This window comes from Camelimonas sp. FR25, assembly GCF_059740505.1.
Genome location: NZ_JCAWFG010000113.1, coordinates 1 through 57,370 on the forward strand (window position 1 = coordinate 1; position 57,370 = coordinate 57,370).

The following is a 57,370-nucleotide window of genomic DNA, read 5'->3' on the forward strand; positions in this document are numbered from 1 at the left end:
TGTCGGATCGCAATGCGATCGGCGGCCACGTTTACGTTTGCCATCCAGCGCGCTCTGAGTGTTGTGCCCATGCTCGGCCCCGGTATTCAGGTGCTCCGAGCCGACAACCCCATGTCCGCCAGCCCATATGAACCTTCCGGCGCGTGGGCGGATCCGCTCTGGGATCACGCCGAGCGGCCGGATGGCATCGCCGATCAGGTGCGGCACAATAGGCGCCTGCAGCCAGTCGGCAGATCGACACGAAGTCGAGCGACCACCGTACGTTCGGCGGCAATGCGTTCATTATTGACACTCATGGCCCGCTTGCGACCGACGCGTCGTCGCACGCCGGGTTGCTCCTCCATGCATATCCGCGAGTGCTACTTGTGGTTGATCTCATAGCCTTCGCGACGCGCCAGGAAATTCAGACGCCGATAGCCGAACTGGCGGCGTCAGGGGCGAGCTCCTTTATGCGACCTCGCAGGATGCCAAGATCCGCGCGCCGCGCGGCTTTACACGCCCGAGGATCGCTCATTCCGTACTGCTGGGTGAGATGGCGAACGGCTTGCCGCCTCGCGGCGAGCGTCACCACCTCTTTCCCAGAAGGTCCGCCAGCGCTGCGTTGCCGAGCGTGGAATCTGCCTACAAGCGCTTTAGCCGACTTTTCTAGTTTTCACGCGCTCACAACCGTTTGGCCTCGGACACCTCCATGCCGTCAAACCGTTCCCTCCACTTGCAGACGCTCGCGTCACTGACCCGTGCTTCCGGCATAGCTCTGCTACAGGAATGCCGCGTGTTCCTTCAGGATCGCGTTGATCTGTTCCTATGAGAATCGGGGGCGCGCCATATCTGCTCCTCGCACCAGACCCAGATCGAACTTCAAACTGGATTGGGCGCGGGGGGAGCCATTGTCACATGGACAGGCAGCACGCTTCCCTCATTGCAGCCTTTCTTCGCGGTGACAGGGAATGCCAAAGCCAATTCCTCATCATCAACCCCAAAATACAAAAAATTATTTAACAAAGAAGCCACTAACGAAGTTAATTACTTCATAACCCCAGCAATAATATAGAGACTGATACAGTGTACAGTAGATTTGTATTCGATTCACCTGTCGACACGAGCGTCCCCCTGCTGCCAGGTCTGCTGGCGGCGCGCAACCGTAACAGAGGAGCCAAACATCAACCTCTTTTGTCGCAGTTGCCAACTGATTGGCCGCGGGTCGGTGGACGCGACAGCTCCCCATACCGCAGTGCAGGCGCCCTGCCCCGCACTCCAGACTATGTGCCGGTCTCCGACCGGGCGATCTACGTCGCAGCCAGCCCCGGCGCGCGTGATCTCGCCCTTCGTGCCGGCTTCCCGATCTACAAAATCGGTTGCTGCGATCCCGATCGCGTCGGCCAGCGAATGGATGAGCACAACGCAGCGCGATACGGGTCTGCATACCTGGCCGGGTCGGATATCCGCCACGAACCTGCGTGGGATAGGTGGTTTCAGTCTATCGTCCAGTTCGGCGATGCCCTCCCCCTGAGCGGACCGATCCGGCGCTGCGGAAAATCAATGATTGTTGGCCTCCCGCCCGGACTCTCTGCCGAACAATTTGACGCGCAATTCGACAGGCAACTTCGCAAGGGCGCGATTGACCGCTGGTCGATGACCGACGAAGGCCGCGACCACTGTGCGGTCATGGGGCTGAATCCGGAGATGTTGCGGCGCTTTTCCGCCTATCCTGGCGGCACTGACACGCGGCTCTCTCCAGCAGGTGAACTGGTTGCCTTCAATCCCAGATGGGTGAGTCACGCAGAGATACTTGCCCGGATCGTGCATCGCATCATTGAACAGCACCTGCAATCGGGCGTCACATCTCGCGCACTAGCCCCGCATAACTTCAGCTCCCATCACGACCCGGCGCGCTCCATGACCTGGCAGGCGTGAAGTCTCCATCGCAGCGGCCATATTTCAATACAAATCAGATAAGAGCACGGAACAAACATGACAATTGAAACATTTGACCGATCCGGGGATCAGTTTCAGCTTTTCGCTGACGCCATGACGCCAGGCCACCTCGACAGGCCTCCGTCAGGACCCGCCAAGCTTGCTGAAGCGCGATATCATACGGCGAAGGGAGGTTTGGCAAGCCTGGGACACGACAGTTCGTATGCAACGTTAAGAAACGGATCAGGCCGGCTATCCTCAGCGGCCCCGCAACGCGCCATAATCGCTTTAGGGTGTACCGGTCTTGCTCACCTCGCCAGTCGCCTGAAGCGCCCCATGTACCTCCTGACCTCGTGCGAACCGGATCAGGTCTGGAATTTGGTCAAAATACTCCGCGAGCTTGTATATGGCGCATGCGACGACGCAGGTAATCAGTTCGAGCCTGGATGGGACGACTGGTTTCCGTCGAAACTGGCCCATCCCGTGACATTCCCTGAGTGCACACTGGTGCAGCGAGAGAGCCACTGTTTGCGGGTATCATTGCCCGATGGCATGACCGGGGCTTCTTTCGATGCGGCATTTTCCCAGCAGATGTGGTGTCACGCGGTAGATCGGTGGTCACAGACCCGGCCAGGCAAAGATCTGTGCGAGCGGGCAGGGCTTGAGCCTGGAGTGCTGCGCCGCACAGCAGGACGGGCGGACCGGGCCGGATTGACTTATCTGCCAGTCCGGGAGCTTGTCCCCTTCAGGGCATCAGAAGTCCAGGACGTCGAATGGCTCGAGCTCATGATACAGGCAGTTCTTTCCGGAACGTCCCGTCAATAAGTCCAGACAATTTCAAATGCCTTGCCACACCAGGTGACGCAAATACGTCAGAACTCCATAGATCAGCACATTGCGCCTGCATCCAGCAGCCACTTGCGGAATGGGTAACTTATGTCCCACCCTGTTCGCAAACAAACCGCAAGGTGACTGCAGGCTACGGCCTGATACGTCCGGGGCGACATGGCCCGGGCCAGTATCTGACCGCACATGAGGCGCCTGCCATCGCCTGCCTGCGCACCCTTTCCCCCCTTTGCCCGTCTCATTGCCAGCCAATCACCGGCCCCTCGTGCCGTTGGCACACGCGCGGGTGTACATAAAGCAGATTGACACCATGACCGGATTTGACAGCGAAACAGCCAACTACATCATCCCCCGCGATGACGACGATCCTTATCTCAACCCTGAACGCCGCACAAAGGTGAGCGCCGCCGGATTCAGGACATTCGTTAATATTGCCGACCGTTGGGGCATCACCGAAGATGAGCGCAGGCGCATACTTGGGGGCCTCACGCTTGAAAGCTACAATCACTACGCAACATTCGCTGCCAGCCGACGGGATTTCACGCTCGATATTGATGAATTGGAGCGCATATCTCTGGTTATTGGCATCTTTGCGGATGTTGCGACGTTCGTGGGGGACGCAGAGGCAGAAAATGCCTGGCTCAGGGCCCGGATTTTTGACTCATTCTTCCGCGGCCGGCACCCCCTCGAACTTATTGTAGGCGGCAGTCTGAACAGTCTCTGGGGCCTGCGCCGGCAACTGCGTGCAGTAAGCGCCGGCAACTGAAACCACGCGAGATGTTTGATAGCTGCGTATGACTTCAGCCTGTGCGATGCCTACCCGTGGTCTGGCAGGAACTGCCTCCAGAGCACCTCCGGTCAGCCGGAGCAGCCAAACGCCCGGAATTGATGATTAGGAATCCGGGGCAGCCCCCTTGCGGATTGATCTCAATTGTCAAACTAAAGTAGGGCGCATGCCAGTTCGGGTGTAAAGCCCTATGCCTACGTTCCCAAACATCATTGATCGCTTGGGCAAACAAGACCGACATGGTGGACGCAGCAGCCCTCGTGGAAGCTGTGATGCGACCGAACATGCGCTTCGTTGAGCTGCGCACCCCGGAACAGATCGACCTGCAGGCGCTTTCCGAGAGCGATGGCAACTGGGTTGCGGCGTTATGCTCTTATGCTTGATGCCTCCTGCAGGATTGAAATGACTCGCGCGGGCTGAGCGTCGAGAGCGTTCTCCGATGACACGGAACCGTTTTATCGATCAGACTCCGCTCCCATATTCCGCTCCCTTTCACGGAGAGCGGCACATGCTCTGGAATGCCGTACAGTGCCGACCTGATCCACGTGGGCTCTGCGGTCGACGGCAATGGTCCCACGTAAAGGGCGGTTCGATGCTAGACCGGTCCGGTGTATCGCTGGACTCATCGAGGACGCGAAGATGCTGAAGCATCCGCGACCTGCAAAGCTTAGTCGCCGCGCGGGCTTAACCAGAACCCGAAGAGTTTGACCCATCGGGCTCCGATATAAGAACTGAACGAACGATCTGCCGCGGCCAGCCTTAGGCAAGGCCCGCTGATCAAGGTAAAAAAATAGCGATATCAGTTGACTGGAGGCCAGCCATCGGGCTCGGGCCATCTCAGCAAGGATTTGACGATGACGCCAAAATGCGATTGGCGGGCGGAGCGGATGTCATTCCAGTACATTCGAGGGTAAAGTCGGGAACATAAGGTGGCTGTTGTTGCTCCCGGGAAGTTAAGCACGTCCCGAGAGAAGTTGCTGTGGAGCAGTCAGCCAAACGAACTTGATTGCTGGGTGCTCCCTGATGGTCGATGTTCCCAGGCTACCCCAGGCCACGGCATAGGGATCCGTCAGTGATCAATCATTGGCATATTGTCGGGGTCAAGCTTCAGATCGATGAGCAAGGGCCGTCGGTTGCTCCGGATGGCCTCGACAGCAAGGTCGAGGTCGGCAGCGCAGCGCACTGTGACGCCGGCGGCGCCCATGGCTTCCGCCACCGGGCCAAAATCCGGCCATTCGAACATTGAAATGGATGGATCCATCTGCTTGCTGCGGAACTGGATGTGTTCGGCGCCGTAGCTGCCGTCATTGCATAACACCACGATCAAATTCGCCCTGGCCCGGACGGCGGAGGTAAACTCGTTCAGGCCATCCAGCATAAAGCCGCCGTCGCCCGTCACCAGCAAGGTCTGGCGTTTGGGGTCGGCGAAGGAGGCGCCGATGGCTTCGCCAATGCCGAGGCCAATGGTCCCGGTGTTGACTGTATAGACCCAAGATTGCGGGTCTCTCACGCTCATCAGCCGCCATGAATCAATCAGGAAGCGGCCGGTATCGGTGACGAGGATGCGGTCCGGGTCCACCGCTCTGTCGAAGGTCTGTAGCGCCAGCCTGACGCTGACCGTACCCGGAAGGCCCTTGTCCGGCAGCGGCGGATAAGAGAATTCCGAAATGGCCTGCGCCAGTTCCGGCGTACGGTAGCGCGATCCAGGAATTTCCGCTTCGTCGAGCAGGCGCGCCATGTGCGCCGCCGTGCGGCCCGGCTCTCCCACCAGGCCGGCGTCCGGGATCACGTGGCGACCAACATCTGCGGGGTCGGAACTGACATGCACCACCCTTTTGCCGCGCAGCAGGCTACCCTGTGCGGTGGTATACTGGTTGAGGCTTGCCCCGAATGCGATGATGCAATCGCTGGCCATGATGGCGTCGGTCGCCACCGGCGTGCTGAGGGTGCCAAAAATCCCCAGATTGTACGGATGCCCGGCAAACGCCCCCTTTGCCTTGAGCGTGTGCGCCAGCGGGGCGTCGATACGGTCAGCGAAGGCCTCGATGCGTTCAAGCGCGGAGGCATCGCATGCGCCTCGCCCGCATAGCACGAGCGGGCGCCTGGCAGAGGCGACGATGCCCACCGCGTTCTCCATATCCGGACCATCGACGACATGTTCGAGCCGGGCTGGCGCATATGCCTTGTGCGGGGTGTATTCAGCGTCCTGCCATTGCAGGTCGGCAGGCATATTGACGACGATCGGGCGCTTTTCAATGCGGGCGCGCCTGAAAGCTGTCGCCACGTCTTCGCCGATCGTCCTGGGCGAGCGAAGCTGCACGAACCCTGCCCCCGCGGCATGGAAAAACTCACGCTGATCGATGTTCTGGAAATGATAGCGATCAACAACCGCCGTATCGCCGGCGAACAGCACCATGGGGATCGAGCCGCGCTGGCCTTCGACGAGGGCGGTCAGGGCATTGGTGATCGCCAGACCATGGGTGATGGTCGCCACGCCGACCTTGCCGGACGCCTGGGCATAACCAAGCGCCATCAGGACAGCGCCCCCTTCATTGACAGCCGCCTGATACGTCGCTACGCCGCTCCTGATGAACGTATCAACCATATAGAGGTTGGCGTCTCCGATCAGGCCGAACATGACCTCAACGCCCTGATCAAGAATGGCCTGCGCAATGGCCTCGTAGGTTTTCATGTTTACTGTCCTCCCTATTTTATTTGATCTGCGATGTGCTGATTGCCTTGGAAACAGCCGAGGCGCCCGGTTCAGTCGGACCAAAGCTGATTTATCAGGACACGTTTTGCATCACGTTACGCGGGTTGGCCGCCATTCTGAAAGCGGTGGCGTGGCGACGCCTCGCTGGCATGGCCACCTCCCGCCGGCGCACGCCCATCCGTCTGGCGCCGTCCTCGCCCATCATCGCGGCATTGGCGCCCCTGCACAGGAGGCCGCCATCGAAGGCGAACGCCAGCCACCTCGTTGCGCAGGCCTGGTCGAAACGCATCTGGTTTGCGCCGACAACAGGTTGCAGGACCTTGCCGGCCCGGGCCGGGCGAGCGTTGGCGCGAATGGTCATTGCTGCGGCGGCGGGTAAAACCCATGTCAACTGGCGCCTCCCATGTGTGCTGCGCGGTGTCGCCAGGCATGGGCGCAAGCCCAGCATCGGTCACAGCCCATCTCTAGATGGCGCGCGCAAATGGCGTCGGACCACTGGTCTATTGTGCGCTGAAGTTTGCCCGTTGAATGTTATGTTCGCGACAAATCTGCGTGTGAGGTCGCGACGCCGCCGTCACGGTGACGCCGTCCGGCGCTTGTCCAGCAGCCCACCGGCTATTCCGTGTGACGTCATCCTGCGCCCTGAACAGGGCGCGACCCACCAGGGCGGTCATGCGCAGCGTGTCCATCGCGGGCCAGTTGGTTTCGGGTCGCATCCCTTTGCGCAAGCGGCGCGTCAACGCGCCCTCCGGGGCAGGAACGCCCTGCCAGCATGCAGTCGTTCGGCATCTACTTTCGCCATTATCAGGCCGATCGCCAGCCACGGGGTGCAGGAAACGTCCTTGCATGGCTACAGACTGAACAGTCAGTCGGCCAGCTGATCGCGGCTACACGGGATCGAGAACAGCTCTGCCAACCTGAAAGGCCGCTCAGGAAAGCCGCTGCGAGATGCAGCCCCTGGGCCCCTGTTTCGTAACCGACGATCCCGGCGCGCTTCAGAACCGCTCCGATCTGTGATGATCGGCGCACGCTCGCATCTCCATGCCGGGGGCGCATTCTGATTGATCAAACCTCGTCGTCTGACCGGCAAGCGCTTTCGCGACCAAACGGCAGGACGACCCCGCGCTGCACTGTCAGTTCCTCAGGTGAGCAGATCACGGCGCCGGCGACGCCGTTGCTCTCACGTCGGGCGAAGCGCAGCGCCACAGCGCGGCTGATGAAAATACCGCCAACGAGGCCGCGTTCGTCCTCGACTGTCCAGCACCCTCTGGCGTCCCGGCGAACCAGGAAGTGATTTACTGGCGAAGGAGGCTCTTTTGTGCGAAGTGATCGCGCCATTGGCGATGTCCCATATGATTGGCGAGCGCAGTTGCGGATTGCTTGGCGTCTTGCATGCCGCCAGCTTTGGCGGCCAGCGGCGACGGCCGCGTTGGATCACCGGCGTGACTGGTTGTGACCGGGCCAGCGCCGCACGCCTCTGCAGCGGTCCTGGCATGTAGACAATGCCAGGAATTTACGAAACGGCAGATATTCTATCCATGTCGCTGATCTGCAGATGCGTTGTTTTTTCATGATGACCTGGGGCGCCGGCGGGCAGGCATGCGCGTGCAGCCGGCACCCGCCCGTCCAGCTCAAACCCCATGCCCAGCAAGGCGTGAGCCAGTGCGTCGATGGTTTCGGGCTCAGCGCCGACCAGCGGCAGCCGCACCGATGCCGGCAGCCCGTGCGCTAACGATAAGGCGCTCTTGAGCGGACCGGGGGATGGTTCACGCTCCAGCGCAGCGAAAAGTGGGGCCAATCGCGCATGCAGGCGCCGCGCCACGACGATGTCGCCGCTCGCGGCGCATTCCACCATCGCCACCATATCGGCAGGCGCCACATTGGCGATGTCGGAGACCACGCCGCTGGCGCCGGCTGCTGACCAGGCCAGGGCCGCGGGATCATGCCCACACAGCAGGTCAATGCGATCTCCGAAGCGCTCCAGAATGTCCTCGGCCCGTGTGATGCTGCCGGTGGCGTCGCAGATGGCGGCGACGGCGGGCAGCGTGATCAGCCGATCCAGCAGGTCGGGCGTAACGTCGACAGCGGCGCGGCCCGGCGCATTGTCCAGGATGAGCGGTATGCTGGACGCGTGGCTGATCGCTGCAAAATGCCGGAACAGTCCCTCCGGGCCCGGCTTGTTGTAATATGGCGCCGGGAGCAGCGCAGCATCGGCGCCAAGGTCGGCGGCCATGCGTGTAAGCTCTGTCGATCGCCGCGTATCATTGGTGCCCGCGCCGGCGATGACCTTGAGTTTGCCACCTGCCGCCGCGACGCAGTGCTTGATGATGGCGCAGCGCTCCTCGATCGACAGCGTCGAGGCCTCCCCACTGGCGTTACAGATGACAATGCCGCTGACATCCTGCGTCAGCTGGCGCTGCAGCAGTCGATCGAGAGCTGCAAAGTCGATGCCGTTGGCGGAGAATGGCGTGGGCAGCGCACAAAAGATGCCCCGAAACCGGCACCGTGTTGATCGTGCGGACATATGTGCGGGTCCACCTGTGATCGGCGGCGCGGCCGCTTGGTTCTGAACGGCGACATGCGTGGCGAAATGAGCGCACATGTCTGGACGTGGCTTTTATCGTGGATGTTTACGACGCATATCGGAAAACTGCGCCGCGAGGCGTCGCGCGGCGCACGCCCCGATCACTCAGAACAGAATGCCCGCCTCGATCATGCCGCGTGTCTGGCCGCGCTGATCAAGATTGGCGCCAAAGGCGTAGCCCGGCGTGGGACGGTCGATGCGCGTATAGGACACCTCGCCACGGGCAAAGAAAATGCCCTGCTGGTAGGTGGGGGTCAGCGTCACCAACCACGCCCGGCTTCCCGGGCCATAAAGCAGATTGGTAGGGGCGCAGTTTTCTACCGCGCTGCATCCCCCGCCGATTGAAGCGATGTATTCCACCCGGCCAGCCAGCGCGAACTGTTCAGTGAAGGCGTAGCGCGCCAGCACGGCTACCCCGGCGGTTTCGGCCGGGCGATCGATGCCGATTGCAGGGTTGGCTGACGCCCGTGCGTATTGCAGGTAAGGCGAGATGGTCAGGGGACCAGCGCTGTAACTGTAGATGACATTGAATATACTGCCATTATTCTGCGCCAGTGGTGTCGCAGGCGTCGATTTGCGCGTTTCACCGAGGTTCCCGGCCGCGACCACCGTAATGGTGCTGGTCGGCGTCACCGCCCAGGCCAGCAGGCCATACAACCAGTTCAGTTCGCCAGAAAAGAAGCCGTCATTGAGCGAAACGGATGCCGTCAGCGCACCCTTGCTGACATTGGCCTGAACGCCGCGACTGATGGCGGGCTCCTGATTTCACAACAGGCCGCGCGAGATGTTCATGTTCTGGAAGCTGAATGTGGATTCAGCCCCGACCAGGGTTGGGAGCAGCCCCGCCTGGATAGAAAACTCGGGCGTGATCTGGACCTTGCCATATGCGACGGGAACGGGGCCGTAGAGCTGTTTCAAGGCGTCAGTCGCGCGCATATAGGCAGTTCCGAGCGACGGTAGCGCATAGGCGCCGGCCTGGGCGTAGAATTGTAGCGGGCTTCCCGTGGTTTGAACCTCAATTTGGGCGTTGCTGACGTCAAGCAGCGGTCGCCGGTTCTGCGGGCCGCTATAAGGTATGGCGTGGCTCTGGGTTATGCCGAGACCGGTCAATTGTCCGGTGATTGAGAGTTTACCGAAACCTCCGACATCAATGGTGTAGGGGGTCGGATTGGCGCGCAATGGGCCGCCGAATGCGGGCGCCGCGACGGGCTCGGCCTGCGCGTCTGCCCCCGTCGCAAGGCCTGCGCCGATCGCAAGCACGCAAGCGGCGCCAAACTTCGTGCCGCGACGGCAGGGGCGGCTGTGGCTCGCCCCCGTGGGGCGCGCTGCGGCGATGGCATGCGCAGATAAGTGTGCGACGGGCAAATTCTTCGCAGCCTGATGGGTCATGACGGTGCTTTCTGCGTTCAGTGGGGCGCTGCGTCCTGAGCCGTGGGCGCGCAATGACAGGCGGCGCAGGCGATCCCCCGCCGCACCGTCCGGCGCAAGCAAATGTGCCTGTCCGGGCCTCACGTGGGCCAGGGGATGCGCAGAACCTGCAGACATCGCCATGTGGATACGAGAGCTATTGCCTGCTCGCGATATAGTAATTCTGTTATTATGATGACTATAAAAATAAATTGACGCCTATAGTGACGCTGCATATTGCCAGTGGCGCGCGATGACGCTCTCATGCCGCCAGAGGCATTGTTGATGAACACGCAAGAAATTGCTTCGTTGGCGGAGCGACTGGCGACAACCCGGCGCACGCAGCGCATGGCGGCATCCATGCCGCCTGGCATGAATGAGCTGGATGCCTGGGAGGTCCAGGCGCAGGCGATATTGGCGTTCTCAGCTGAATGTGTGGGCTATTGTGTGGTCGGCTGGACAGCAGATGCGCGTCGACAGCTTGGTCTGCGCACGCCCATCTACGCGCCAATCGCGAGCAGCCATTTTGGTCCGGACATCAGCTTGCGGCTGCCAGAGGGCGCCATTGGGGTCCAGTGTGAGCTTGCCCTGTGGCTCGGCGCTCCAGTTTCATGCTGTCAGGATGGCGTCGTCGACCCCGCGCAAGTGGCGAACGCCATCACCGCCGTCCATCCCGCCTTTGGACTACTCGGGCGCCGGACGTTGGTGACGGGGGACAGCCATTGCGCCGCCATCGCCGATTTCGGCCTGCACGTGGCCACGTGGCTGGGCGCAGACGCACATCCACAGGCGCTCTTGCGTCGGGGCTCCATCGCCGTGAGCGTCGCCATTGACGGCAGTGTCGTTGGTATGGCCCGGCAGCCGATGGACATCATTCAGCCCATTGTCTGGCTGGCCCAGACATTGGCTGATGGGCGGAGCCTGAACGCAGGCGACGTCGTGACCTTCGGCTGTTTTCCGATCGTGCTGCAGACGGTGGCCGGGCAAGCTCTTTGCCTCAGTTGCGATGGTCTGCCACCTGCGACAGCCACACTCTCCTGAGGGCGCAGGCGAGCCGCAATTTGTGCGTCGCAGGCTGCTCATGGCGGCGTAATCCTGAGTAAAATCCCAAATGGCCGGCGTGGCGTCCGCAGCATAACGGCGCCGGGAACGACGACGCGCAGATCCCAGGCACGCGCCGTGCAATAGCGGCGGGCCCCGCGGCTCCACATCTGGAGCGACACACACGGGCGCCTCGGACGGATCGCTCACGGCCCCTGCCCTCCGGTGCTCAGGCGTGCGTTTGAGGCGTCGCAGATTGTCACAGTGGCCGCCGCGTCTGGTTGCCCAGCACCCAAAACAACCCTCAGGCCGTGGTGACGCATGCCTGGCTTGATCTGCATCAATGACGAAAGGGGCGCTGCTTTGTGCATGCTGAACGCAAATTCTCGTTGAGAAAGAAAAGTAAAAAAATGAATTTCGAATACGCTGAGAAGGTGGAACGCTTGCGGGAGCAGCTTGGCGACTTCATGCGCTTTCATGTCGAGCCCGCCAATGGCCATTGGCACCGGGAGGTGGCTGCAGGGCGCTATCCGCTCGCGTTAATCGAACGGTTGAAGTCGCGCGCCTTCTCGGAGGGTTTGTGGAATCTGTTCCTGCCCGGCCTCAGCGAGGATGAACCGGGGCAACGTCTCAGCAATCTGGAATATGCGCCGCTCGCGGAGATCATGGGGCGCGTGCACTGGGCGTCAGAAGTATTCAATTGCAGCGCCCCGGATTCGGGCAACATCGAGTTGCTGCACCTGTTTGCGACCGCCGACCAAAGATCGCAGTGGCTTGACCCGCTCTTGATCGGCGAAATCCGCTCCTGCTTCGCCATGAGCGAACCAGACATCGCGTCTTCCGACGCAAGGAACATCCAGACCACGATCCAGCGGGATGGCGACCACTACGTGATCAACGGCCGCAAGTGGTTCATCACCGGAGCCAACCATCCCAACTGCCGGTTCGCCGTCGTCATGGGCGTGACCGGCGGGCATGCCCCGGACGGTACGTCTGGCCAGCATTCGATGGTGATTGTGCCGATGGATGCGCCAGGGCTCGACGTCGTGCGCAACATCCCCATCATGCATCACAACACCCCCGAGGGAAATTGTGAGCTGCTGTTCCGCAATGTGCGCGTGCCGGTGTCCAACCTGATTGGTGAAGAGGGGCATGGCTTCCGGCTGGCCCAGCAGCGGCTGGGCCCGGGCCGGGTGCATCACTGCATGCGCACCATTGGCCAGTGTGAACTGGCGCTCGAACTGATGTGCGAGCGCGCTCTGGAGCGTAAGACCTTCGGCCGCCCGCTGGCGGACAATGCCAATATCCAGGACTGGATCGCCGAAACACGGCTCGACATCGACCAGGCCCGCCTGCTGGTGCTGAAAGTCGCCGACAGGATGGACCGGGAAGGCAATGCGGCGGCGCGGATTGATGTGTCGGCCATCAAGATCGTCGCCGCCCGGCTGCAGACACGGGTCATGGACCGGGCCATGCAAGTGTTCGGCGCCATGGGGCTGAGCCCCGATACGCCGCTCGCCTGGCTTTGGACCTGGGGGCGCGCCCTGCGCTTCCTGGACGGCCCCGACGAAGTGCATCTGCGGGTCGTCGCCAGGGAAGAACTGGCGAAAGCCAAAACCGGCGCCGGCAAGAACGCGGCATACTTCGTGCCCCCAGCCGGCCTCGCGACGAGATGAACACCCTCGCGTCAGGACAGCCGCATGAGCGACATGGCAAGGATTTGTGTTGCTGTGCGCCCGGCATGGGGCGCCCGGATTGGCGCCCACCAACCGGCCGATGCGCTGGCGGCGGGCGCCGGGTCGACGCCGCATCACGCCGGCGCCAGTGCTTAGGCCGTGGCCGGGACGTTGATCAGCATGTCCTGCAACGCGGCGCGGAGGTCGTCCCCCATGGGGGTGGCGCCTGTGGTGGCGGCGTGGACGAAGGTGGTGGTGCAAATGCCCTTGCAGGCCTCGCCAATGAACAGCGCCTGGCCAATGTCATAGGATGACGAGCCAATGCGCAGGATGCCGGTGGCGATGTCGACATCCTGCATATGGAACACCTCCGCCAGATAGGTCAGGCGGCTGTCCGCGGTGACGATCCGTGTTTTCATGCCGACGCCCGCGCGGACGAACAGGTCACGGGTAAAACGCGAGCGGGCCTCGTCATAGAATTCGGCGATGGCGATATTATTGATATGCGCCAGCCGGTCTTCGTCGCGATAACGGGTCTGAAGGCGGGTAACGTATGGATAGATGGAGCGCTGCTGGCGCCAGACGGGCGGTTTCATCAGACGTTTTGTTCCGGTTGAGACAATTGCTGACCCGTCTTAGTCGGCCAGCCGCTCCGTCACAACCGGTTGTTAAGGCTGTCCGGCCGCAACTTCACCAGGATCATGCGGTTGACCCAGCGTTGCGACACGGGCGCCACGCTGGCGGCGGCGCATATGGCGACCGGCCTGTCGTGTCACCCAGCCCTGATGCAGCCGGGAAGATCGACAGCCCACCGGCGCAACTCGCCTGCAGTGGCAGTATGTGCACGTTTATGAGCAGTTGGCGGCCTGTCACGCGCGCCATGGCGCGATCGAAGGCGGCGATGCGGTGCTTGCGACAGCGGTATGCGCCGACATTCGTCGTGGGGTCGTCGACGCAATGTGCCGCGGCTTGCCGTCGTTCCCGTTTGCTCCCGCTATGTGGCGCCAAGGGTTGGACAGCGCCCCCCACCATCAAGCATTGTAAGCCGTGCGTTCCTGCGTGTCCCTTTACTGTAAAACCTCAACTGGCCGCTGTTCTGGCGGCCTTTTCTTTGCGTCATGCCGAGGGCGGCGCATGATCGCAACAACCATGCGGCGGCGCGAGGATCGTGCGCAAGCGCGCCCGCAGGGCGGCGTCACAGGCAGGCAAGCGTCGCCGCATTTGACTGGTCAAAACTTCACCGTCAGATGCGCCCGCACCGATCGGCCTGGCATCAGCACTTCGTTTTTCTTGAATGACACGCTATTGCGCATGCGATCATTCAGCAGATTGTCGCCGACGACGCCGAGCACGGCTTCTTCAGCGCCGATCGCATTGCCTGGCAATTTGAAGCGCCAGTTCAGCTCGGCCTTGAGATTGTTGTAGCTTGGCGTGCGCGTCTCATGAGGCGCCGTATCGTTGCGGGCGAAGGCGTGGGTCAGCAGCACGCGGGCAAACACCGCGTCGGAGCGCCAGTAGACGCCGCCGCCCAGGCGCTGGGGCGGCAGGCGCGGAACCCATGTTCCGTCATTGAATTTCGCCCGCACGATGTCATAACGCGCCTCAACGCCGAGCTTGCCGTCGCCGACCGAGGCCAGATCAAACTGGCCCATGAACTCAGCGCCGGTGAAAGTCGCCCCGCGCTGCGAGTAGACAACCTGCTGGAACTCATTGTCCACGCCGCAGCTGGCGAAGTCGTGGCCGCAACCGGCGCCGGTCAGGCGCTTGTAGATGAAGCCGGCATAGCGGGTGTGATAGACGCTGCCCTCGAACCGCACCGGCCCATCCGACTTCTTCAGGCTGAATTCAATCGTGCGCGCGCGCTCCATTTTCAGATTGGGATCGCCGATCTCAAACGTGCCAGATGCGTGGTGGGCGCCCTTGGAGAACAGCTCTGGCGCCGTGGGCGCCCGCTCGACATATTGGGCGTTGAGCGTCGCAACGATATTGTGCCAGGGCAGCGTGTACTGGACGCCGGCGCTGACGCTCTTCGGCGCAAAGCTGCGGGTACGCGGCGTCAGATTGGTGGAAGGGTCTGGCGTCGCGTGGTCATGATGGTGATCATGATCGTGGTCGTGCGCATGTTCATGGCCATGGTCGTGAACATGCGGCAGGTAATCGGCCGGGAAGCGGGCCGCGGAACCATCAACCTGGACATGGCCGATGCGACCGGCGATCTGCAGACGCCAGTTGTCAGTGATCTGCAACTCCTCAAACAGATAGGCCGACAGCGACCGGGTCTCCGCCGGGGCGATCAGACCGCCGCCCTCACCGCTGGCGTTGAGTTTTTGCCGCGCCGCATGGACGCCCAGCGCCCCGCTCCACGTGCCAATGGCCGAGGCGAAGGGGCTATGCTGCACCTCAACGCGGGCTTCCTGCTGGCGATTGTAGAAGGTCGAGTGCAGGGTCTGGCCGGCTGGCGAGGCGGCTTCGCCGGCATGATCATGACCATGATCTTGGCCATGGCCGTGATCATGATCGGCGTGCACATCGTGGTGGTCATGGTCGTGATCATGGTCATGATCAGCGTGGGTGTGGGCGAGGCCGAGCTCGCGGTGGCGATAGTTCGAGGCGCCAGCCCAGAAGCGGATTACGTCGATCCACGCGCCGCCAGGCCGGTGTTCGCCGCGCAAAAAGAGCTTGTCCTCAACCATGTCGATGCGGCTACGCAGTTCCGCCGATTCCCCGCCGGGGATCTCATACAGGCTGCGCAAATGCGAATAAGCGAGGCCGACATACCCACTGTCGGTGATGAACGATCCGCCGATGGCCGCGCCGGAGCTGTTGAGGCCCGAGTTCAGCTGCCGCCCGGCCGGCGTGGCGTAGTCGCCGGATTTCTGGCGAAAGAAATCGGCGTGCACGGCGACATTGCCGGCGCCCGCGGTGGCTTCGCCCGCGCTTGAATAGCCGCGATTGGCTGAGGAGACGCCGTTCAGAATGCGGGCGCTGACGCCTTTTTCCGGGATTTTCGTCGGAATGCGATTGTCGCTGACGCTGACGACGCCGCCAATGGCCTGGGAGCCGAAGCGCAGGGTCGCCGGGCCACGGATCACGTCGATCCGCTCCGCCGTCAACGGATTGACCGGCGCGGCGTGGTCCTCGCCAAGGGTCGATACGCCGGAGGCATTGACGCCATTTTCCTGGATAGCGACGCGATGATTGTCGAGGCCACGGATCACCGGCCGGCTCGCGCCTGGAGCAAAGGAGGTGGCTGTGACCCCGGGCAGATCAGCCACGGCCTCGCCCAGGCTCTGCGGCAAATTGCGCTCAATATCGCTGCGGGTGACGACGGAGACGGGCGCAAAGCTGCGCAGCGGCACGATCATCAGTCCTGGCGCGCCCTCGGCGGCGCCGCCCTGCCCCGCGCCGCTGCGCGCCGCCACCGGACTGTCGGCCCGCACCTCAATGGCGTCCAGCTCGATCGCCGCGCCCGCTGCATTGCCTTGCGGCGCGCTGCCCTGAGGCGCCCCCTGAGCAAAGGCGGCGCCAGCAGCAAGCGTGCAGGCCGCGAGGCTGACGCCGGCGCTGATGCGACGCACATGGGTGATGAGCACAGGGCTGGAGTGTGGCTGGCGAGCGGACAGATGTGCAAGGCGGGAGATGAACATGGCGACCCCTGTTTTGTAACGTTATTACATTAAACGGCGGCCGCGCCGTCAAGCGCGCCTTGCAACATTGTTGCCTCATTCTCCACAGGGTTGACGGAACGCTGGTCAGGGCGGCGCGGCGCTAGCGCGATCATCCGTGGCTCAGCGGAGCTGCGAGGCTGCATTGGGCGCTGCGTGCTCTCCCCCAGCCCTGCGCGCGCCAGCGCGCGGGGGTTATGTCAGTATTATTGACACATATGGGGGGCTGTGTTTGGTTCCCGGCGACAAACGAGCCCGAGGTTATCCCGATGCTGAGCTGGGAGCAGGTCTTCGCCACGCGCGCCGCGCGGATGAAGGCGTCCGAAATCCGAGAACTTCTCAAGCTGCTTGAGCGGCCGGACATCATCTCATTCGCTGGCGGCATCCCTGATCCGGCGCTGTTCCCGAAGCAGGATTTCGCCGCAGCCTATGCGGATGTTCTGGGCGGCGCGGATGCAGCCGCCGGCCTGCAATATTCGATCTCCGAAGGCTATATCCCGCTGCGCGAATGGCTGGTGGGTGAGATGGCCAAGCTGGCGATTCCCTGCAGCATCGACAACATCATGATTGTCTCCGGCTCGCAGCAGGGTCTCGACTATCTCGGCAAGCTGTTCCTGTCGCCGGGCGATACGGCGCTGGTGCGCTGGCCGACCTATCTCGGCGCCCTGCAGGCGTTCAACGCTTATGAGCCGACCTATGACCAGCTCACTGTCACGGGCAACCGCACGCCAGAGGCCTATCGCGCCACGGCGGAAGCCGCTGGTGGCCGCGTCAAATTCGCCTATCTGTCAGCCGATTTCGCCAACCCGACCGGCGAGACGCTCGACCTTAAAGGCCGCAATGCGCTGCTGGATTTGGCCGCCGAGCTCGACATCGCCATCATCGAAGACGCGGCCTATCAGTCGCTGCGCTATGACGGCGAACCGATCCCGCCGATTCTCGCGCTGGATGTGGCCCGCGCTGGCGACATCGACGCGACGCGCACGCTGTATTGCGGCAGCTTCTCCAAGACGCTGGCCCCTGGTCTGCGCGTCGGCTTTATCGTCGCCGCCGCCCCGGTCATCCGCAAGCTGGTGTTGATGAAACAGGCGGCGGATCTGCATTCCTCGACCATCAACCAGATGGCCATCGCCCATGTGGCGACGCGCAGCTTCGATGCCCAGGTGGCGCGGATCAGCAAGGTGTATCGCGAACGCCGCGACGCCATGCTCGCCTCCCTCGCCCGCCACATGCCTGAGGGCGTCACATTCACGCGCCCGGAAGGCGGCATGTTTATCTGGATCACCCTGCCCGCCGGCATGGACGGCGCCAGCCTGCTGGCCCGCGCCGTCGAGACCGAGAAGGTGGCGTTTGTCCCAGGCCAGGCTTTCCACGCCGATGGCACGGGCGCCAACACCATCCGCCTCAGCTTCTCCTGCGCCAGCCCCGAGACCATCGAGGAAGGCGTGCTGCGCATTGGCCGCCTGATCCGCACCGCCCAGGCGGCTGGCTAATACCAAACCCGATGAGTATATGACTCATCGGGTTCTGGCCAAGCCCGTGCGGCGCCTGAGCGTTTCAGGATGCGGATGCGTCAGCATCATCGCATCCTGGTATAACGTCCGAGCCCGTGCGGCGCCCAGCCGCCAGCATTCCTAACGCCCAAGGCCCCGGTCCGACGACCGGGGCCTTGTCTGTTTGGGGGCATGCGGGTCAGGGCGGCGGCGGTCGCGACCCGTCGCCAGAATGGCGCCGATGGCGCTCCTGCATTGGCGCCGATGGCTATCGCCAGAAGCCCTCAGCCGGGCAAGGTCGTGGGCCATCAACGAAAAGGCGGGGAACGCCGATGCGCTCCCCGCCTTGGTCACTCACGAAAACCGGGCCTCATACCAAAGTGCGGCGCGTAAGACGCATCGCACTTTGATCGAGCTGCGCCGTGCTCAATGCGCGGCGTCAGGCGCCGGCGGCGTATGTGGGCGCTTCTCCTCAGCTTCCGGCACATAGGCGCCGTGATCGACCGGCCGCTTCGTCCTGAACAGGCTCAGGATGAAGACGAAGAACGCCGGCACGAACACCACTGCAAGGATGGTCGCCGAGATCATGCCGCCGACCACGCCGGTGCCGATGGCGTTCTGGCTGGCCGCTGAGGGACCCGTGGCGATGGCCAGCGGCACCACGCCAAGGGTGAAGGCCAGTGAGGTCATGATGATCGGTCGGAAGCGCAGACGGCAGGCCTCAATCGCCGCTTCGCGCAGGCTCATGCCATCGGCATAGAGGTCCTTGGCGAATTCGATGATCAGGATGGCGTTCTTGGCTGACAGGCCGATGATCGCCAGCAGGCCGACCTTGAAGTAGATGTCGTTCGGCAGCCCGCGCAGCATCACGGCGAGGATACAGCCGATCACGCCCAGCGGCACTACCAGCATCACCGACAGCGGGATCGACCAGCTCTCATACAGCGCCGCCAGCAGCAGGAACACGAACAGGATGCTCATGGCGAACAGCACGGGCGCCTGATTGCCCGACTTGATCTCCTCCAGCGTCTGGCCGGTCCACTCATAGCCGATGCCCTGCTGCAGGGTGCCGGCGATGCGCTGCATCTCAGCGATGGCGTCGCCCGAGGAATAGCCCGGCGCGGCGCTGCCCGAGATACGGACCGAGGGATAGCCATTGTAGCCGACGATCTGCTGCGGACCCTTCTGCCACTGCAATTTGGCGAAGGACGACAGCGGCACCATGCCCCCGTGGATATTGGGCACGTTGAGGTTGAGCAGATCTTCACCCTGCAGGCGGGCGCTGGCCTCCGACTGGATGATCACCCGCTGCATGCGGCCATTGTTGGGGAAGTCGTTGATGTAGGACGAGCCCAGATTGGCGGTGATGGTGGCGTTGATCGCCGAGAAGCTGACGCCGAAGGTGTCGGCCTTTTCGCGGTCAATGATCACCGTCAGCTGGGCGGCGTCTGGCAGGCCTTCGACGCGCAGACCGGTGAGGATCTTGCTCTGGCGCGCCTGCGACATCATCTGCTGGGTGGCGGAGGCGAGCGCCGCCTGGCCCAGACCGCCGCGGTCCTGCAGACGGAACGAGAAGCCGGCCGAATTGCCCAGGCCCATGATCGGCGGCGGCGACAACGCGAACGACATGACGTCCGAGATGCCCCACATCTTTTTGTTCATGTTGTCGGCGACATCCTGGGCGCTCTTGCCTGGGCCGCGTTCGCTCCAGTCCTTGAGCGTGATGAACATGATCGCCGCGTTCTGGCCATTGCCGGAGAAGCTGAAGCCGCGCACCGCCACCACATTGGCGATGGCTTCCTCGGCCTTGGCGATGGCTTCGATCTGCTTGATGGCGTCGAGCGTGCGGTTCGAGCTGGCCTCCGACGGGGTCTGGATGTCGACGATGATATAGCCCTGGTCTTCGTTCGGGATGAACGACGACGGCAGGCGCATGAACAGCCAGCCAGTGCCGATGGTGATGGCGAGGAAGATCACCATCAGCCGCCCGGCGCGCGAGCTCACGCCCGTGACGAGACCGGCGTAGCGCCGGGTCGTGCGGTCAAAGAAGCGGTTGAACGCCCCGAAGAAGCCGCGCTTCTCCTCGCCATGGCCCTTCACCGGCTTGAGGAAGGTGGCGCACAGCGCAGGCGTCAGCGACAGCGCGAGGAACGCCGAGAACAGGATCGACACCACCATGGTCAGCGAGAACTGCCGGTAGATCACGCCGGTTGCGCCCGGGAAGAACGCCATCGGAATGAACACCGCCGCCAGCACCAGCGTGATGCCAATGATGGCGCCCGAGATCTGGCTCATCGCCTTCTGGGTGGCGCGCAGCGGCGACAGCCCTTCCTCGGCCATGATGCGTTCGACGTTCTCCACCACCACGATGGCGTCGTCGACGAGAATGCCGATCGCCAGCACCATGGCGAACATGGTGAGCACATTGATCGAGAAGCCTGCGGCGAACATCACCGCCAGCGTGCCAAGCAGCGCCACCGGCACCACCAGCGCCGGGATCACCGTGTAGCGGAAGTTCTGCAGGAACAGGAACATCACGAGGAAGACGAGACCCACCGCCTCCAGCAGCGTGTGCGCCACCTTCTCGATCGAGGCTTCCACGAACGGGCTGGTGTCGTAAGGGATCGAGTACTCAATGCCCTTCGGGAAGAACTTCGCCAGCTCCTCCATCTTGGCCCGCACCGCATTGGCGGTGGCCACGGCGTTGCCGCTCTCCGACAGCTGCACGGCGATGGCCGCGCTGGGCTTGCCGTCCAGACGGGTGGCGAAATTGTAGGATTCGCTGCCGACCTCAACGCGCGCCACGTCACGCAGGCGCACGCTCGATCCATCCGGATTGGCGCGCAGCACGATGGCGCCGAACTCTTCCGGCGAGGTCAGCTGGCCCTTGACCAGCACGGTGGCGGTGAGCTGCTGGTTGATCGGATTGGGGTCTGCGCCGATCTTGCCCGCCGCCACCTGGGCGTTCTGGGCCTGAATGGCGTTGGCGATGTCGGTCGAAGAAATCTTCAGACCAAGCATCTTGTCCGGATCGATCCAGATACGCATCGAGCGCGGCGAGGCGAACAGCTGCGCCTTGCCGACGCCGGAAATGCGCCGCAGCTCGCCGAGCACGTTGCGGTTGAGATAGTCGCCGAGGCCGACGTCGTCGGTCTTGCCGTCGGTCGAGGTCAGCGAAATGATCAGCAGGAAGCCGGCGCCGCTTTCCTCGGTGTTGATGCCCTGCTGAACCACCGTGGTCGGCAGCCGCGGCTGCACGCGCCGGATGGCGTTCTGGGCGTTCACCGAGGCGATGTCGATGTCAGTGCCGGTGTTGAAGGTGGCGGTGATCGACACCTGGCCCGTCGCGTCCGAGGTGGACTCGAAATAGGCCATGCCCTTCACGCCATTGAGTTCATCCTCAATCTGGCGCGTCACGCCCTGATAGATCTCGCCGGGCGAGGCGCCCGGATACATGGTCGAGATGCTGAGCTGCGGCGGCGCCACCTTGGGATATTGCGCCACCGGCAGGAACGGCAGCGCGATCAACCCCGCGATGGAGATAAAGAAGGCGACGACCCACGCGAAGATGGGTCGCAGAATGAAAAATTGAGCCATTGATCAGCCTCAGTCGCCCTTCTTCGCCGGCGCGCCAGCCGCCGGCTTGTCAGCCGGTTTGGCCGCATCCTTGCCCGCATCCTTGCCCGCGTCTTTGCCTGGCTGCTGTGCAGCACCTTGCCCAGCCCCCTGACCTGACGCCGGGGCGGCGTCCGCCGCCGCCTGGCGGGCGGCCACAGGCCCCTTCCACGGCTGCGGAATGATCTTGCCGCCCGGCATCATCTTCTGGAAACCCTCGACGATGACCCGGTCGCCCTCGTTGAGGCCGCTGCGCACCAGCCAGCGGTCGCCGGTCACCGGCCCCAGCTCGATCGGGCGCAACGTCGCCGCGTCGCCCTCACCGATGACATAGACCTGAGCCGTGCCGGCTGCGTCACGGGTCACCGCCTGCTGCGGAATGGCGATGGCGCTGTCGATGCGGGCCTGCTCAATGCGCACGCGCACATAGAGCCCAGGGAGCAACTCGTCAGTCGGGTTGGGAAATTCGGCGCGCAGGGTGATCTGGCCAGTGGTCTGGTCCACCGAGGCCTCCGAGAACAGCAGACGGCCCTTGTGGCCATATGCCTCGCCGTCGTCGAACAGCAGCTCGACCGACGCCTCATCCTTCTTCACGCCCGCCACCGAACCGGCTTCCAGCTCCTGACGCAGCTGGCGCACTTCGGTCGAGGATTGGGTGAAGTCGGCGTAGACCGGATCGAGCTGCTGGATGATGGCCAGCGGCTGCACGCCGCCGACGCTGACCAGCGCGCCCTCGGTGACCAGCGCCCGGCCAATACGGCCAGTGATCGGGGCCCGCACCTCGGTGTAATCGAGATTGACATTGGCCTGGTCGAGGCCCGCCTGGGCGGCGGCGACCTCGGCCTCGGCCTGGGCGAGATTGGCGACGGCCACGTCATATTCCTGCGCCGAGGAGACGTTGCGCTTCTGCAGCTCCTGCTGGCGGTCCGCCTTCTGCCTGGCCAGGATTCGCGCCGCCTTGGCCCGCTCCAGATTGGCCTTGGCGCTGGCCACCGCCACCCGGAACAGGGTCGGATCGATGCGGTAGAGCACGTCGCCTTCCTTGACGATGCTGCCCTGCTGGAACACCCGATCCTCAATGATGCCGCTGACGCGCGGCCGCACCTCGGCGGTGCGCACTGCAGCGATGCGGCCTGGCAGATCGCGGGTCAGCGGCACCGGCTCACGCTTGATGGTGATGAACTGGACGAAGGCGGGCGGCATCGCCGGCTGCGCCAGCGCCGTGGAGATCACCCCAGGCGCGCCGAGCACGGCGGCGCCCCCGGCGAGCACTGGCGCACACATCAGCAGGGCCAGCCAGGCGGGCGTTTTACGGGAGAGTTTTTGCAATTGCGCCATATCCGTCACTGCTTGCTGCCAGAGTTGCACTGGGTCCGGGCCATCCGGGCGACGCTGTCGAAGATAACGTCACGGACCTCAGGGGAGAATTCGTAAAGATCAAAATACTTTAGGGTCAGATAGCCCTGCAACGCCAGAAACGCCATGAACGGCGCCGGATCATTGCTGCAGGTTGGGGCGAAAGTCTCCAGATCCTTCTGGACAAACGCCCTGATGCGGTCGCGCACGCTGTCATCCGAGGCCATCGCCACGCACAGGGTGAGCACGCTCGCCCGATCCTGCGTCTCGGGATGACTGGCGGCGAACCGCAGTCGCCCCGCCAGCTCCGGATCGGTCACATCCGGGTCCTCCGACGCCTCGCGAATGCATTGCTGCAGCCTGGTCTCGTCGGCGGCGATCTGGCGCGCGACGATCGCCGCAATCAACGCTTGCTTGGTCTTGAAGTCGTAGAGAACCGTCGCCTTGCTGACGCCAGCCTCTTCGGCCACGGCGCTGATGGTGAGGTTCACGGCGCCGGCACGCTGGACCACCCGCTCGGCAGCGTCAAGCAAAGCGTCGCTGTCTATGATCCGGCGTCGGCCCATGTCGCATCCATTTATTTCCAACCGAACGGTTAGTAATCGCCGGTTTGATCTGCGTCAAACGCGCATGGGGTACAAAGATGCACAGTTCCTACGCTGGCGGCTGACGCGGTGTGCGCCAGCGCACACTGGTCCAGAGTGCGACGCCATACCGGCTTCACAAACCCGTCACCCTGCCGCCGCGATTGGCGCGCGCCGCGCTGCGCCGCCGCCCAGGGCGAAGGCGCCGGCAGTTCGCAGCGCCAGCGACGGCGCTTGTAAGGCCTGGAGGCGCGGTGGCGCATGATCCGTCCGGGGCCAACCTGACCATGCGCCTGACCCTGCTTCGCCGTGCGCCCGCTCAGAAGGCGTAGCGCGCGCCGACGCGCACGCTGCGCCCGGAGCCTGGATAGAACACCGCCAGCCCGCTGGCCGGCGCGGTGGCCGCATTGGCGATGGTCGAGACATCGGCGATATGGCGCCGGTCGGCGAGATTGCGCGCGTCGAGGTAGAAGCTCAGGCCGTCGCCAGCGTCGAGCCCTGCCTCCAGATTGAGCAGCACATAGCCTGGCGCCTTCAGCGTATTGGCGTAGTCGACCCAGGCGCCCGCCGGGGCCCAGTCCACCGATGGCGTCAGATACAGCCCCGCCGCGCTGCGCAGCGACAGCGAGGTGCGCAGCACATGCTCTGGCGCGCCGGCGAGGCGGTTGGAGCCATAGACCGGATCACGCTGGAAGCGGAAATCGTTCCACGTCCAGCCCTGGCGCAAGGTCAGACTGGCACCGTCGAGATCCAGACCGGCAAGACGGAACAGATCAACGCTGGCCGCCAGCTCGACGCCCTGATGCAGCGTGCGCGGCGCGTTAAACACATTGGCCGGGATCGACGGATTGACCGTATAGGCCAGCATCTCGTCGCGCAGTCGTGCCCGATACCAGGTCAGCTCCCATTTGGCCGGTCCCCAGGCGCCGCGCGCGCCCGCCTCAAACGTCCACGCCTTTTGCGCCCGCAGCGGCGCGAATTTCGTGGTCCCGGCGAAGGTCTGGGTCAGATCTGTGAAGTCCGGGACGTCGACGCTGCGCGTCAGATTGGCGAAGACCTGCACCTCATCCAGCGGCCGCCACAGCACGCCAATGCGCGGATTTGCGCCAGCATAGCGCGCGCTGTCATGGCGATCCGAGAAAGCCGGGCGCAGGGCGGCGTTAAAGCCCTGGTCATAGGCGCGCAGGCTGTTGAAGGCCTTGAGGCCGGTGACCAGCCCCAGCCTGTGATGGAGCCACAGCGTGTTTTCCGCATAGGCCTCGGCGTTGAGCGCGTCCTGCACGCCGCTCACCGTCAGCGCCCCACGATGGCCGGCGCGATTGACATATTGTCGGGCGTCGGTGCGGCCGCCCGACAGCCGCGCCCCGACCACCAGATCGTTGTTGAAGCCCGCCAGGGTGAATTGCCCCTGGTAGCGGGGCGCGACGCCCCAGGTCCAGCCATCCTGCGCCACCACCTGGAAGATCGGGTGGTTCAGCGTCTTGCGGATCGCCCAGCTGGTCACATCCAACTGCCCGGCGTCGAGCCTGAGGCTCGTGACATTGGCGATGCGGACGGCGGTTTCCTCACGCGACTGATTGCCAGAAATCGCCGGCTGACTGGCCCGGCGCGGCTGATGCAGCGCGTCGAACAGCGACAGCGACCCTGGCAGCTTCTGGCGTATGTCGAACAGGCCGACGTAAAACCGGGTCTCCAGCTGATCGGATATCCGCCAGCCGAGATTGGCGTTGAACTGGCGATAGATGCTGGCGGCGTGGTCACGATAGCCGTCGCCATTCAGCCACGAGCCGCTGACCAGCACGTCGACTGGCCCCGCCACATGCGACAGGCGCAAGTGCTGGCGCAACAGACCGTCGGCGCCGGCCTCAAGGCGCGCCTCATGCGGCGTGCTTACCGTGCGCGCCGTCTCGCTCACCACATTGACGGCGCCACCAAGGGTGGTGGCGCCGAAAGCAAGGGCGCTGCCGCCGCGCCACACCTCAACTGCGCGGGCTGACAGCGGATCAATCTGATACAGCGAACCGCTGCCGTCGGCGTTGTTGGTCGGCACGCCATCCTGCATCACCTCGACGCCGCGCAGGTGATAGCCGCGCGCAAGGCCGGCGCCGCGGATCGACAGCCTTTGCTCCTGGCCATAGCGCTCCTCAACCTGCACGCCCGCCGTGTCGCGCAGCATGTCGCGCATCGTGGCGGCGCTGCGATTGGCGAAGGCGCTGGCCTCCACAAAGCTGACGGCGGCTGGAGTACGGGCGCTGGCGGCCGCCAGCGCCGCATTGCCTGGCGCGGTCAGCGAGCCCTGGCCACTGGCCCCCTGCACCTCGAGGGTCGGCAAAGCGATGGCGGTTTCAGCGGCTGGCGACGTCTGGGGCGCGGCGCCCGGCGGTTCGGCGCGGACGGCGCTGGCCTGCGCCAGAACGAAAGCGCTGGCGCACAGCATGAGTGACGCGGCATGGCGCGCGTGGCGCTGGGCGGCTTTCGGCGCCGCGCCCGCGTGGTGAAGTGATTGACGTTTCATGGTCGGTCCTGTCCGCCCAATGGCGGTCATCAGGGCTGCCGTCCCTGGCGCAGGCTGCCGCGCGAGGGACGGGCGCCATCGATCACGCCGGCGCGCTGGCCCTGAGGACGGCCGCAAAGGTCGCCCCCTTGGGCAATCCCATCAGCGGTCCATGGGCGTGATACGCGGGTGATCGTTGGCGAAGGCGCGTGGCCACATGCGCCGTCTGCTGGGCGGATGGAGGCGCAACGCGATGGGAAAAAACGCCCGATGGGCGCATGCGGCGGATTTCGCGCCGTAATGGCGCGCCGCTCCGCTCCTCAGGCCAGCGCCGGAGGCCCCCGCGACCAGAAGCGCAGAACACCGCCCTGACGCTGATCGATGCGCCGGCTGGGCGGCCAGACGGCCAGCGCCGGCGGCCTGAGCCACAGCAGCAGCGCCAGCAAGGCCAGCGGCGCGACCACCGCCAGCTGCGCGAGGCAGTGGGACAGGCAGCAGCCGGAATCTTGGGCCGGAGACCGCTCCGGAGAGGTCGCGTCAACCGTCCCGCCATCCGCCGAGGGCAGACACAGGATCGCGCCTGTCAGCTGGGTTGCGAAACCGGAGGCGCCGCTGACGCCATGCGGCGCCGTCGACGCCAGAGGCATCGCCAGCACCAGCAGCGTCTTGACGACAAACGCATAGAGAACCGCCAGCGCCGCCATGCGGCCGGCCATCTCGGTGCGCGCGAACCCGGTTGTCATGGTGATCTGCATAGGCGCGGAACCGCGCTGCGACAAGCCGCCGACGACTGTCGGCCGCAGCAATTGAAATGGTCCCCACTGGGGTCCACCGACGTGGCGCGCGCCAGATGCGGTCGCCGGCTGCGTTGCCCCCCCCGCGCCGTTCCTGGTTGCACGCAAGCCGGTTATCCATGTGGGGGCCGCCGTTGGATGGGATGCATCTGCTGAACGTTGCGACAACGAGGCGCGGTTCGGTGTCCGGTGGGCGCGTGCACATGTCGCAACCAACGAGCCGTCGGCAGGTCGACGCGCCCGACGCATCAACTGCCTGGGGGACGCCTCTCGCCGTCTCCCTCAACACAACAACGGCAGCAACCGCATGATCCGGTTCAATTCAGTTGGCGGTTGCTTTAGGTCAGATGCCAGTCGAGGCGCGCGCCATCGCATCGCCTCCACCATATCCGCCCGTCGCCGCGTCAAGTCCGGTAAAAAGCCTTATGCCCACGCCCTTCCGCCTGTTCCGGCCGATCATCGCCGGCGCCACCTTGCGTGAACGTCTGCTCGCCTGTCTCGGCGCCTTCGCCGGCATGGGCCTCGCCAGCCTGCTGACCCGGCTGATCGTCGGCGGCGAGCTGTTCCAGCCGCTGATCATTGGCCCGGTGGCGGCCTCGGCCGTTCTGGTCTTCGCCGTGCCCACCAGCCCGCTGGCCCAGCCCTGGCCGGTGATCGGCGGCAATCTGATCGGCGGCGCGGCGGGCCTCGTGCTGGCCATGCTGCTGGCGCCGCTCCATTGGTCGGCGCCGCTGATCGCTGGCCTTGCTGTGCCGTTTGGCATCCTTGCGATGAGCCTGACGCGCAGCCTGCATCCGCCAGGCGGGGCGATGGCCATGACCATGGGCCTCGCCGCTCCGGCGATGAGCGCCATGCAATTCGCCGCCGCCCTGCTGCCCGTAGCGTTGAATGTCATGGTGCTGCTGCTGTGCGCCATGGCCTTCCACCGGCTGTGCGGCCGCAGCTATCCGCACCGTCCGACAGCCGCGCCCGCCAATCCGGTCGGCTCGGCCGACATGCCGGCGGCGATGCGCAATTCGTTTCAGCCTGCCGATATTGACGCCGCCCTCGCCAGCCTGGACGAGAGCTTCGACGTTGATCGCAACGATCTGCTGCGGCTGATCCGTCAGGCGGAGACCGCCGCCCTGTCCCGGGCCGGGGGCGCGGTGCGTTGCGCCGACATCATGTCGCGCGACCTCATCAGCGTCGGCCGCGACGCCGACATCGACGAGGCGCGCCAGTTGCTCCTCGCCCACAATATCCGCGCCCTGCCAGTGCTCGAGCCGGCGCAGCGGCTGGCCGGCGTGGTGGGCCTGCGCGACCTCGCCGCCGCCGCCCCCGACGCCCGCGTCAACGATATCATGACCGCCGCCGCCACCGCCCATGAGCACGACCCGGTGACAACGCTGCTCCCCCGCCTCACCGACGGCCGCGCCCACGCGGTGATGATCCTCGACGACAACGCCCGCGTCACCGGCGTCGTCACCCAGACGGACCTGCTGTGGTCGATGGCGCGGGCGGCGCAGGCGCGCTGACTCGCCGCCGCCAGGCGGCCCCTGTCACGGTCCGGTCGCGCCTGCAGGTGAACGCGCGCTGACGCTTGCCGCAGCGCGGCGACGCCTGTTTTGTATAAAATCAGGGAACAATGATCATTACCTCGCGTTATCCCAGCACTCGCAACGTGATATGCGAACTGGAGAGACGAATGAACAAGACGTTGATGACCCTTGTGGCGACCGTTGCTTTGACTGCGGCCTCCGGCGCCATGGCGCAGACGGCCACGACGACGTCTTCTGTCAAGGAAGTCTATGTAACCGCCCAGCCAACCGATGTGCTCAGCAGCAACCTGCTTGGCCTGAACATCAAGAATTCGCGCGATGAGACCATTGGCGAGATCAAGGACCTCGTGGTCTCGGAGGGGCGCCTCGCAGGTTATGTGGTGTCGGTCGGCGGCTTCCTCGGCATCGGTGAGCGCTATGTCGTGGTGTCGCCGAAGGCGATCAAGGTGAATTACGCCACCGACGACAAAAAATGGGGCGCGACCATGGAAACCACCAAGGAAGCCCTCACCGCCGCGCCTTCGTTCAAATATGATGGCCGCTGGGCCCGTTGATTAAAGCGACGCGCGATAGACGTATCAGGCCCGCCCCCCGGCCCGCCCCCCACTGGGGCGGGCATTGTTGGTTTGCAGCCGACGCCATATGGCGCGCCCGGCGCCAGGCAGGATTGTAAGTCCTGTCCTAAGGTTTACGCCCCTGCCAGTGGCGCGCTGTCGCCCGACCCGGAGGCGACGCCAGACGCCCCTCCAGGCAAGGCTCACCACGGCCCAGCGACAGCATCTGCGAACGTCCGGTTCATCGAGTGAACATGTCGTTTCATCGAATTGCCCCCTGCCCGCCTGTGCGCCAGTCACTATTGCTTGCCGGCATCCCGTCGCCCGTCCGATTCGCATGATCGGCGGCGCAGGTTCCGGCGGCGCGATCGCTTGAACTGGCGGGCAACGACACGCAGCGTCCCCTGATCCAGGGAGGACAGCCGGCAGGAGCAGGAAATGAAACGCTCAGGTTTGCTTGCGACGGCGCTCGCCGCCCTCACCATCAGTCTTGGCGCGCCATTATCGGGCGGCGATTTCCCCTCCAGCGCCTTTGCCCAGAGCCAGGCTGCGCCGCCAGCGGCGCCAGCGCAGCAGCAGCCTGTGGCGGAGCGTCCGCCAAACATCCTCGTGATCTTCGGCGACGACATCGGCCAGACCAATCTCAGCGCCTATTCCCAGGGGCTGGTGGGCTACCGCACCCCGCATATCGATCGCATCGCCAAGGAAGGCGTGATGTTCACGGACTATTACGCCGAGAACAGCTGCACCGCCGGACGCTCCACCTTCCTCACCGGCCAGGTCTGCCTGCGCACCGGGCTGTGCAAGATCGGCATTCCAGGCTCTTCCACCGGCCTGCAGGCCCGTGACATCACCATCGCCCAGGCGCTGAAGGCGCGCGGCTACGCCACCGCGCAATTCGGCAAGAACCATCTGGGCGACCGTGACGAACACCTGCCGACCCAGCACGGCTTCGACGAGTTTTTCGGCAATCTGTACCATCTCAACGCCGAGGAGGAGCCGGAGCGACCCTATTGGCCCAAGAACGACCCCGCGTTCGTCAAGGCGATGACGCCGCGCGGCGTCATCAAGGCGACGGCTGGCGGCGCCATTGTCGACACCGGGCCGCTCAACCGCAAACGCATGGAGACCATCGACGACGAAACCACCTCCGCCGCCATCGACTTCATGCGGCGAAAGGCGCAGGCGGACCAACCGTTCTTCACCTGGATGAACTTCACCCGGATGCACATCTTCACCCACATCCGGCCGGAGTTTAAGGGCAAGAGCGGCCTGCCGGGCAACGCCTATGCCGACGGCATGTGGGAGATGGACCAGAATGTCGGCAAATTGCTGCAGACGCTCGATGAGCTTGGCCTGACCAAAAACACCATCGTCATCTTTACCACCGACAACGGCCCCAACGCCTTCACCTGGCCCGATGCGGCGACCACGCCGTTCCGGTCGGAGAAGAACACCAATTGGGAAGGCGCCTACCGCTCGCCGGCGATGATCCGCTGGCCAGGGCGCATTCCGGCAGGTGACGTGCGCAATGGCATCGTCTCTGGCCTCGACTGGTTTCCGACGCTGCTGGCGGCGGCCGGCGTGACGGATGTGAAGCAGAAGCTGCTCGACGGCTGGCGCCCTCAGGAGAACGGACCGGTCTTCCGCAATCACCTCGATGGCTATGACCAGCTCGGCTATCTGACGGGGGCAACGCCGAAGAGCGCCCGCGACCGCTTCTTCTATTTCAACGATGAGGGGGATCTGGTCGCCGTGCGCGTGGGTGACTGGAAGATGGTCTATGAGCGCCAGGACAGGCAGGGGCAGTTCGACATCTGGTCCTATCCCTTCACCAAATTGCGCGTGCCGAAGATGTTCAACCTGCGCATGGACCCATTTGAGCACGCAGAGATTTCTGGCAGCGGCTATGACCAATGGCTGGTGGAGAACGCCTATCTGCTGGCCCTCGCCCAGCGCGTCGGCGGCCAGTTTTTGCAAACCTTCGTGGCGTGGCCGCCGAGCCAGCGCATGGAGGATTTCTCACTGCAGCACATCCGCAAGAAGGTGGACGCACAGATTGAACGCAACGCCGCCCAGTCCCGCCAGCAATAGAAGATGTGACCGCCTGTCATGACCACACCACAGTCTACCGCAGGCATGGTCCGGCTCGGTGGCGGCGTGTTCATCATGGGATCGGACCATCACTATCCGGAAGAGGCGCCGGCCCATCCGGTCAGGGTCGATGGGTTCTGGATCGATGATACGCCGGTGACCAACCGGCAGTTTCGCGCCTTTGTCGCGGCCACAGGGCATGTCACCGTGGCCGAGCAGGCGCCTGACCCACGGGATTATCCTGGGGCGCTGCCCCATATGCTGCGCGCCGGCTCCTTGATGTTCAACCCGCCGTCAGCTGTGGCCGACCTGCGCGACTGGTCGCAATGGTGGGGCTTTCGCTTCGGCGTCAACTGGCGCAAGCCCTATGGCGCAGGCTCCTCGCTCAAGGGCAAGGACGACCACCCCGTCGTGCATGTCGCCTATGACGACGCCCTGGCCTATGCCCGCTGGGCCGGCAAGGATCTGCCCAGTGAGGCCGAGTGGGAATATGCGGCGTGGGGCGGCGCCTCTGGTCAGGAATTCGCGTCTGGTCAGGAGTTCGCCTGGGGCGATGAGCTCACCCCCGGCGGCCGCCATATGGCCAATATCTGGCAGGGGCAGTTCCCGATCGAGAACACCAAAGAGGATGGTTTCGCCCGCACCTCCCCGGTCCGCGCCTTTCCGCCCAATGGCTATGGCCTGTTCGACATGATCGGCAATGTCTGGGAATGGACGGCGGACTTCTGGTCGTCGCGCCACCCGGAGGGCCCCGCCAGTCCGTGTTGCGCGCCGACAAATCCGCGCGGCGGCCCCGAAGCGGAAAGTTACGATCCGCGTCAGCCTGCCATCCGCATGCCGCGCAAGGTGCTGAAGGGCGGCTCGCATTTGTGCGCGCCAAACTACTGCCGGCGCTACCGGCCCGCCGCCCGCCACCCGGAGCCTGTCGACACCTCCACCAGCCATGTCGGGTTCCGCTGCGTCTTGCGTGGATGACGGGGCATAGGCGTGGCGGCGGCCCCTCTCGTCGCCGCGATGTTGGCCTTATGCGTGGAATGCACTAGAGCGGGGGCGTCGCTAACCGTGCATCGTCAGCGCGCCTGGACGCTGGCCAGAAGGAGCACCGCGCTTGCGCTTTCTGACCCTGCGTTATTTCAACGAAGTCGCTCGCCTCGGCTCGATCCGCAAGGCGGCGGACCGGCTGCATGTAGCGCCGTCGGCGGTCAGTCGTCAGATCGCCCAGCTGGAGCACGAACTTGAAGCGACGCTGTTTGAACGCGCCCGCACCGGCCTGCAGCTGACCACGGCCGGCGAGCAGCTGGCGCGCCATACGCAGCGGATTTTCCGTGATCTGGAGAGAGCCCGCACCGCCATTGACGATTTGCGCGGGCTGCGGCGCGGCGAGGTCAATCTGTCGGTCATCGAGGGCGTGGTGTCGAGCCTGTTGCCAGGGCTGATCGCGCGCTTCCACGCGCAGTACCCAGAAATCAGCTTTAACGTGCGTACGGCGTCGACAGACATGACGACCGAAGCGCTGATATCGGACGAGGTGGATATCGGCATCGTCTTCAACGCGCCGACACGGGCGGATATCCAGGTGGTCGGCAGCTCTCTGGAGCCGATCTATTGCCTGGTTGCGGCGGATCATCCATTTGCTGCGCGCGCCAGCGTGTCGCTCGCAGAGCTGTGCCAGCAACGGCTGGCCCTGGCTGATCCGAGTTTCGTACTACGCCAGATCTTTGAACAGGCCGTCAGCAAACGCCGCCTGAAATTCAACGCATTACTCACCACGAATTCGCTTGAGCTGACCAAAACCATGGCTGCGACCGGCGACGCCGTCGCTTTCATGCCCGCCCTCACCGTTATCCGTGAGCTGGAGAGCGGCAGCCTCAAGGCCATTCCGCTGGACGAGCCGGAGTTCGCCATGGCCCGCTCCAGCGTCTGCGTCCACCGCGACCGCACCCTGCCCCACGCCGCCCGCGCCTTTCTCAAGCTGCTGGTGGCTGAGGTCGAGGCGATGTCGTCGGCGACAGGGCCCCGCGACTGAAACGGCCGCCCGGCGCCGGTCGCAGTAACGGCGCAGCGTGGGCCGCCAGAACCGGGGTGGTCATGGTTCAGTATTAACGTGGGGTCGAGGGTTTTGACGCTGCGTCCGCCCCGATGACCCAAGTAAATGTCCGCGAAACACTGTCGGAGTGGGATGCAAGGCTGCCGCAGGGCGTGTGGCCGGCGCATGTTCGTCATGCGCCTGGTGTTCCGGTGCGCGCGTGACGACGCGCAATGGGCGGCGCGCGCAAGTTTAGCGGCGCAGGGGGGCAAGTGGCTGCAGTGATGTTGCTTGTATGCCAGACATCCACGACGCCTTCCTCACGTCTTCCCTGTGCGAAACCGCGATTTCAGATTCTTAGATGAACAGTCCATTACCTGATTATTGCAGGGAAACGTGGGAGCAAAAGCAGCGCAGCCTGTCAGCAACAGACCGGGTCGTTGGCCCATTTTTGTAAATTGTTATTTTCATATTCCCGGGCCAGTGCTATCAGTTGCGGGAGTGGGGGCGCTTCATGACTATTTTTGCACTATTGTTTATTGATTGCATAGCTGTTCTCTGCTCTGCCGTAGGGGCATTTTTACTGCGCGACAATTTGGCGTTGAACATCGACAGATTAACTTTAGCGTGGCCGTATCTTGCCGCGACACTCTTGGCCGCAATTGTACTATTGCCGCTGAGCGGCATCAGCAGGAGCGTGTGGCGGTTCGCGGGTTTTGACGATCTATTGCGCATTTTCGTTGCGGCAACGGCCATTGTCGCCTGCGCCACCATGCTGGCCTATATCTACAACGGACTGCAGGATGTACCCCGTTCGGTCCCCATATTGCACGTACTCCTGTTTACCGGCCTTGCAGCCGGCCTGCGCGCCGTGCGCCGCTTGCGTCATGCGCGCCGACGCGGGCGAGCCATAACGAACGCGCCGGACGCCGTGCTGCCGCAACCGGAACGTGTATTGCTTGTGGGAGTGGATCCGGTCGCCGCATTGTTCTTGCGCGCCACCCGCGAGATGACGCGCGGCCAGGTGCAGGTGCTCGGGGTGCTGGCGGCGGCGCGGCGCTATCAGGGCCGCACCTTCAATGGCGTTCCGGTTATGGGCAGCCCAGACGACATCGCTCAGGTTTTGCAGCAACTGAAAGTACATGGGGCCGATATCCAGCGTATCGTTATTTCAACGCCGCCAAATGATCTGCCGCCGGCCATGGCTGAGGTGCTGGCCCGCCTTGATGCTAATGATGGCGTGTCGGTGGAGTATTTGCAGGAGCGGCTGGGCTTTGTGCAGCCACGCCCGGCGCCGGAGGGCGACAGCATGTTGTGTCGCCAGGCCGAACGCTTGCCGTCGTTGTCTCAGATGGTGGCCATAGCTGATCTCGACAGCCGTATTGGCGGATCAAGCGCCTGCTCGACATCCTTGGCGCAACGGTGCTCCTGATCGCCACCGCGCCGCTGATGCTCTGCGTGGCGCTGGTGGTGACGTTGGACGTGGGTGCGCCTGTGGTGTTCTGGCAGGAGCGGCTGGGCATGATGGGCAAGCGTCTGCGCATCAACAAGTTCCGCACCATGCGCCCGGCCTGGACAGCCCCCGGCGAGCGCATCCCCCGAGCAGGCGCGCACCTCGCGCACCGGCGCACTGCTACGCCGCACCCGCCTCGATGAGCTTCCGCAACTCTACCATATACTTGTGGGCGACATGTCGTTTATCGGGCCGCGCCCGCTGCTTTTTGCCGAGCAGGAACTGGCCTACGCCGCCCGCCTCGCCATCCGGCCCGGTCTGACCGGCTGGGCCCAGGTGCACGGCGGTCGCGAAGTGTCGGTGTCTGACAAGGTCGCCATGGATCTGTGGTATATCCGTAACGCCAGCCTGCGGCTTGACCTCAAGATTGCGCTGAAGACCGGGCTTATGCTGGTGCGCGGCGACCAGCCAGATGCGGATGTGATCTCCATGGCCTGGCGCGACGTGGGGCTGGGCTCCTCCTGAGCCGCCTGGCTTGCGGCTCGCTCGATGCTAAAAACTGCGGCGGCGCAGATTGCCCCCCCAGCCCGTCCCCCCTCGCGCCGCCGTTCTCAGGCTGATGGATGCGGGGGCGGGTTGGGACGGCCGTGGCGACAGGACCATGTCTCGGTCAAGGTCTCAGCTATGCAAAGCTCGCCGGCGCAAGGATCGAACGCGCGATTGCACACGGACGGAGGTTGGCAGTCTGTGACGCCGCACCCTGTCCGCTGCTGCCAGACGCCTGATACCGGTGAAACCTCCATGCAGACCGCAGAGCTGCTGACGTAAACGCGACCTGCAAATCTCCAACGCTCCGCGGATTTGTCCAGGGCCCGATGAGAAGCCTCATCGGCTTCTGGCCTCAGGCGCTCTCCAGCTCCGCCTGCTTGTTGGCGCGCGCAGCCGCCGCTCCCGCATCACGCGGTGTGGCGCCGGTCTTTTTGCGCAATTGCGCCGTCGCCGACAGGTTGATGGCGCCGAGCGGCCCGGAGACGTCGTGCAGCCAGCAGGCGCCAATGGCGACGCCATCCTGGGCGTGGTGGCTGACCATCTCCAGCCCCATCCACTCGCCGACCGGCGTGCGATACATGTAGAGGGTGAAATCGGTATTGATGAAATCGATGCCGAACTCGCTGCTATTGATCACCGGGCTGGCGAAATCGGCGACCATGGCGGCGCGCAGGAATGGCGTCATGGCGACGCCGGCCACGGCGGGATTATTGGGGCGGAACCAGGCCTGGCGATTGGCCACGGGCGACAGCGGCCCCAGCACCGGCTCATTGCCCTTGACCACCCGCTCCGCCCTGAAGCCATCCTTGCAGACCCGGGCATATTCGGCGGGGATCGGCTGCAGATCCCACGGGCCAAAGCTCATATGCGGGCCAAGCGCCTCCGGCGGCGGAGCGCGCCAGGGCTCCGCCTGCCAGGTGGGGTTGGCGGGGTTCTCCGTACGCCGAACGAATTGCGCCGTCGCGCGCGCCGCCAGTTCGCCGTCGCAATAGATGCTCGCCTCGGCCAGCTTGAGACGGCGGCCATCCTTCAGCTTGCGGGTTTCGACCGCCAGCGGCTGTGATTTGACCAGTCCAAGCATGTCGATGTTGAACCGGGTGATGACCAGATCGGGTCCGCCGTAGCGCTGCTCAAGGCAACAGGCCAGCAGGCTGGCGATGGCCGAGCCGGTAATCGTGTTCTCCACCCAATATCCGCGACTGATGCGGGTCGGAACGAACAGATCATCTTTTGTGATAAAATATGACTGATCCATTGAACTGCTTTGCTGCGCCGCATGTGGTGCGACGATCCCCTCTTTTTCTGGCGTCCTCCTTCGGCGCCACGGCGGGACCTGTCAAGTACGCAGGGGAAGCAAGCGGCCAGTGTCGCCGGGTTTTGGCGGGCGGCGGTGGGCACAGCCACCTGTAGCGGTGAGGAGCTAAGGGAGGGCGTGCACGGGTCTGACAGGCACGACAGGCGTGCGTGAGCGCCGGACCCCTGTTTGGCGCGGCGTGCAGTCAACTGACCCGTGGTCGGCGCGACGCGCCATGGCGCCGATCAGAAAGCGACAGTGGGCAGGTCCCGCCCGGGCTATATCAGCCCCGGAGCCTGATCCGTCCAAGTATGAATGGATCAGGCTGCGGTTTTATACCAGAAGCCGATGAGCATGACAGATCGGGTTCTGGTCAAGCCCGCGCGGCGCCTGAGCATTACAGGATGCGGATGCGTCAGCATCTTCGCATCCTGGCATCAGCCGTGCTGCGCCATATAAGCGGCGCGCAGGGCCTCGCTGCTGGCGATCTCCTGCGCTGGGCCATGGGCGATCATCCGGCCATTCTGCAGCACATAGGCCTGGTCGGCGATTTCCAGCGCCCGCTCGACCAATTGCTCCACCAGCAGAATGGTGGCGCCGCCGCGCTGCAGGGTCAGGATGGCGTTGAACACCTGATCAACCAGCAAGGGCGACAGCCCCAGCGACGGCTCATCGAGCATCAGCAGCTTGGGATCGCGCATCATCGCCTGGCCGATCGCCAGCATCTGCTGCTGACCGCCAGACAGGGCGCCAGCCAGATTGCCGCGCTTTTCCTTGAGGATGGGGAACAGCGTGTGCACCTGGTCGACCCTGCGGCGGTAGTCGGCCTGCGACAGCTTCAGTCCATAGACGCCGAGCTCCAGATTGTCGTCGACGCTCTGGGATCGAAACAGCCGGCGCCCCTCGGCGACGTGCAGCAGGCCCCTCGCGACGATGGCATGCGGCTTTGCCCGGCTGATCACCGCGCCATCAAAGCTGATGCGGCCGCGCGATGGGGTCAGCAGGCCAGAGATGGCGCGCAACAGCGTCGATTTACCGGCGCCATTGCGGCCGACCAGCGCCACGATGGCCCCACGCGGCACGCTGAGCGACACCTCTTCGAGCACGCCGACGTGGCCATAGCCGACGTCGACGCCCTCCACCTGCAACAGGGCGTCCGGCGCCTTGCCTTCGACGGTTCTGAGCATGGTCATGCCTCGCCTCCTGCGTCTGCGGCGGCTTCCGGGGTTTTCTGCAGCGCCCTGTCGCCCATATAGGCCGCCATCACCGCCGGGTCGGCGAACACCACCCCTGGCGCGCCTTGCGCCAGAACCTGGCCGCGATCCAGCACGGTGACATGGCTGGCGATGCTGGCCACCAGATCGAGATGGTGCTCAACGATCACCACTGTGGCCCCCAGCGCCAGAATACGCTTGATCAGCTCTTCAAGCCGGTCGAGCTCGGTCATCGACAGGCCTGCGGCTGGCTCATCCAGCATGATCAGCCGTGCGCCGCCCATCAGGGCCCGGGCGATCTCCACCAGTCGCTGCTGGCCATGCGGGGTTTCGCTGGCCAGATCATGGGCGCGCTCGGCGATGCCGACGAAAGCCAGCAACTGCATGGCTTCGGCGCGCATGCGCTCCGCCTCGGCCATGGCGCGCGGCAGGCGCAACATCACCTCGGGCAGGGTGGCGCTCTCGCGCTGGTAGGCGCCGAGCAGCACATTGTCGAGCACGCTCAGCTCGCCCAGCAGACGCGGGGTCTGGAAGGTGCGACCGAGGCCGCCGGCGGCGATCTGCTGGGGCGACAGCCCGCGCGTCTCGCGCCCGCCCAGCAGCACGGCGCCAGCGTCGCGCTCGTAGAAGGCGCCCACCACATTCAGCAAGGTGGTCTTGCCTGAGCCATTCGGCCCGACGATGGCCGCGCAGGTCCCGGGCGTGACGCTGAGGTCGACGCCGTCCAGCGCCGCCACGCCGCCAAAGCTCTTGCGCAGGCCGGTGACCTCAAGGCCGAGGCCATCGATGCGCGGCCGTTGCAGGGCCGCTTCAACGGGAGGCGCCTCGGCGACCGCGCGCGCCGGCGTCAGGCGGGCGGCGGCGGAGCGGATGGCGCCCACAAGGCCATGCGGCGCAAACAGCATCAGCACCAGCAGCGCCGCGCCATAGACCATCATGCGCCAGCTTTCGAGGCTAGCCAGCAGCTCGGGCACGAGGAAGAACACCAGGGCGCCGATCACCGGCCCCCACAGCGTGCCGAGGCCGCCGAGCACCACGGTCAGCAGGAAGAAGATGGAAAACTCGGCGGTGAAATCATCTGGGGTGACCACCGTCTTCTGCACGGCGAAGAAGGCGCCGGCGACGCCAGCGAAACTGGCGGCGATGACGAAGGCCAGCATCTTCAGCCGCGCCGGGCCAGCGCCCGCCGCCTGGGCCGCCGCCGGCACATCGCGCACGGCGACGAAGCCGCGACCGAAGCGCGAGTGCACCAGATTGCGCACCAGCCAGAAGCAGATGATGGCGGTGATCGCCACCAGCCAATAGACGCCGCGTGGCTCGAGCGCCACGCCGAACAGCGACGGCGGCTGCACGCCGATCACGCCGGCGAAGCCCTTGGTGAGGCCGCGCCATTCGATAATCATCTTCTCGAACACCAGCGCGAAAGCCAGCGTGATAAAGGCGAAATACCAGGTCGACAGCCGGAACGACGGCAAGGCCATCAACACGCCCATCAGGGCCGCGAGCACCAGGCCGACCAGCGCCGCCGGCCAGAACGACCAGCCATAATCGACGCCGAGCAGCGCCGTGGCGTAGGCGCCGATGGCGATGAAGGCGCCATGGCCGAGCGACACCTGACCGGCGTAACCGGCGAGCAGATTGAGGCCGATGGCGGCGATGATGAAAATGCCGAGCTGGGTGGCGACGAACAAAGCGTAGCCATGCGGATCGAGCGCCAGCGGCAGGATGAGCACGGCTAAAGCCGCCAGCGCCGGCAGGATGTTTCCGGCGCGGAACAGGCTGCGCGATGCGCCGCTCACAGGGGTTCTGTTGGAGGCCGCCATGGTCATACGGTCCTCGCAAACGGACGGCCGAACAGGCCGTGCGGCCAGATCAGCAGCACGCCCAGCACCAGCAGGAACACCACGGCCTCCTGATAGCCCGGCGACAGCAGGGCCGCGCCCATCGCTTCGGTAAGGCCGATCATATAGCCGGCGATCAGCGCGCCGCGATTGTTGCCGATGGAGCCCACGGCGGCGGCGGCGAAGCCTTTCAGCAGCAGCGTCGGGCCAAGCCCGGTCGAGGCGTAGAGCACCGGCGCCGCCAGAATGCCGGTGAGGCCAGCGAAGGCGCCGCCGAGCAGAAACGACCATTGGCTGAGCCGCGAGGGATTGATGCCGCGCAGCAGGGCGGCCTCACGATCTTCCGCCGTCGCCAGCACTGCCTTGCCGTGGCGGGTGCGGTAAACCTGCTCAATCGCCAGCACCAGCACGATGGTCAGGACGACGAGGAAAATCTGGTAGGCGCTGATGGTCATGCCGCCCACAGAAAACGTGTCCGTGCTCAGCGGCGCCGGGGGGCGCACCACAATCGGGTCCGGGCCCCAGATCTTGTTGACGCCATTGGCGATGATCAGCGAGACGGCCAGCGTGGTGATGACCCAGGCGGTGCCATGCTGCGCCTTGGCCAGCACCGGCGCCACAGCCACCCGTTCGATCACCAGGGTCAGCAGGCCAACGCCAATCAGCGTCGCCAGCAGCGCCAGATACCAGGGGTAACCCAGCACCGTCGCCAGGCTGGCGAACACCATGGCGCCCAGCATGACGAGCTCGCCTTGGGCGAAATTGAATACATTGGTCGGGCGGTACAGAATATTGAAGCTCACCGCCACAAGGGCGTAGAGACTTCCGGCGACGATGCCGCGTGCCAGGATGTCTGGATCCATGTCGTGCACTCACAGGTCTGGCGCAGCGTGCCCAGGGCGCATGCCTGAGGCGAACCGCGTGCGCATTCCGCAACTGATGGATCGTATTCGCCGTCCTCGCCGTGCGCCCGTCCGGCGCAGGCTATCGGTCACATGCGTCAATCCAGCAGAGTCTCAAATTTGACGTCGATCGGGCTGAACGGCCGCGCCCGTCGTCACGTCACGACGGAGCGGCAAAGCGATCAGCCGTCCATGGGCGCCCCAGGACAGGGCGCAAGGGTCGGGAGAAAGCCCCTGCCCTTCGCCCCTGATCGCCAGGTTACAGGCCGGGCGCGCGCTCGCGCATGCAGCCCATGGCGCGCTTGTCGACGCCAGAACTGACCGAAGCCAGCGTCACGTCGGCTAGCGAGATGCCGCAATGGTTCTCAGGCGTGAACGAAATATTGCCGAGCATCCCCTGGTAGTCGCGGGTCTGGTCGAGCGCCTTCTTGATGACCTCGACGTCGAAGCTCTTGGTTTCTTCGATGACTTTTTTCAGCAGATGGATGAAATCGTAATAAGGGCTTGCGGCGACGTTGACCTCGTGCCCACGGATATTGGGAATGGCCAGCAATTTGTTGGCGAGGGCCAGCTGGCGTGGGCCCGGCTGTTCCTTATCGGTCCATGTGAAAGTCTTGTAATAGGTGCCATAGACGTTCTTGACTGCGTCGGGGCTGACGAGTTCGAACAGGGCCGGCAGGAACAGGCCGCTGTGCCCGGTGACCGGCGGGAACCAGTTCATCGACTTCATGGTGTTGAAGGTCATCGCCGCGTTGGGAATATTGGCGATCCACGCAATGACGCCGTCGACGCCGGCCTTGTGCAGATTGCCGACATAGGGCGCCATATCCGGGGCGGTGATCGGATAGATCTGGATCGACCCGGGTTCGAGCCCCAGCTGCTTGAGGAATTTGACGGTGGAGGCGGTCGCCTGTTCGCCAAAAGCGGTGTTCTCCTGCAGAATGCCGATCTTCTTCAGCTTCTGCACCTTCACCATATAGTTGACGCAGGTTTCCGCCTGCTGGTCGGTGTTGAACAGGATTTGATAGTGATAGGGGTAGCGCTTGCCGTCGCCCAGCTCAGCCGCCGCCGCATAGGTAGCCTGGATCATTTTGGCCGGCGTGGTCGCCGCCAGTGAGGCCAGCGCCTGGGACGACGCAGTTGGGCCGACGACGTAATGCACGCCAGCGCCGCGCAGCTTGCGGACAATGCCTGGCTCCTTGGACGGCAGCGCCTCGTCGTCTTCCTCAACCCGCTCGATCTTGCGGCCGAGGATGCCGCCAGCGGCGTTGATCTCGTCCACCGCCAGCACGCCGCCGAGATACAGCGAATTGTAGGAGGTGACGAAGCGCCCCGTGGTCGGCCGCACCCAGCCGATGCGGAACGGTTCGGCGCCCTGCGCCGCGGCGCCTGCGCCGGAAACCAGCGTCGACACGCCGGCGAGGCCGGCCAGTTGCAGCAGCGAGCGGCGATCAATGACGCCGTCGCACGCCAGAAGGCGGCCCGTGAGGCGGCCCTGATGATCTGTCATGTTTCCCCCCGGGGATGAGAAGATGGATCTTCTTCGGTTTCCTCACCGGCCTGTGGCGGGCGATCTGTCGCGCCTCGTCCTGACCTGGCGAGTCATCGTAGCACTTGCTAGCCAGCCAGCAAGTGCTACGATGGCCGCGTTGTATTTTACTGTCACGGACCTGAGCCATCTCCCCGTCAACGGCCCTCACCCAGACCCAACGTCGTCAGGCATCCGACCGACGCATGCTACGCGCCGCCATGCGACTGATCGCCGAGAAAGGCGTGGCAAAGACCACGCTCGCCGATGTCGGCGTGGCCGCCGGCTACAGTCGCGGCCTGCCGGTGGAGCGCTTCGGCTCCAAAACTGCTTTGCTCGAAGCGATGGTGGATTCGTTTGAGAACTGGTTCGCCAGCCACGCCCCGGAGCAGATCGGCGCGCTGCGCGGCCTTGACGCCGTGCGCGCCCGCATCACCGCCCATGTCGAGAACGGCCTCGCCACGCCTGTGGGCACCCGGGTCATCTATTACCTGTACATCGAGGCCTCATTTGGCCTGCCGGAACTGCGCCCGCGCATGCGGGCGCTGTCGCGGGCCTTCACCCAGGGCTTTCGCCGGCATCTGCAAGAGGCGGTCGAGGCTGGCGAGATCCCTGCCGCCAGCGACATCAACCAGATCGCCACCATCATCGTCGGCATGGTGCGCGGCGTCTTCGTTGAATGGGTGTTGAGTGATGGCGAAACCGACATCCGCGCCCTGACGCCGATGCTGCACGAGATGGCGACGGCGGCGATCCGCCAGGGCGCTAAAGGAGCGCTGAAAGAAGGGATCCTCCCGGAGGATGCGCTGACGGGGGGCGCCTGAGGCCAGCGAGCCGCCGCGCCCGGGGGGGCGAGGCGACGCGCCAGCGCCGTTTGGGGGCGCATTCCGGTCGACGTTGATCGTCTGATCGATCCGGATGCGCACCCTGCATGGAGATCGACAGCATGGCCCGGTCCATCACGATCGGACCCTGCCCTGAAGACGCGCAACAAAATCGACAGCCGGAAAACCGGCGTCACATGTGGCTGAGGAAACGACCATGGACATCGATGCCCAACGCGATCCGGACAATTGCGTGCTGCGCTATCTGCTGGACCATCACGCCGCCGCGCACCCGCACAAGCTGTTCGCCATCTTCGCCGACGACAGCCGCTGGAGCTGGGGGCAGATGCGCGACATCGTCCGGCGCTTCGCCGCCGGCTTCGAGGCGCTGGGGGTCAAACAGGGCGACCATGTGGTGTCATGGCTGCCCAATGGCCCGCACGCCATTTCGGTGTGGTTCGCGCTCAATTATATCGGCGCGGTCTATGTGCCGATCAACATCAGCTATCGCGGCGGCGTGCTGCAGCATGTCATCGCCAATTCCGGCGCGTCGCTGATCGTCGCCGACAGCCAGTTGGCCGGTCGCCTCGCCGACGTTGACCGCGCCGCGTTGACCACTCTGGTGCAGGTCGGCGACGGCGCGCTCGACATCCCTGGCCTCAACATCCTGCCCGAAACCGTGCTGTCGGCGGCCACGGGCGAGCCGCAGGGACCCGCGCGGCCGATCATGCCGTGGGACACCCAGTCGATCATCTACACATCCGGCACCACGGGCCCGTCGAAGGGCGTGCTGTCGTCCTATCGCCACGCCATGACCATGTGCTCGGCGCTCGACGCCAGGCCCGATGACCGCGCCATGGTCAATCTGCCGCTGTTCCACGTCGGCGGCACCAACGCCGTGTTCCGTATGGTGCTCAGCGGCGCTTCGATCGCCGTGGTCGAGGCCTTCGACACCCGCAGCTTCTGGGACACCATCCGCCGCACCGGCGCGACGTCGATGACCCTGCTGGGGGCCATGGTGCCGTTCCTGCTCAAGGAGCCGCCGACGCCGCGAGATCGCGATCACACCCTGCGCCAGGGCGTCATGGTGCCGCTGAGCGAGGACGCCGCGGAATTCTCCGAGCGCTTCGGCGTCGAGATCCGCACGGTGTTCAACATGACCGAGATCTCCTGCCCGATCATCTCCGAGCCCAACCCCAGCGTGCCCAAGACCTGCGGTCGTCTGCGCGACGGCTTCCAGGTGCGCATCGTGGACGACAATGACATTGAGGTGAAAGTCGGCGAGATCGGCGAGTTGCTGGTGCGCTCCGACATCCCATGGGCGCTCAACCACGGCTATAACGCCAACCCGGAGGCGACCGCCAAAGCCTGGCGCAATGGCTGGTTCCACACCGGCGACGCCTTCCGCCGCGACGCCGATGGCAATTATTTCTTCGTCGACCGCATGAAAGACGCGCTGCGGCGGCGCGGCGAAAACATCTCATCCTTTGAGGTCGAGGCCGAATTGCTGTTGCATCCGCAGGTGCGCGAGGCGGCGGTGATCGGCGTGCCCAGCGAGTTCGGCGAGGATGAGGTGATGGCCATCATCGCCCCCGTTGACGGCGCCAATATCGACCTTGAGGAACTGACGGAATTCCTCACCCGCCGCCTACCGCATTTCATGGTGCCGCGCTTCATCCGGCAATTGCCAGAATTGCCGCGCACCCCGACCCAGAAGGTCGAGAAATATGTGCTGCGCAATGAGGGCCTGACCGAAGACACCTGGGACCGCGAGGCCGCCGGCATCCGCCTGAAGCGCGAAAAACTCGACAGCGCCCGCATGACCCTGGCCTGACGCCAGAACCCGATGAGCATGCCTCTTCGGGTTCTGGTCAAGCCGGCGCCTGAGCATGTCAGGATGCGGATGCGTCAGCATCATCGCATCCTGGCCTGGGGCCGCGCCAAGGCCCCCATGGCGCCCGCCGTCATCGGGGCCGCTTCACATGCCATCCAGTCGCGGCGAGCTGAGGCAAAAGCCCGCCGCCGCCATCGCGACGTGAGGCGCAACGCCTCGGGAGAACAAGCGTGCGTGAGGATCTGCAAGCGCTGCTGCGCGCCAAAGCCGCCCTGACCGATCAAAGCCGCCCCGACGCCGTGGCGCGCCAGCACAAGCGTGGCAAATGGACGGTGCGTGAGGCGCTGACCGCCATCGCTGACGCCGACAGCTTCACCGAATATGGCGGGCTGGTGCGCCCAGCCGTCGACGGCATGGAGGGCGCCGCCGATGGCCTGGTGATGGGCACGGCCAAGGTCGACGGGCGTCCGGTTGACCTCGTGTTGTATGACTACACCGTGTTCGGCGGCGCCCAGAGCGCCTTCAACCACGCCAAGATCACCCGCATGTATGAGCACGCCGAGCGCTTTCGCCTGCCGGTGATCTCGTGGCTCGACGGCGGCGGCGCACGACCACATGACATGCACGTCACCGCCCGCTCCTCGACGCCGACCTTCGTGGTCTATGCGCGGTTGTCGGGCCTTGTGCCCACCGTGGGCATTGTGCCGTGGCGCGCTTTCGCCGGCCACGCCAATCTGGCCGGCCTCAGCGACCTGCTGGTGGTGACGCGCGACGCGGCCATGGGCATGGCGGGTCCGCCGCTGGTCGAGGCGGCCCTCGGCAAGAAATTCCGTCCGGAAGAGCTGGGTTCGGCGGAGGCGCACGCCGCCTCTGGCGTGATTGACGTGCTGGTGGACACCGAGGCCGAGGCGGTGGCCGTGGCCCGCAAATATCTGGGCTATTTCGGCCCGCCGCTCGCCGCCGGGGCGGCGGCGGACCAGACGTCGCTGCGCGACATCGTGCCCGAGAATCCGCGCCGCGCCTATAATGTGCGCAAGGTGATTGAAACCCTCGCCGATCGCGACAGCATTCTTGAGCTCAAGGCCGGCTACGGCAAGGCGGCGGTCACCAGCTTCATCCGGCTCGGCGGCCGCGCCGTGGGCGTCATCGCCAACCAGCCGATGCAGCTGGCCGGGGCGATGGATACCCCTGCCTGCCTGAAGATCGCCCGCTTCGTGCAGATTTGCGACGCCTTCGACATTCCGCTCTTGGTGCTTTGTGACACCCCTGGGCTGATGGTCGGACCAGACGCCGAAAAATCCGGGCTGATGCGGCACAGCGCCCGGGTCATGACGGCGCTGGCCAACGCCACCATTCCGGTGATGACCGTGGTGCTGCGCAAGGCCTATGGCCTTGGCTATTACGTCATGGGCTCGCGCCCGCTGGATCCGGCGATCCTGCTGGCCTGGCCCACCGCCGAATATGGCGGCATGGGGCTGGAGGGCGCGGTCAACATTATCTACGGCAAGGAGCTGGACGCCATGACCGACCCCGCCGCCCGCGCCGCCCGCCACGCGGCGCTGACGGCGGAGCTGAAGCGATCAGGCACGGCGCTCGAGAGCGCCGCCCGCTTCCTTTACGACGACGTCATCGACCCCGCCGACACCCGCGCGATCCTGCTGCGCACGCTGGACACGCTGCCACAGCCCGCGCCCAGAACCACGCGCAAGCGGCTGATCGAGCCGTTCTGACGCCAGTACCCGATGAGCATGACCGATCGGGTTCCGGTCAAGCCCATACGGCGCCTGAGCATGTGAGGATGCGGATGCGTCAGCAGCTTCGCATCCTGGTATGAGCCCAGCGCCAGGGGGCGCAATCAGTCGACGACGCCGCGCGCCAGCTGCGCCAGCAGCCGCGCCACGGCTTCGGCGCCGGGATCGACATGCCCGGCCAACTGGCTGGCGTTGAGATAAGCCGCGCGCCCGGCCCCGGCCTGCGTCATGGCGGCGGTGCGATCGGCCCCGGCCCGCGCCGCCGCCGCTGCGGCGTCAACGCCCAGGCTCAACGCTGCGAATGCCGGCGCCATGGCGTCGACCATGGTGCGATCGCCGGGACGCGCGCCACCGATTTCCTGCATGCGGGCAAGTCCGGTCTGCAGGGCGTCGGCGAGCGCCGCGCCTTTGGCCATCGCCTCCCCGGCGGCCGCAAACAGAATGGCCAGCAACACGCCAGACGAGCCGCCCATGGTCTGGGTCAACTCCTGGCTGATCGCCCGCAGCAAGGCCGGAGGATCAGCCAGCGGCAAGCGGTCGACCCCGGCCAGCAGGCCACGCGCGCCATGGGCCAGGGTGGCGCCGGTGTCGCCGTCGCCCGCCTGGGCGTCCAGCGCGTTGAGGTCGTGCTCCGCCGCGATGAGGGCCTCGCAGCCCGCGACGATAATGGCCCGCGCCATATCATTGCGGGAGGGCGGCGGCGCAACGGCGACCACACCCTGCGGCACGGGCTGCGTCGTCACCGGCGCAATCGGTCGCAGGCCCGGCCAGGCTGGCGGCGCGGCCTCGTCCTGCAGTAGCGCCAGCTCCTCATCGTCGGCGCCATACAAGGACAGTGAGAAGCCGCGCATGTCGATGGCGGTCATCAGCGCGCCTGGCCCGATGCAATGGCTGATGCGCCCACCCAATGGCGACGCCAGCACCTCACGGGCGATCACCGCCATCTCCAGTTCCGAAAGCCCGCCCAGATTATTGATCAGCGCCACGAGCCGGCCCTCGCCCAACCTGGGCGCCAGCCTGTCGATCATCGCCGCCACGGCGCCATGGGCGCCGGTGAAGGCGATCTGCTCGACGCCGGCTTCGCCGTGAATGCCAAGCCCAAGCTCCGCCTTGCCCTCCGGGACGCGCTGCTCTTTGGGAGAGCCAGGGACACGGCAGGTGTCGAGCGCCACGCCAATGCTGCGCACGCCCGCCGCCACTTTCTGCGCCGCCGCCGTGACGCGCGCCAGATCGGCGCCTTGCGCCGCAAGCGCTCCGGCGATCTTGTGGACGAACAGGGTCCCGGCGACGCCGCGCGGCTGCGGCAGGTCGGGCAGCGCGATGTCATCGCCCACCATCACCATGCTGACCTTGAGCCCGGCGGCGCGCGCCCGCTCCGCCGCCAGCCCGAAGTTCAACCGGTCGCCGGTGTAATTCTTGACGATAAGCAGACAACCAGCCGGGCCAGTCACCGCCATGATGCCGGCGAGAATGGCGTCGACGCTGGGCGAGGCGAACACGTCGCCGCAGACCGCCGCCGTCAGCATGCCGGCGCCGACGAATCCCGCATGGGCGGGCTCATGGCCCGAGCCGCCGCCGGAAATCACCGCCACCTGCGCGCGGTCCCAATTGGAGCGCAGCACGACGCGCAGATGCGGAAAACCGTCGAGCCGGCTCAGCGCGCCGCCGGAGAGCGCGATCAGCCCATCCAGCGCCTCGGTCACCACTTGATCCCGCTGGTTGATGAATTGAGACATGCATCGCTCCTTGCGCCCGCAATTGCAGGGACCTCGCGCACCCGGCGACGGGCCAACCGGGGGCAAGTCTGGCGGGGCAACTCTGGCGGGGCATGCCTTGGCAGGGCCGATGTGCGCCGACAACGATGGGACGCCCAAGGCCCGCTCTTGCCCGCGCTCTTGCCCCCGCTCTTGGCCCAACCCTCGCCCCCGCCCGGATCATAAGGCGACTGCGAGGATGCGCCCCTGCGCCAGGCGCCTGACCCTATGACGATTTCCTCCACACAGCATAACGGTGGGGCGATCATGCGGCGGCGCGTGCTTGCGCTTGTGGCCGCCCTTACCCGGGCGCCCGTGTCCGAAAGAACTACCGCGCGCGCCCATATGAACCCGGCGACTTGTGGGGCATGCGCCCTAGTTTTCCCCATGCGGAGTTCGCAACATGGAGGCAGGCGAATGGCACAGTTACAGCCGTTGACAGCGGAGGACACGCCGCCGTCCGCCCAGGTCAGGACGCGTCTTCAGCGCGAGCGGGTTACGTTCCTCGACACCCTGCGCTTCATAGCGGCAGGGGCCGTGCTGTTGCAGCACATCGCCGAAGTTCACAGCGACGCCGGGCGTTGGCTCACCGCCACGCTGTCGCCAGGCGTGTTCGGCGTGGCGTTGTTCTTCCTTGTCAGCGGCTTTGTCATTCCCATGACGCTCAGGGCCGATTTCAACCTGCGCGACTTCGCCCTGCGACGGGTGTTCCGCATCTACCCGCTGGCCGTCGCCGCCTTTATCGCCGTCGCTTTGCTGGGCTATGGCACGGATATCGCCGGCTTCGCCTATGTCCGCAGCGCCAGCGCCTTTGACTGGCTGGCCAATCTGCTGCTGATTCAGGATTATGTCGGCGCGGCGCCGCTGCTTGGCGTCACCTGGACGCTGAGCATCGAATTCGCCTGGTATGGCGTGTTCGCCATCACCGTGCTGCTGCGCGGCCAGGATTTTGACCGCTGGCTTGTGATGGTCGCGCCGCTGCTGCTGCTGGCGCTGGTCATCCTGTCCCTCGCCACAGGCCAGCGGCTGCCGCTGGCCCGCATCGGCATGGTTTATGCGGCGATCATCGGCTGCCGCGCCTGGCGGGCCTGGTCAGGCGCCCTGCCCACGGCGCATTTGCTCCGCGACGCCACCGTGTTCGTCCTGGTCATGGCCACCGCCAATCTGGTCTCGTTCGGCTATTTCAGCCATCCGAACATCACACTCTACCAGGCGCTGCTGCCCTGGATCGCCGCGCCGGCGCTGTTCGTCGCCGTCACGGCGCTGCCGTGGCTGAACCGCCATGCCCTGCTCAATAACCAGCTGACGAGCTGGCTTGGCGAGATCAGCTATTCCACCTATCTGCTGCACCCCATCGCCATCGGCCTCGCCGCCTGGCTGGCCATAGACAGCCTGTTCGTGCCGCTCAGCCTCGGTTTGACGTTGCTGTTGTCCGTGCTCGGCTACCGGCTGGTTGAACGTCCCGGCCAGTCATTGGGCAAGACTGTCGGCGCGACCCTCCGCTCCGATCGCGCCGCCGCCCCTGCCGCCGCCGCGCGGCGCCAGCGCTGATCCCCGCGCCGTCGCCCGCGCCACGCGGCGGCGTGCCGTGCAGCCATAAGTGCTCATGAACGCAATTTGCGCTCGCCTCCCCTGTTCGACCGAGAATGCTCAAACAGATGCCAAATACCCCAGAAGAATTCTGAACAAAACACTTACTGCGTAGTCAAAGGTCAGCGGCATGCCTAGAATGCCTCTGGGCCAAGGCCGCATCACGCCGGGGGGCGTGGCGTGGCCAGAGGATGGCGAGGCGACGACCAGGGCCGGCCAGGTAGAGGCCCGGTAAAGGCCCGGCAAAGGTCCGGAACTTGTCCGGCGTTTGCGTGCACGCGACGGTGGGGGGAAGGCGTGAAACAACCGGTAGTGATCTCGACTGATCTGGTCGAGCCGGGCCACAGGACGGATCTGTGGCGCGCCGTGAATGAGCCGCTGTTCGACGCTGCTCCGTGGCGTGATCAGGGTGATCCGGTGATTGAGGGGTCGGTGAGCATGCGCCAGACGGGCGCGCTGATCACGGCCGCCATTACATTCAACCGCCAGGAGCTGGTGCGCGACCGCGCCGTGATACTCAAGAGCGGCCTCGACCATTATGTGTTGCAGGTGATTACCGCTGGGTCGTTGGCCGGCAATTTCGGCGGCGTCGATGTGGTGGCGCGCCCGGGCGACATTCTGATCATCGATCTTGCGCAGCCGTTGCAGAACCGCATTGAGGCTGGGGCGCGCATCACCGTGCTTGCCCCGCGTCAGCCGCTGGACCAGGCGCTTGGCGGGCGCAATCTGCACGGCGTCGTACTGCAGAAGGACTGGCCGATCACCTCCCTGTTGCGCAGCCATTTGCAGGGCCTGCACGCCGTATGCCTCGACATGTCGGACGCCGAGGCCGACGCCGCCCATGACGCCATGCTGCGATTGCTGGCGGCAGGGCTAACGCGTGGCGACATCGACGCCGCCACCGATCATTCCGCCCTCGGCCGGGTGTTGCGCCGTCGTATCCTCGCGTTCATCGACGCCCATATTCATGATCAGCAACTGTCGCCAGAGCTGATCATGAAGCGGTTTAATGTCTCGCGCTCGCACCTTTACCGCACCTTCGCCGGGGACGGCGGCGTGGCGAAACTGTTGCGCGACCGGCGCCTGGACGCGGCGTTTCGCGAACTGACGCACCCAGGCGCCCCTACCGTGCTGATCTCGGATCTGGCCTACCGCCTTGGTTCTCCAGCGGCAACCAGCTACTCCGGGCGTTTCGCGCCCGTTTCGGCGCCACCCCCAGCCAGGTCCGGGCTGAACGCGCTGGCGACGGCCCCCGCGCTGACGGCGCAGACGCCCTGCGGCGCTATTACGAAACCCTGCGCGACCGGGCGATCGGAGGCTGACGCAGCGCACGGCGGGTGGTCGCTCGCCACGGCTTCCGCCGCCACGCACGGGCAGCCATTGCCTCACCGCGTCCGCAAGGCCCTGACGTGCCAGAGCATCGCCCCAGCCCGCCGCTGCGCGCAGGGCTGGCGCGGCGTATGGCGCCTTGTCAGTCGGGCCGTGTTGGCGTACTCGGAACCCAAAGAAAACAGGGGCTGATGCGCGCGCATTGGTCGCCTGACGACCCGGGGGCTGCATGGTCTGGTCAGCCGTCGCTGTGATGCGCAGCGCGGCGCGCCGGTTGTGTGGCCAACCACAATTGCGGCGCCTGGCGCAGGCCTGATGAGCCAGACCCGTCATGATGTTGGATGAGCGATGACCCTCTATCTTGATTACCTTGCCGAAATCAAAAGCAGAGAAACCCAGGGTCTCGCGCCCAAGCCAATCGACGACGGCGCCCTGCTGGCCGAGATCATCACGCTGATCGAGGACACCGCCAACGCCCATCGCCCGGATGCGCTGAAGTTCTTCATTTACAACACCCTGCCTGGCACCACGAGCGCTGCCGGCGTCAAAGCCGACTTCCTGAAGAAGATCGTGCTCGGCGAGACCGAGGTCCCCGAGATCACCCCGGCGTTCGCGCTTGAGCTGCTGTCGCACATGAAGGGCGGCCCGTCGGTGCGCGTGCTGCTCGACATCGCTTTGGGCGATGACCCTGCCGTGGCCGCCCAGGCCGGCGACGTGCTCAAGACCCAGGTCTTCCTGTACGACGCCGACATGTTCCGGCTGCGCGACGCCTACAAGGCTGGCAACGCCATCGCCCGCGGCATTCTGGAGAGCTACGCGAGGGCCGAGTTCTTCACCAAGCTTCCCGACCTTGAGGACGAGATCAAGGTCGTCACCTTCATCGCTGCGGAAGGCGATATTTCGACCGACCTGCTGTCGCCCGGCAACCAGGCGCACTCGCGTTCGGACCGCGAGCTGCACGGCCAGTGCATGATCTCGCCCGCCGCCCAGCAGGAGATTGTGGCGCTGCAGAAGCAGCATCCCGACGCCCGCGTCATGATGATCGCCGAAAAGGGCACGATGGGCGTCGGCTCATCGCGCATGTCTGGCGTCAACAATGTGGCGCTGTGGACCGGCAAGCCGTCCAGCCCTTATGTGCCCTTCGTCAATTATGCGCCGATCGTCGCCGGCACCAATGGCATCTCGCCGATCTTCGCCACCACGGTCGATGTGACCGGCGGCATTGGCGTCAATTTGAAGAACTGGACCCGCAAGCTCGGCGCTGATGGCAAGCCGGTGCTCGACGCCGACGGCAACCCGATCCTCGAGCAGCAGTTCTCAGTCGACACCGGTCGCGTCCTGATCATCGACACCAGGAACAAGAAGCTGCGCGATGAGAACGGCAATGAGCTGGTCGACATCGCATCGTCCTTCACGCCCCAGCGCGTCGAGTTCATGAAGGCCGGCAGCTCCTACGCCATCGTCTTCGGCAAGAAACTGCAGACCTTCGCCGCCGAGACGCTTGGCGTCGCCGCCACGCCGGTGTTCGCGCCCAACAAGGAGATCTCGGTGGAAGGCCAGGGCCTGACCGCCGTCGAGAAGATCTTCAACCGCAACGCCGTGGGCGTGACGCCGGGCAAGGTGCTGCACGCTGGCTCCGACGTCCGCGTCATCGTCAACATCGTCGGCTCGCAGGACACCACGGGCCTGATGACCGCCCAGGAACTGGAGGCCATGGCGGCGACGGTAATTTCGCCGCTGGTCGACGGCGCCTATCAGTCGGGCTGCCACACCGCCTCGGTGTGGGACAAGAAGGCCCAGGCCAATATTCCGAAGCTGATGAGCTTCATGAATAATTTCGGCCTGATCACCGCGCGTGACCCCAAGGGCGTCTATCCGGCGATGACGGACGTCATTCACAAGGTCCTCAACGACCTGACCGTGGACGATTGGGACATCATCATCGGCGGCGACAGCCACACCCGTATGTCGAAGGGCGTGGCCTTTGGCGCTGACTCGGGCACCGTCGCCCTGGCCCTCGCCACCGGCGAGGCGACCATGCCGATCCCGCAGTCGGTGAAGGTCACCTTCAAGGGCGCGATGAAGCCCTATATGGACTTCCGCGACGTGGTGCACGGCACCCAGGCGCAGATGCTGAAGCAGTGCGGCGACAACGTCTTCCAGGGCCGCATCATCGAGGTGCACATCGGCACGCTGCTGGCTGACCAGGCGTTCACCTTCACCGACTGGACGGCGGAGATGAAGGCCAAGGCCTCCATCTGCATCTCCGAGGATGCGACGCTGATCGAATCGCTGGAAATCGCCAAGTCGCGCATCCAGATCATGATCGACAAGGGCATGGACAATGCCGCCGGCACGCTGAAGGGCCTGATCGCCAAGGCGGATGCGCGCATCGCCGCAATCCGCTCGGGCGAGAAGCCGGCGCTGCGCCCGGACGACAACGCGAAGTACTTCGCTGAAGTGGTGGTCGACCTCGATCTGATCGATGAGCCGATGATCGCCGACCCGGACGTCAACAACGCCGATGTGTCGAAGCGTTACACCCACGACACCATCCGTCCGCTGTCCTATTACGGAACGGACAAGAAGGTCGACCTCGGCTTCGTCGGCTCCTGCATGGTGCACAAGGGCGACATGAAGATCGTCGCCCAGATGCTGAAAAACCTGGAGAAGGCCCAGGGCAAGGTGGAGTTCAAGGCCCCGCTGGTGGTCGCCGCGCCGACCTACAACATCATCGATGAACTGAAGGCTGAGGGCGACTGGGAGATCCTGCAGCGCTATTCCGGCTTTGAGTTCAACGACAACCAGCCGAAGAGCGCCGCCCGCACCGAGTATGAGAACATTCTCTATCTCGAGCGCCCAGGCTGCAATCTCTGCATGGGCAATCAGGAAAAGGCCGAGAAGGGCGACACCGTCCTCGCCACCTCGACCCGACTGTTCCAAGGTCGCGTCGTGGAAGACAGCGCCGAAAAGAAGGGTGAATCCCTGCTGGCCTCGACCCCGGTCGTGGTGCTCTCCGCCATCCTCGGCCGCACGCCGAGCGCCGACGAGTACAAGGCTGCGGTGGCAGGCATCGACCTGACCAAGTTCGCCCCTCCGAAGACCACGCCGCTCGACGCCCGCTCGGTGCACTACTGATCGGGGGCGGCGCCGACGCCGCCTGTTAAACTGCGCGCTAATACCAGAACCCGATGAGCGTGACTCATCGGGTTCTGGCCAAGCCCGTGCGGCGCTTGAGCATTGCAGGATGCGGATGCGGATGCGTCAGCATCTTCGCATCCTGGTATGAGTTGCTGATGTCGCTGCGCGCCTCACCCATTCGGCAAGTCTTACGCCCAACCCTTGGACTCACACCCAGCCGTCCGGCTATTTCACAGCCGCATTGCCGCCATCGGCGAACAGCGCCGCGCCGGTGACGAAGCTGGCCATCGGGCTGGCGAGGAACAGGGCCGCTGCGGCGATCTCTTCAGGTTGGGCGATGCGTTTCATGGCGTGAAGGCCCGCCGCCCAGTCCTTCTGCGCCTGATCGCCGGCCATCTCGGTATCCACGCCGCCTGGCAGGAGCGCGTTGGCCCGGATGCCATGCGCGCTGTAATCGGCCACAATGCCTTTCACCAGCCCCATCAATCCCGCCTTCGCCGCGCCGTAAGCCGCCATGCCAGGCAGGCCGGCGCTGGTCCCGACGAAGCTTGATGTGAACACAAGCGCGCCGCCGCCGCGCGCCAGCATCGCAGGTATCTGGCTCTGCGCCCCCAGAAAAGCCGCGGTGAGATTGACGGACAGCGTCTGCTCCCATTCTTCCAGCGTAATGTCCGCCAGCGCCCTGACAGCGCTGACCGCGCCGGCATTGTTCACGGCAATGTCGAGCCCGCCAAATTCCTTCAAGGCTACGGCGACGACCCGCTGATGGGTTTCCGGCGCGCAGATATCGCCAGCGCACACCGCGGCGCGTCCGCCCTGCCCGCGTATCTCATCCGCAAGCTCATCCAACCGGGATTCTCGCCGCGCCGTCAGCACAACCGCCGCGCCATGGGCGGCGAACATCTGCGCCGACGCCCGCCCAATGCCCGACGATGCTCCCGTTATGAGCGCAATCTTACCGTTGAGTAGTGCCACTGCGTGTCCAACCTCTCTGCCTTGGGTCCCGTTAGAGGCATAGGCGGGCGTGATCCCCCGGACACTCCGTTTCCTGCTGGCAAACTCCGGTCTGGAATGCGAATAGCCGTCCGATCTCGCGCATGGCAACCGCGTGAAAGTTGCGCCTGTCCGCCTGTTTGAGCCGCTCCGGGCTTGCCGAAGGCTTCGACGTCCACACAGGATAGAGCCGCGACGCGCAAGACGACGAACAGGTTCTCAGCTGAGGTGCGTCAGCGGCGGTGGGGATGGTGATCGATCCTGAGGGTGATCATTCTTCCTGTTGGACTGCAGGCCAGTCGATGCCGGCGAAGATTGATTGCTCGGCGCGCACGCTGCTGGACTGGCTGAAAAGGGGCGGAGGTCGACGCCGGCAAGAGAGCTGGCGTGCCGTCAGACGTGGCCGAGTGAATGAAGGCGCCTGTGCTGGAACGCTGAACTGCGGCAGGCCAATGGGATCATGCGCAAAGGGTGCGCCTGTTTTGCCCACGCGGAGCTCGACCGCCCATTCCAACGATGATCACGTTCAGTGATCGTCACCGCGAGGTGCAAGGGGCCGAGCCGCTCTGCAGGGTGTTGCCGATCGCTCCGTCCACCTACCACACTCCCGTCGCCACTCGCGCATATTCCGGGAGGCTATCGGCGAGGCCAAGCCGGATCATGTGCCAAAGCCGCAGATCGCGCGTGTGTTAGCCGGGAGCTTCGAAGAGTACGGCCCGCGAAAGGTCTGGCGTCAGATGTTGCGCGAAGGCTTCGCGGTTGCACCCTGCACCGGAGAGCAGCTGATTGCCAACCTCGACTGGGGGGGGCATTCGCGGCAAGCGCATCCGCGTCGCACCATGTGCACGCGGCCATGTGAACCGGAAGTTCCACGTCCCACTCTCGAATTTGGCCTTCGGATATTGCCGGCGTCAGCACCTGCCCAAACCTCGTCGACGTAGCCTTCGTCATTAATGCCAATTCGTGTCGCATCGTCTGCTAGGGCGTGAGCCGGACATCATATGCGGGCTTCGGCTCGTCGCTCTCGTGCGAACCTTACACGGAAGGCGGCCAGTGCACCGGAGCGGTCAGGCGTTTCACTCCGATCCGGGAAACCCATATTTCGGCATCCACCATAAGAAACGGCTGGCACAGTCGGGTATAGAGCCGCCCATGGGTAATGTCGGCGACAGCTTCGCAGCCCTCTCGCCGACACGATAAACGGACTCTATAAGGCCGAAGTGTTCCAGCGGCGAGACCAGGGCGAAGCGTCGAGGCGGTCGAGGTCGCAACGCTGGCCTGGGTCGACTGGGTCGACAGTCGCGGGCAACTGGCGTCCATCGGCAAGACTCCACCGGTGGAAGCCGATGTGCGCTACGACACCACGCGGGAGCCCCAACCTGTAACAGCCTGACCTGAACAAAGCGGCATCTGGTAAATCCGGGGCGGTTCATATCGATCAGAAGTGCTGTCTTACGTTCGCCATTTAGCGTGTTATCCCGCCGTCCATGATCAAACTCAGCGCTGCCATGTAACTTGTTCCATGAGCAAATTTTAACTGGGTTCTTACAGCAGCGCAGTCAATCACATGGCCGCGGTTTGCCTGGCCGCGACCATCAGGCAATGATGCCGGGGCTAGGGCTTACGCACCGACGCTAAGGTTGAATTGCAGATTTGCGGCGGATCGGAGCGAAAAGTTCAAGACCGGAAAGCCGGTCGTTGGCGCCTGCGAAAGCCATTCACCCTGGCCGTCAACGACCCCAAGGAAACCTGTACCACGGCCGTTCATTAACGGGCCGGCCGACTCCCAAACAAAGTTGAAAGGCGTGCTCCCAAGCGCAGATTCATGCATAGTCCCAGAACTATTGGAGAACTCTTGCCCAAAAGTGAGGTATTGTGAGTCCACCACGCTCCTGACTGTGGTAAAGAAATCATCTTCCAGATTTGAAGGGGTCGCCAATCCGGCAAGATCCCATAAATCTGAATTCGGTATGGTTGGTTGCGCCGCGAAGCCAACCCCATTGCCAAGATTACAAAGTACGAGATAGCCACCCGATCGGTATGATCTGATAGAAACGAGCATTATATATATCCTGGATAATAATCTGTTTCATGTAGCTCATAAGCGGGCTTGGTGGCGCACGTGGACGGTTCGAAAAACCTGGTGCTTTGAGGGCTCTGGAGCGAAACTGAGGCTGTCAGATTTTGGAGGC

At 64.6% G+C, this 57,370-nt stretch carries 38 protein-coding genes, 2 pseudogenes and 1 other annotated feature; of the genes and pseudogenes, 20 read left to right on the top strand and 20 right to left on the bottom strand.

Annotation, left to right across the window (positions count from 1 at the left end):
- On the bottom strand, positions 1–207 hold a 207-nt coding region (locus AC6A67_RS16720), incomplete at its 3' end, for a hypothetical protein (protein ID WP_498037699.1).
- An 855-nt stretch (positions 208–1,062) separates the two neighbouring features.
- On the opposite strand from AC6A67_RS16720, the gene AC6A67_RS16725 reads away from it, so the two are divergent.
- The gene (locus AC6A67_RS16725) at positions 1,063–1,914 is read left to right on the top strand and encodes a hypothetical protein (RefSeq protein ID WP_498037700.1); all 852 of its coding nucleotides are present in this window, start codon (positions 1,063–1,065) and stop codon (positions 1,912–1,914) included.
- A 1,156-nt stretch (positions 1,915–3,070) separates the two neighbouring features.
- Complete coding sequence (locus AC6A67_RS16730) at positions 3,071–3,526, top strand: antitoxin Xre-like helix-turn-helix domain-containing protein (protein ID WP_498037701.1); 456 nt, start codon at positions 3,071–3,073, stop codon at positions 3,524–3,526.
- A gap of 1,090 nt (positions 3,527–4,616) precedes the next feature.
- Here AC6A67_RS16730 and AC6A67_RS16735 read toward each other — a convergent pair.
- From AC6A67_RS16735 to AC6A67_RS16750, 4 genes and pseudogenes are all read right to left on the bottom strand, one after another.
- Positions 4,617–6,239, bottom strand: coding sequence for a thiamine pyrophosphate-binding protein (locus AC6A67_RS16735; protein WP_498037702.1), 1,623 nt, complete (start codon positions 6,237–6,239; stop codon positions 4,617–4,619).
- Positions 6,240–6,333: 94 nt separating this feature from the next.
- On the bottom strand, positions 6,334–6,621 hold the full coding sequence (locus tag AC6A67_RS16740) for a hypothetical protein (protein ID WP_498037703.1): 288 nt from the start codon (positions 6,619–6,621) through the stop codon (positions 6,334–6,336).
- A gap of 1,152 nt (positions 6,622–7,773) precedes the next feature.
- Positions 7,774–8,784: a 4-hydroxy-tetrahydrodipicolinate synthase gene (gene dapA, locus AC6A67_RS16745; RefSeq protein ID WP_498037704.1), complete on the bottom strand. Its 1,011-nt coding sequence runs from the start codon at positions 8,782–8,784 to the stop codon at positions 7,774–7,776.
- Positions 8,785–8,949: 165 nt separating this feature from the next.
- Positions 8,950–10,395 (bottom strand): annotated as a pseudogene (locus AC6A67_RS16750) (outer membrane beta-barrel protein).
- A gap of 141 nt (positions 10,396–10,536) precedes the next feature.
- Between AC6A67_RS16750 and AC6A67_RS16755 the strand changes: the two are divergent.
- Positions 10,537–11,292, top strand: a complete 756-nt coding sequence (locus AC6A67_RS16755; protein WP_498037705.1) for a fumarylacetoacetate hydrolase family protein — start codon at positions 10,537–10,539, stop codon at positions 11,290–11,292.
- Positions 11,293–11,702: 410 nt separating this feature from the next.
- The gene (locus AC6A67_RS16760; protein WP_498037706.1) at positions 11,703–12,968 is read left to right on the top strand and encodes an acyl-CoA dehydrogenase family protein; all 1,266 of its coding nucleotides are present in this window, start codon (positions 11,703–11,705) and stop codon (positions 12,966–12,968) included.
- Between the two features lie 152 nt (positions 12,969–13,120).
- Here AC6A67_RS16760 and AC6A67_RS16765 read toward each other — a convergent pair whose 3' ends face one another.
- Both AC6A67_RS16765 and AC6A67_RS16770 read right to left on the bottom strand, forming a co-directional pair.
- Complete coding sequence (locus tag AC6A67_RS16765; RefSeq protein WP_498037707.1) at positions 13,121–13,564, bottom strand: acyl-CoA thioesterase; 444 nt, start codon at positions 13,562–13,564, stop codon at positions 13,121–13,123.
- Positions 13,565–14,197: 633 nt separating this feature from the next.
- Positions 14,198–16,615 carry a TonB-dependent receptor gene (locus tag AC6A67_RS16770; protein WP_498037708.1) on the bottom strand — a complete coding sequence of 806 codons (2,418 nt, stop codon included), beginning with the start codon at positions 16,613–16,615 and terminating at the stop codon, positions 14,198–14,200.
- Between the two features lie 287 nt (positions 16,616–16,902).
- Between AC6A67_RS16770 and AC6A67_RS16775 the strand changes: the two genes are divergently transcribed.
- Positions 16,903–18,126: an aminotransferase-like domain-containing protein gene (locus tag AC6A67_RS16775; protein WP_498037709.1), complete on the top strand. Its 1,224-nt coding sequence runs from the start codon at positions 16,903–16,905 to the stop codon at positions 18,124–18,126.
- Positions 18,127–18,552: 426 nt separating this feature from the next.
- Here AC6A67_RS16775 and AC6A67_RS16780 read toward each other — a convergent pair whose 3' ends face one another.
- The 5 genes from AC6A67_RS16780 to AC6A67_RS16800 form a co-directional block, all read right to left on the bottom strand.
- The gene (locus tag AC6A67_RS16780; protein WP_498037710.1) at positions 18,553–21,723 is read right to left on the bottom strand and encodes a multidrug efflux RND transporter permease subunit; all 3,171 of its coding nucleotides are present in this window, start codon (positions 21,721–21,723) and stop codon (positions 18,553–18,555) included.
- Between the two features lie 9 nt (positions 21,724–21,732).
- Positions 21,733–23,079: an efflux RND transporter periplasmic adaptor subunit gene (locus tag AC6A67_RS16785; RefSeq protein WP_498037711.1), complete on the bottom strand. Its 1,347-nt coding sequence runs from the start codon at positions 23,077–23,079 to the stop codon at positions 21,733–21,735.
- Between the two features lie 5 nt (positions 23,080–23,084).
- A complete protein-coding gene (locus tag AC6A67_RS16790) occupies positions 23,085–23,663 on the bottom strand; it encodes a TetR/AcrR family transcriptional regulator (protein WP_498037712.1) in 579 nt (192 codons plus the stop codon).
- Between the two features lie 337 nt (positions 23,664–24,000).
- A complete protein-coding gene (locus tag AC6A67_RS16795) occupies positions 24,001–26,196 on the bottom strand; it encodes a TonB-dependent receptor family protein (protein WP_498037713.1) in 2,196 nt (731 codons plus the stop codon).
- A gap of 299 nt (positions 26,197–26,495) precedes the next feature.
- Entirely contained in the window at positions 26,496–26,918 is a 423-nt protein-coding gene (locus tag AC6A67_RS16800) for a hypothetical protein (RefSeq protein WP_498037714.1), read from the bottom strand.
- 476 nt (positions 26,919–27,394) lie between these two features.
- Between AC6A67_RS16800 and AC6A67_RS16805 the strand changes: the two genes are divergently transcribed.
- The 8 genes from AC6A67_RS16805 to AC6A67_RS16840 all read left to right on the top strand — a co-directional run bounded on the left by AC6A67_RS16805 (position 27,395) and on the right by AC6A67_RS16840 (position 35,159).
- Positions 27,395–28,483, top strand: a complete 1,089-nt coding sequence (locus AC6A67_RS16805; protein ID WP_498037715.1) for an HPP family protein — start codon at positions 27,395–27,397, stop codon at positions 28,481–28,483.
- Between the two features lie 170 nt (positions 28,484–28,653).
- The gene (locus AC6A67_RS16810) at positions 28,654–29,061 is read left to right on the top strand and encodes a PRC-barrel domain-containing protein (protein WP_498037716.1); all 408 of its coding nucleotides are present in this window, start codon (positions 28,654–28,656) and stop codon (positions 29,059–29,061) included.
- Positions 29,062–29,499: 438 nt separating this feature from the next.
- A complete protein-coding gene (locus tag AC6A67_RS16815) occupies positions 29,500–31,155 on the top strand; it encodes an arylsulfatase (RefSeq protein ID WP_498037717.1) in 1,656 nt (551 codons plus the stop codon).
- Between the two features lie 18 nt (positions 31,156–31,173).
- Positions 31,174–32,130, top strand: coding sequence for a formylglycine-generating enzyme family protein (locus tag AC6A67_RS16820; protein ID WP_498037718.1), 957 nt, complete (start codon positions 31,174–31,176; stop codon positions 32,128–32,130).
- 133 nt (positions 32,131–32,263) lie between these two features.
- On the top strand, positions 32,264–33,181 hold the full coding sequence (locus AC6A67_RS16825; RefSeq protein WP_498037719.1) for a LysR family transcriptional regulator: 918 nt from the start codon (positions 32,264–32,266) through the stop codon (positions 33,179–33,181).
- A 514-nt stretch (positions 33,182–33,695) separates the two neighbouring features.
- On the top strand, positions 33,696–34,613 hold the full coding sequence (locus tag AC6A67_RS16830) for a nucleoside-diphosphate sugar epimerase/dehydratase (RefSeq protein WP_498037720.1): 918 nt from the start codon (positions 33,696–33,698) through the stop codon (positions 34,611–34,613).
- A complete protein-coding gene (locus tag AC6A67_RS16835; protein WP_498037721.1) occupies positions 34,604–34,837 on the top strand; it encodes a sugar transferase in 234 nt (77 codons plus the stop codon). The genes AC6A67_RS16830 and AC6A67_RS16835 overlap by 10 nt, the downstream gene beginning before the upstream one ends.
- Complete coding sequence (locus AC6A67_RS16840; protein ID WP_498037735.1) at positions 34,812–35,159, top strand: sugar transferase; 348 nt, start codon at positions 34,812–34,814, stop codon at positions 35,157–35,159. The genes AC6A67_RS16835 and AC6A67_RS16840 overlap by 26 nt, the downstream gene beginning before the upstream one ends.
- A 376-nt stretch (positions 35,160–35,535) precedes the next feature.
- Here AC6A67_RS16840 and AC6A67_RS16845 read toward each other — a convergent pair whose 3' ends face one another.
- From AC6A67_RS16845 to AC6A67_RS16865, 5 genes are all read right to left on the bottom strand, one after another.
- Entirely contained in the window at positions 35,536–36,438 is a 903-nt protein-coding gene (locus AC6A67_RS16845) for a thioesterase family protein (RefSeq protein WP_498037722.1), read from the bottom strand.
- A 476-nt stretch (positions 36,439–36,914) separates the two neighbouring features.
- Positions 36,915–37,670: an ABC transporter ATP-binding protein gene (locus AC6A67_RS16850; protein ID WP_498037723.1), complete on the bottom strand. Its 756-nt coding sequence runs from the start codon at positions 37,668–37,670 to the stop codon at positions 36,915–36,917.
- Complete coding sequence (locus AC6A67_RS16855; protein WP_498037724.1) at positions 37,667–39,514, bottom strand: branched-chain amino acid ABC transporter ATP-binding protein/permease; 1,848 nt, start codon at positions 39,512–39,514, stop codon at positions 37,667–37,669. Before AC6A67_RS16855 ends, AC6A67_RS16850 begins: the two co-directional genes overlap by 4 nt.
- Positions 39,515–39,516: 2 nt before the next feature.
- Positions 39,517–40,395 (bottom strand): branched-chain amino acid ABC transporter permease, encoded by an 879-nt coding sequence (locus AC6A67_RS16860; protein ID WP_498037725.1) that lies wholly within the window; start codon positions 40,393–40,395, stop codon positions 39,517–39,519.
- 298 nt (positions 40,396–40,693) lie between these two features.
- Entirely contained in the window at positions 40,694–41,944 is a 1,251-nt protein-coding gene (locus AC6A67_RS16865; RefSeq protein WP_498037726.1) for an ABC transporter substrate-binding protein, read from the bottom strand.
- A 224-nt stretch (positions 41,945–42,168) separates the two neighbouring features.
- On the opposite strand from AC6A67_RS16865, the gene AC6A67_RS16870 reads away from it, so the two are divergent.
- The 3 genes from AC6A67_RS16870 (at position 42,169) to AC6A67_RS16880 (ending at position 46,350) form a co-directional block, all read left to right on the top strand.
- Positions 42,169–42,786 carry a TetR/AcrR family transcriptional regulator gene (locus tag AC6A67_RS16870; protein WP_498037727.1) on the top strand — a complete coding sequence of 206 codons (618 nt, stop codon included), beginning with the start codon at positions 42,169–42,171 and terminating at the stop codon, positions 42,784–42,786.
- A 217-nt stretch (positions 42,787–43,003) separates the two neighbouring features.
- A complete protein-coding gene (locus AC6A67_RS16875) occupies positions 43,004–44,620 on the top strand; it encodes an AMP-binding protein (protein WP_498037728.1) in 1,617 nt (538 codons plus the stop codon).
- A gap of 230 nt (positions 44,621–44,850) precedes the next feature.
- Positions 44,851–46,350 carry an acyl-CoA carboxylase subunit beta gene (locus AC6A67_RS16880; RefSeq protein ID WP_498037729.1) on the top strand — a complete coding sequence of 500 codons (1,500 nt, stop codon included), beginning with the start codon at positions 44,851–44,853 and terminating at the stop codon, positions 46,348–46,350.
- 125 nt (positions 46,351–46,475) lie between these two features.
- Here AC6A67_RS16880 and AC6A67_RS16885 read toward each other — a convergent pair whose 3' ends face one another.
- On the bottom strand, positions 46,476–48,107 hold the full coding sequence (locus AC6A67_RS16885; RefSeq protein WP_498037730.1) for a dihydroxyacetone kinase subunit DhaK: 1,632 nt from the start codon (positions 48,105–48,107) through the stop codon (positions 46,476–46,478).
- 435 nt (positions 48,108–48,542) lie between these two features.
- On the opposite strand from AC6A67_RS16885, the gene AC6A67_RS16890 reads away from it, so the two are divergent.
- The 3 genes from AC6A67_RS16890 to AC6A67_RS16900 all read left to right on the top strand — a co-directional run bounded on the left by AC6A67_RS16890 (position 48,543) and on the right by AC6A67_RS16900 (position 54,182).
- Positions 48,543–49,676 carry an acyltransferase family protein gene (locus AC6A67_RS16890; protein WP_498037731.1) on the top strand — a complete coding sequence of 378 codons (1,134 nt, stop codon included), beginning with the start codon at positions 48,543–48,545 and terminating at the stop codon, positions 49,674–49,676.
- A 336-nt stretch (positions 49,677–50,012) separates the two neighbouring features.
- A complete protein-coding gene (locus AC6A67_RS16895; RefSeq protein WP_498037732.1) occupies positions 50,013–51,236 on the top strand; it encodes an AraC-like ligand-binding domain-containing protein in 1,224 nt (407 codons plus the stop codon).
- A gap of 156 nt (positions 51,237–51,392) precedes the next feature.
- Positions 51,393–54,182, top strand: coding sequence for a bifunctional aconitate hydratase 2/2-methylisocitrate dehydratase (locus tag AC6A67_RS16900; protein WP_498037733.1), 2,790 nt, complete (start codon positions 51,393–51,395; stop codon positions 54,180–54,182).
- A 228-nt stretch (positions 54,183–54,410) separates the two neighbouring features.
- Here the strand turns inward: AC6A67_RS16900 and AC6A67_RS16905 are convergent, their stop codons facing one another.
- The gene (locus AC6A67_RS16905; protein ID WP_498037736.1) at positions 54,411–55,160 is read right to left on the bottom strand and encodes an SDR family oxidoreductase; all 750 of its coding nucleotides are present in this window, start codon (positions 55,158–55,160) and stop codon (positions 54,411–54,413) included.
- A 174-nt stretch (positions 55,161–55,334) separates the two neighbouring features.
- Here AC6A67_RS16905 and AC6A67_RS16910 point away from each other — a divergent pair.
- Positions 55,335–56,571, top strand: a pseudogene (locus AC6A67_RS16910) (transposase domain-containing protein).
- Positions 55,653–55,769, top strand: a sequence feature (AL1L pseudoknot). Its footprint overlaps the pseudogene before it by 117 nt.
- A 228-nt stretch (positions 56,572–56,799) precedes the next feature.
- Here AC6A67_RS16910 and AC6A67_RS16915 read toward each other — a convergent pair.
- Entirely contained in the window at positions 56,800–57,240 is a 441-nt protein-coding gene (locus AC6A67_RS16915) for a hypothetical protein (protein WP_498037734.1), read from the bottom strand.
- Between the last annotated feature and the right edge of the window lie 130 nt (positions 57,241–57,370).

What these genes read in the sequence shown, in the direction of transcription:
- AC6A67_RS16855 (WP_498037724.1), bottom strand. Translation starts at nt 39,514, where the DNA reads ATGGCGGCCTCCAACAGAACCCCTGTGAGCGGCGCATCGCGCAGCCTG.
- AC6A67_RS16870 (WP_498037727.1), top strand. Translation starts at nt 42,169, where the DNA reads ATGCTACGCGCCGCCATGCGACTGATCGCCGAGAAAGGCGTGGCAAAG.
- AC6A67_RS16800 (WP_498037714.1), bottom strand. Translation starts at nt 26,918, where the DNA reads ATGACAACCGGGTTCGCGCGCACCGAGATGGCCGGCCGCATGGCGGCG.
- AC6A67_RS16885 (WP_498037730.1), bottom strand. Translation starts at nt 48,107, where the DNA reads ATGTCTCAATTCATCAACCAGCGGGATCAAGTGGTGACCGAGGCGCTG.
- AC6A67_RS16795 (WP_498037713.1), bottom strand. Translation starts at nt 26,196, where the DNA reads ATGAAACGTCAATCACTTCACCACGCGGGCGCGGCGCCGAAAGCCGCC.
- AC6A67_RS16755 (WP_498037705.1), top strand. Translation starts at nt 10,537, where the DNA reads ATGAACACGCAAGAAATTGCTTCGTTGGCGGAGCGACTGGCGACAACC.
- AC6A67_RS16860 (WP_498037725.1), bottom strand. Translation starts at nt 40,395, where the DNA reads ATGGATCCAGACATCCTGGCACGCGGCATCGTCGCCGGAAGTCTCTAC.
- AC6A67_RS16780 (WP_498037710.1), bottom strand. Translation starts at nt 21,723, where the DNA reads ATGGCTCAATTTTTCATTCTGCGACCCATCTTCGCGTGGGTCGTCGCC.
- AC6A67_RS16875 (WP_498037728.1), top strand. Translation starts at nt 43,004, where the DNA reads ATGGACATCGATGCCCAACGCGATCCGGACAATTGCGTGCTGCGCTAT.
- AC6A67_RS16735 (WP_498037702.1), bottom strand. Translation starts at nt 6,239, where the DNA reads ATGAAAACCTACGAGGCCATTGCGCAGGCCATTCTTGATCAGGGCGTT.
- AC6A67_RS16730 (WP_498037701.1), top strand. Translation starts at nt 3,071, where the DNA reads ATGACCGGATTTGACAGCGAAACAGCCAACTACATCATCCCCCGCGAT.
- AC6A67_RS16900 (WP_498037733.1), top strand. Translation starts at nt 51,393, where the DNA reads ATGACCCTCTATCTTGATTACCTTGCCGAAATCAAAAGCAGAGAAACC.
- AC6A67_RS16810 (WP_498037716.1), top strand. Translation starts at nt 28,654, where the DNA reads ATGAACAAGACGTTGATGACCCTTGTGGCGACCGTTGCTTTGACTGCG.
- AC6A67_RS16830 (WP_498037720.1), top strand. Translation starts at nt 33,696, where the DNA reads ATGACTATTTTTGCACTATTGTTTATTGATTGCATAGCTGTTCTCTGC.
- AC6A67_RS16815 (WP_498037717.1), top strand. Translation starts at nt 29,500, where the DNA reads ATGAAACGCTCAGGTTTGCTTGCGACGGCGCTCGCCGCCCTCACCATC.
- AC6A67_RS16775 (WP_498037709.1), top strand. Translation starts at nt 16,903, where the DNA reads ATGCTGAGCTGGGAGCAGGTCTTCGCCACGCGCGCCGCGCGGATGAAG.
- AC6A67_RS16850 (WP_498037723.1), bottom strand. Translation starts at nt 37,670, where the DNA reads ATGACCATGCTCAGAACCGTCGAAGGCAAGGCGCCGGACGCCCTGTTG.
- AC6A67_RS16740 (WP_498037703.1), bottom strand. Translation starts at nt 6,621, where the DNA reads ATGACCATTCGCGCCAACGCTCGCCCGGCCCGGGCCGGCAAGGTCCTG.
- AC6A67_RS16760 (WP_498037706.1), top strand. Translation starts at nt 11,703, where the DNA reads ATGAATTTCGAATACGCTGAGAAGGTGGAACGCTTGCGGGAGCAGCTT.
- AC6A67_RS16820 (WP_498037718.1), top strand. Translation starts at nt 31,174, where the DNA reads ATGACCACACCACAGTCTACCGCAGGCATGGTCCGGCTCGGTGGCGGC.
- dapA (WP_498037704.1), bottom strand. Translation starts at nt 8,784, where the DNA reads ATGTCCGCACGATCAACACGGTGCCGGTTTCGGGGCATCTTTTGTGCG.
- AC6A67_RS16785 (WP_498037711.1), bottom strand. Translation starts at nt 23,079, where the DNA reads ATGGCGCAATTGCAAAAACTCTCCCGTAAAACGCCCGCCTGGCTGGCC.
- AC6A67_RS16805 (WP_498037715.1), top strand. Translation starts at nt 27,395, where the DNA reads ATGCCCACGCCCTTCCGCCTGTTCCGGCCGATCATCGCCGGCGCCACC.
- AC6A67_RS16845 (WP_498037722.1), bottom strand. Translation starts at nt 36,438, where the DNA reads ATGGATCAGTCATATTTTATCACAAAAGATGATCTGTTCGTTCCGACC.
- AC6A67_RS16915 (WP_498037734.1), bottom strand. Translation starts at nt 57,240, where the DNA reads ATGCTCGTTTCTATCAGATCATACCGATCGGGTGGCTATCTCGTACTT.
- AC6A67_RS16765 (WP_498037707.1), bottom strand. Translation starts at nt 13,564, where the DNA reads ATGAAACCGCCCGTCTGGCGCCAGCAGCGCTCCATCTATCCATACGTT.
- AC6A67_RS16790 (WP_498037712.1), bottom strand. Translation starts at nt 23,663, where the DNA reads ATGGGCCGACGCCGGATCATAGACAGCGACGCTTTGCTTGACGCTGCC.
- AC6A67_RS16865 (WP_498037726.1), bottom strand. Translation starts at nt 41,944, where the DNA reads ATGACAGATCATCAGGGCCGCCTCACGGGCCGCCTTCTGGCGTGCGAC.
- AC6A67_RS16890 (WP_498037731.1), top strand. Translation starts at nt 48,543, where the DNA reads ATGGCACAGTTACAGCCGTTGACAGCGGAGGACACGCCGCCGTCCGCC.
- AC6A67_RS16770 (WP_498037708.1), bottom strand. Translation starts at nt 16,615, where the DNA reads ATGTTCATCTCCCGCCTTGCACATCTGTCCGCTCGCCAGCCACACTCC.